The 55,620-nt window shown below is 64.7% G+C and carries 54 protein-coding genes (2 of these 54 running past the window's edge); 22 read left to right on the top strand and 32 right to left on the bottom strand.

Translation table 11 applies throughout. The annotated features are described in order from the left end of the window. A protein-coding gene (locus MJ205_RS19940) for a DUF4178 domain-containing protein (protein ID WP_239810044.1) crosses the window boundary here: on the bottom strand, window positions 1-429 show its beginning. Its footprint begins 1,131 nt before the window's first position; only the first 429 of its 1,560 coding nucleotides appear in the window; it begins with the start codon at window positions 427-429; the stop codon falls past the left edge of the window. Between the two features lie 214 nt (window positions 430-643). Between MJ205_RS19940 and MJ205_RS19935 the strand changes: the two genes are divergently transcribed. Next, a complete protein-coding gene (locus MJ205_RS19935; protein WP_239810043.1) occupies window positions 644-904 on the top strand; it encodes a DUF2061 domain-containing protein in 261 nt (86 codons plus the stop codon). A 68-nt stretch (window positions 905-972) separates the two neighbouring features. Then, window positions 973-1,272, top strand: coding sequence for a hypothetical protein (locus MJ205_RS19930; RefSeq protein WP_239810042.1), 300 nt, complete (start codon window positions 973-975; stop codon window positions 1,270-1,272). A 9-nt stretch (window positions 1,273-1,281) separates the two neighbouring features. Here the strand turns inward: MJ205_RS19930 and MJ205_RS19925 are convergent, their stop codons facing one another. The 9 genes from MJ205_RS19925 to MJ205_RS19885 form a co-directional block, all read right to left on the bottom strand. After that, on the bottom strand, window positions 1,282-2,070 hold the full coding sequence (locus tag MJ205_RS19925) for a peptidoglycan DD-metalloendopeptidase family protein (protein WP_239810041.1): 789 nt from the start codon (window positions 2,068-2,070) through the stop codon (window positions 1,282-1,284). Continuing rightward, window positions 2,067-2,702 carry an FMN-binding negative transcriptional regulator gene (locus tag MJ205_RS19920; protein WP_239810040.1) on the bottom strand — a complete coding sequence of 212 codons (636 nt, stop codon included), beginning with the start codon at window positions 2,700-2,702 and terminating at the stop codon, window positions 2,067-2,069. The genes MJ205_RS19925 and MJ205_RS19920 overlap by 4 nt, the downstream gene beginning before the upstream one ends. 23 nt (window positions 2,703-2,725) lie before the next feature. Next, entirely contained in the window at window positions 2,726-4,162 is a 1,437-nt protein-coding gene (locus MJ205_RS19915) for an amidase (RefSeq protein ID WP_239810039.1), read from the bottom strand. A 91-nt stretch (window positions 4,163-4,253) separates the two neighbouring features. Continuing rightward, window positions 4,254-5,816, bottom strand: a complete 1,563-nt coding sequence (locus tag MJ205_RS19910; protein WP_239810038.1) for an ABC transporter substrate-binding protein — start codon at window positions 5,814-5,816, stop codon at window positions 4,254-4,256. A 48-nt stretch (window positions 5,817-5,864) separates the two neighbouring features. Beyond that, on the bottom strand, window positions 5,865-6,728 hold the full coding sequence (locus tag MJ205_RS19905; protein ID WP_239810037.1) for an alpha/beta hydrolase: 864 nt from the start codon (window positions 6,726-6,728) through the stop codon (window positions 5,865-5,867). Between the two features lie 29 nt (window positions 6,729-6,757). Beyond that, on the bottom strand, window positions 6,758-8,434 hold the full coding sequence (locus tag MJ205_RS19900; protein WP_239810036.1) for a dipeptide ABC transporter ATP-binding protein: 1,677 nt from the start codon (window positions 8,432-8,434) through the stop codon (window positions 6,758-6,760). Continuing rightward, complete coding sequence (locus MJ205_RS19895) at window positions 8,431-9,249, bottom strand: ABC transporter permease (RefSeq protein ID WP_239810035.1); 819 nt, start codon at window positions 9,247-9,249, stop codon at window positions 8,431-8,433. The genes MJ205_RS19900 and MJ205_RS19895 overlap by 4 nt, the downstream gene beginning before the upstream one ends. Beyond that, window positions 9,246-10,190, bottom strand: coding sequence for an ABC transporter permease (locus tag MJ205_RS19890; protein ID WP_182326223.1), 945 nt, complete (start codon window positions 10,188-10,190; stop codon window positions 9,246-9,248). Before MJ205_RS19890 ends, MJ205_RS19895 begins: the two co-directional genes overlap by 4 nt. A 5-nt stretch (window positions 10,191-10,195) precedes the next feature. Next, window positions 10,196-11,347: a C45 family autoproteolytic acyltransferase/hydolase gene (locus tag MJ205_RS19885; protein WP_239810034.1), complete on the bottom strand. Its 1,152-nt coding sequence runs from the start codon at window positions 11,345-11,347 to the stop codon at window positions 10,196-10,198. Window positions 11,348-11,589: 242 nt separating this feature from the next. Here MJ205_RS19885 and MJ205_RS19880 point away from each other — a divergent pair, with 242 nt between their 5' ends. Continuing rightward, entirely contained in the window at window positions 11,590-12,465 is an 876-nt protein-coding gene (locus MJ205_RS19880; protein WP_239810033.1) for a GntR family transcriptional regulator, read from the top strand. 20 nt (window positions 12,466-12,485) lie between these two features. Here the strand turns inward: MJ205_RS19880 and MJ205_RS19875 are convergent, their stop codons facing one another. The 11 genes from MJ205_RS19875 to MJ205_RS19825 all read right to left on the bottom strand — a co-directional run bounded on the left by MJ205_RS19875 (window position 12,486) and on the right by MJ205_RS19825 (window position 23,200). Further along, a complete protein-coding gene (locus MJ205_RS19875; RefSeq protein WP_239810032.1) occupies window positions 12,486-13,232 on the bottom strand; it encodes a siderophore-interacting protein in 747 nt (248 codons plus the stop codon). Between the two features lie 143 nt (window positions 13,233-13,375). Beyond that, window positions 13,376-14,365, bottom strand: coding sequence for a 2-hydroxyacid dehydrogenase (locus tag MJ205_RS19870; RefSeq protein ID WP_239810031.1), 990 nt, complete (start codon window positions 14,363-14,365; stop codon window positions 13,376-13,378). Between the two features lie 23 nt (window positions 14,366-14,388). Continuing rightward, window positions 14,389-15,339, bottom strand: coding sequence for a sugar kinase (locus MJ205_RS19865; protein WP_239810030.1), 951 nt, complete (start codon window positions 15,337-15,339; stop codon window positions 14,389-14,391). Between the two features lie 46 nt (window positions 15,340-15,385). Continuing rightward, window positions 15,386-16,192, bottom strand: coding sequence for a sugar phosphate isomerase/epimerase family protein (locus MJ205_RS19860; RefSeq protein ID WP_239810029.1), 807 nt, complete (start codon window positions 16,190-16,192; stop codon window positions 15,386-15,388). A 209-nt stretch (window positions 16,193-16,401) separates the two neighbouring features. Beyond that, window positions 16,402-17,157, bottom strand: coding sequence for an amino acid ABC transporter ATP-binding protein (locus MJ205_RS19855; protein ID WP_269075795.1), 756 nt, complete (start codon window positions 17,155-17,157; stop codon window positions 16,402-16,404). A gap of 141 nt (window positions 17,158-17,298) precedes the next feature. Further along, window positions 17,299-18,090: a transporter substrate-binding domain-containing protein gene (locus MJ205_RS19850; protein WP_373449255.1), complete on the bottom strand. Its 792-nt coding sequence runs from the start codon at window positions 18,088-18,090 to the stop codon at window positions 17,299-17,301. Window positions 18,091-18,134: 44 nt separating this feature from the next. Beyond that, a complete protein-coding gene (locus MJ205_RS19845; RefSeq protein WP_230774107.1) occupies window positions 18,135-18,788 on the bottom strand; it encodes an amino acid ABC transporter permease in 654 nt (217 codons plus the stop codon). Window positions 18,789-18,819: 31 nt separating this feature from the next. After that, a complete protein-coding gene (locus tag MJ205_RS19840; RefSeq protein ID WP_230774108.1) occupies window positions 18,820-19,491 on the bottom strand; it encodes an amino acid ABC transporter permease in 672 nt (223 codons plus the stop codon). Window positions 19,492-19,609: 118 nt separating this feature from the next. Then, on the bottom strand, window positions 19,610-20,710 hold the full coding sequence (locus tag MJ205_RS19835; RefSeq protein WP_239810028.1) for a LacI family DNA-binding transcriptional regulator: 1,101 nt from the start codon (window positions 20,708-20,710) through the stop codon (window positions 19,610-19,612). Window positions 20,711-21,001: 291 nt separating this feature from the next. Continuing rightward, the gene (locus MJ205_RS19830; RefSeq protein WP_239810027.1) at window positions 21,002-21,988 is read right to left on the bottom strand and encodes a LysR family transcriptional regulator; all 987 of its coding nucleotides are present in this window, start codon (window positions 21,986-21,988) and stop codon (window positions 21,002-21,004) included. Between the two features lie 48 nt (window positions 21,989-22,036). Then, a complete protein-coding gene (locus MJ205_RS19825; RefSeq protein ID WP_239810026.1) occupies window positions 22,037-23,200 on the bottom strand; it encodes an NADH:flavin oxidoreductase/NADH oxidase in 1,164 nt (387 codons plus the stop codon). 328 nt (window positions 23,201-23,528) lie between these two features. Between MJ205_RS19825 and MJ205_RS19820 the strand changes: the two genes are divergently transcribed. Genes MJ205_RS19820 through MJ205_RS19810 form a run of 3 tightly spaced genes read left to right on the top strand, consistent with a single transcriptional unit; the run spans window position 23,529 to window position 25,774 of the window. Beyond that, window positions 23,529-23,825 (top strand): DUF4031 domain-containing protein, encoded by a 297-nt coding sequence (locus tag MJ205_RS19820; RefSeq protein WP_256460944.1) that lies wholly within the window; start codon window positions 23,529-23,531, stop codon window positions 23,823-23,825. Window positions 23,826-23,840: 15 nt separating this feature from the next. Next, window positions 23,841-24,854, top strand: coding sequence for a thymidylate synthase (locus MJ205_RS19815; RefSeq protein ID WP_239810025.1), 1,014 nt, complete (start codon window positions 23,841-23,843; stop codon window positions 24,852-24,854). Further along, window positions 24,851-25,774: an alpha-glutamyl/putrescinyl thymine pyrophosphorylase clade 3 protein gene (locus MJ205_RS19810; protein WP_239810024.1), complete on the top strand. Its 924-nt coding sequence runs from the start codon at window positions 24,851-24,853 to the stop codon at window positions 25,772-25,774. The genes MJ205_RS19815 and MJ205_RS19810 overlap by 4 nt, the downstream gene beginning before the upstream one ends. Window positions 25,775-25,776: 2 nt before the next feature. On the opposite strand, the gene MJ205_RS19805 is transcribed toward MJ205_RS19810, so the two are convergent. Next, window positions 25,777-26,850 (bottom strand): ImmA/IrrE family metallo-endopeptidase, encoded by a 1,074-nt coding sequence (locus MJ205_RS19805; protein ID WP_239810023.1) that lies wholly within the window; start codon window positions 26,848-26,850, stop codon window positions 25,777-25,779. Beyond that, complete coding sequence (locus MJ205_RS19800) at window positions 26,847-27,371, bottom strand: hypothetical protein (protein WP_239810022.1); 525 nt, start codon at window positions 27,369-27,371, stop codon at window positions 26,847-26,849. Before MJ205_RS19800 ends, MJ205_RS19805 begins: the two co-directional genes overlap by 4 nt. A gap of 264 nt (window positions 27,372-27,635) precedes the next feature. On the opposite strand from MJ205_RS19800, the gene MJ205_RS19795 reads away from it, so the two are divergent. The 4 genes from MJ205_RS19795 to MJ205_RS19780 all read left to right on the top strand — a co-directional run bounded on the left by MJ205_RS19795 (window position 27,636) and on the right by MJ205_RS19780 (window position 31,775). Continuing rightward, a complete protein-coding gene (locus MJ205_RS19795) occupies window positions 27,636-28,178 on the top strand; it encodes a cysteine hydrolase family protein (RefSeq protein ID WP_239810021.1) in 543 nt (180 codons plus the stop codon). Between the two features lie 250 nt (window positions 28,179-28,428). After that, window positions 28,429-29,385 carry a sulfurtransferase gene (locus MJ205_RS19790; RefSeq protein WP_239810020.1) on the top strand — a complete coding sequence of 319 codons (957 nt, stop codon included), beginning with the start codon at window positions 28,429-28,431 and terminating at the stop codon, window positions 29,383-29,385. Window positions 29,386-29,466: 81 nt separating this feature from the next. Next, window positions 29,467-30,747 (top strand): YeeE/YedE family protein, encoded by a 1,281-nt coding sequence (locus MJ205_RS19785; RefSeq protein WP_239810019.1) that lies wholly within the window; start codon window positions 29,467-29,469, stop codon window positions 30,745-30,747. A gap of 164 nt (window positions 30,748-30,911) precedes the next feature. Continuing rightward, entirely contained in the window at window positions 30,912-31,775 is an 864-nt protein-coding gene (locus MJ205_RS19780; RefSeq protein WP_239810018.1) for a methylglyoxal synthase, read from the top strand. Between the two features lie 18 nt (window positions 31,776-31,793). On the opposite strand, the gene MJ205_RS19775 is transcribed toward MJ205_RS19780, so the two are convergent. Continuing rightward, a complete protein-coding gene (locus MJ205_RS19775; RefSeq protein WP_239810017.1) occupies window positions 31,794-32,195 on the bottom strand; it encodes a VOC family protein in 402 nt (133 codons plus the stop codon). 172 nt (window positions 32,196-32,367) lie between these two features. Next, the gene (locus MJ205_RS19770; RefSeq protein WP_239810016.1) at window positions 32,368-33,975 is read right to left on the bottom strand and encodes an alkaline phosphatase D family protein; all 1,608 of its coding nucleotides are present in this window, start codon (window positions 33,973-33,975) and stop codon (window positions 32,368-32,370) included. Window positions 33,976-34,288: 313 nt separating this feature from the next. On the opposite strand from MJ205_RS19770, the gene MJ205_RS19765 reads away from it, so the two are divergent. The 3 genes from MJ205_RS19765 (at window position 34,289) to MJ205_RS19755 (ending at window position 38,391) form a co-directional block, all read left to right on the top strand. Continuing rightward, the gene (locus MJ205_RS19765) at window positions 34,289-35,650 is read left to right on the top strand and encodes an aspartate aminotransferase family protein (RefSeq protein WP_239810015.1); all 1,362 of its coding nucleotides are present in this window, start codon (window positions 34,289-34,291) and stop codon (window positions 35,648-35,650) included. Between the two features lie 243 nt (window positions 35,651-35,893). Next, the gene (locus tag MJ205_RS19760; RefSeq protein ID WP_133858143.1) at window positions 35,894-37,411 is read left to right on the top strand and encodes a CoA-acylating methylmalonate-semialdehyde dehydrogenase; all 1,518 of its coding nucleotides are present in this window, start codon (window positions 35,894-35,896) and stop codon (window positions 37,409-37,411) included. A gap of 89 nt (window positions 37,412-37,500) precedes the next feature. Next, window positions 37,501-38,391 carry an IclR family transcriptional regulator gene (locus MJ205_RS19755; protein ID WP_239810014.1) on the top strand — a complete coding sequence of 297 codons (891 nt, stop codon included), beginning with the start codon at window positions 37,501-37,503 and terminating at the stop codon, window positions 38,389-38,391. Here the strand turns inward: MJ205_RS19755 and MJ205_RS19750 are convergent. Next, window positions 38,388-39,644 (bottom strand): Zn-dependent hydrolase, encoded by a 1,257-nt coding sequence (locus MJ205_RS19750; protein ID WP_239810013.1) that lies wholly within the window; start codon window positions 39,642-39,644, stop codon window positions 38,388-38,390. The genes MJ205_RS19755 and MJ205_RS19750 overlap by 4 nt on opposite strands. Before the next feature lie 162 nt (window positions 39,645-39,806). Between MJ205_RS19750 and MJ205_RS19745 the strand changes: the two genes are divergently transcribed. The 6 genes from MJ205_RS19745 (at window position 39,807) to MJ205_RS19720 (ending at window position 46,797) form a co-directional block, all read left to right on the top strand. Then, a complete protein-coding gene (locus tag MJ205_RS19745) occupies window positions 39,807-41,477 on the top strand; it encodes an ABC transporter substrate-binding protein (protein WP_239810012.1) in 1,671 nt (556 codons plus the stop codon). A gap of 126 nt (window positions 41,478-41,603) precedes the next feature. Next, complete coding sequence (locus tag MJ205_RS19740; RefSeq protein WP_239810011.1) at window positions 41,604-42,554, top strand: ABC transporter permease; 951 nt, start codon at window positions 41,604-41,606, stop codon at window positions 42,552-42,554. Window positions 42,555-42,581: 27 nt separating this feature from the next. Next, window positions 42,582-43,484, top strand: a complete 903-nt coding sequence (locus MJ205_RS19735) for an ABC transporter permease (RefSeq protein ID WP_239810010.1) — start codon at window positions 42,582-42,584, stop codon at window positions 43,482-43,484. A 3-nt stretch (window positions 43,485-43,487) separates the two neighbouring features. After that, complete coding sequence (locus MJ205_RS19730) at window positions 43,488-44,537, top strand: ABC transporter ATP-binding protein (protein ID WP_239810009.1); 1,050 nt, start codon at window positions 43,488-43,490, stop codon at window positions 44,535-44,537. 15 nt (window positions 44,538-44,552) lie between these two features. Continuing rightward, window positions 44,553-45,569: an ABC transporter ATP-binding protein gene (locus tag MJ205_RS19725; protein WP_239810008.1), complete on the top strand. Its 1,017-nt coding sequence runs from the start codon at window positions 44,553-44,555 to the stop codon at window positions 45,567-45,569. 40 nt (window positions 45,570-45,609) lie between these two features. Beyond that, window positions 45,610-46,797 carry an amidase gene (locus MJ205_RS19720; RefSeq protein WP_239810007.1) on the top strand — a complete coding sequence of 396 codons (1,188 nt, stop codon included), beginning with the start codon at window positions 45,610-45,612 and terminating at the stop codon, window positions 46,795-46,797. 16 nt (window positions 46,798-46,813) lie between these two features. Here MJ205_RS19720 and MJ205_RS19715 read toward each other — a convergent pair whose 3' ends face one another. The 3 genes from MJ205_RS19715 to MJ205_RS19705 all read right to left on the bottom strand — a co-directional run bounded on the left by MJ205_RS19715 (window position 46,814) and on the right by MJ205_RS19705 (window position 48,506). After that, on the bottom strand, window positions 46,814-47,347 hold the full coding sequence (locus MJ205_RS19715) for an ureidoglycolate lyase (protein WP_239810006.1): 534 nt from the start codon (window positions 47,345-47,347) through the stop codon (window positions 46,814-46,816). Window positions 47,348-47,421: 74 nt separating this feature from the next. Then, the gene (locus MJ205_RS19710; protein ID WP_239810005.1) at window positions 47,422-47,793 is read right to left on the bottom strand and encodes a hypothetical protein; all 372 of its coding nucleotides are present in this window, start codon (window positions 47,791-47,793) and stop codon (window positions 47,422-47,424) included. 80 nt (window positions 47,794-47,873) lie between these two features. Beyond that, window positions 47,874-48,506: a hypothetical protein gene (locus MJ205_RS19705; RefSeq protein WP_239810004.1), complete on the bottom strand. Its 633-nt coding sequence runs from the start codon at window positions 48,504-48,506 to the stop codon at window positions 47,874-47,876. A gap of 321 nt (window positions 48,507-48,827) precedes the next feature. On the opposite strand from MJ205_RS19705, the gene MJ205_RS19700 reads away from it, so the two are divergent. The 3 genes from MJ205_RS19700 to MJ205_RS19690 all read left to right on the top strand — a co-directional run bounded on the left by MJ205_RS19700 (window position 48,828) and on the right by MJ205_RS19690 (window position 52,437). Further along, a complete protein-coding gene (locus MJ205_RS19700; protein WP_239810003.1) occupies window positions 48,828-51,140 on the top strand; it encodes an NADP-dependent malic enzyme in 2,313 nt (770 codons plus the stop codon). 326 nt (window positions 51,141-51,466) lie between these two features. After that, window positions 51,467-51,877 (top strand): ribonuclease, encoded by a 411-nt coding sequence (locus MJ205_RS19695; RefSeq protein ID WP_239810002.1) that lies wholly within the window; start codon window positions 51,467-51,469, stop codon window positions 51,875-51,877. 134 nt (window positions 51,878-52,011) lie between these two features. After that, complete coding sequence (locus tag MJ205_RS19690) at window positions 52,012-52,437, top strand: barstar family protein (protein ID WP_027010748.1); 426 nt, start codon at window positions 52,012-52,014, stop codon at window positions 52,435-52,437. Window positions 52,438-52,512: 75 nt separating this feature from the next. Here the strand turns inward: MJ205_RS19690 and rsmA are convergent, their stop codons facing one another. From rsmA to MJ205_RS19675, 3 genes are all read right to left on the bottom strand, one after another. Next, window positions 52,513-53,292 (bottom strand): 16S rRNA (adenine(1518)-N(6)/adenine(1519)-N(6))-dimethyltransferase RsmA, encoded by a 780-nt coding sequence (rsmA, locus tag MJ205_RS19685; protein WP_239810001.1) that lies wholly within the window; start codon window positions 53,290-53,292, stop codon window positions 52,513-52,515. A 119-nt stretch (window positions 53,293-53,411) separates the two neighbouring features. Next, window positions 53,412-54,821, bottom strand: coding sequence for a peptidylprolyl isomerase (locus MJ205_RS19680; protein ID WP_239810000.1), 1,410 nt, complete (start codon window positions 54,819-54,821; stop codon window positions 53,412-53,414). Window positions 54,822-54,835: 14 nt separating this feature from the next. Continuing rightward, window positions 54,836-55,620, bottom strand: partial view of an LPS-assembly protein LptD gene (locus MJ205_RS19675; protein WP_239809999.1) — the 3' portion only. 1,681 nt of this gene lie beyond the right edge of the window; 785 of the gene's 2,466 nt are visible here — the last part of the coding sequence; the start codon falls outside the window, past its right edge; its stop codon occupies window positions 54,836-54,838.

The raw sequence follows: 55,620 nt of genomic DNA, 5'->3' as shown, positions 1-55,620 counted from the left end.
AATGCGCTGGCCCGGTTGCCAGCGGTCGGCCGGCGGCAGGTTCTTGGTGGCGGCCTGGCTGGCGCGGCTCAGCACAAACTGGCCATTGTCTTCGCTGATGACAGCGGTCTCGCCGCTGTCGCCCAGCGCCATCCACTCGTTCCAGCTGCCGGTCTCGCCCTTGTACTGCAGCCGGCCCACCAGGCGGAAGCCCTCGGGCTTGCCCTGGCTGCCCTTGGCGAACTGGCCGGTCTGGTTCAGCTTGAGCGGGCTGTAGTCGTTGAAGACCTCGGCCATCTTGCCGATGCGCTTCAGGATATCGCCATTGCGCACGATGGAGCTTTGGCAATACGGGCAGACAGCGAAGGCGGACTGGGCGCTGGCAAATTCCACAGGTGCACCGCAGCCCGGGCAGGGCGCCGTATAGCTGCGTTGCTGGTCCGTCGTCATAGGTCGTCTGGCTTGTTATGAAGGTGTTATGGAGGCGCCCATTCGGCAACCGCACCGCATCATAGCGCAGGGCTTGGCGCGCGGGCCGCCAGCGTGCGACTGGCGGTATTAGCCAGGCCTATGGTTTTTTTAGCGAGGATTCATTGGCTTTTGCCATTGCTAATAAATATCATTTACAGCACTGCCATCGATTTATTGCAAGAAAGAGCCCGCCATGTCCTCCATCCGCCGCAGCCTGCAGAACAACCGCCAAACGCTGAAGAAGACCGCCAGCTACTACCTGATCCACATCACGGTCGCCGCGATGGTGGCGTACGCCGTCACCGGCAACCTGATCGCCTCGCTCACGCTGAGCCTGCTGGAGCCCACGGTGCAGGCCTTTGCCTTTTTCTTCCATGAAAAGGCCTGGCAGCGCTGGAATGCGCGCTCAGCTGCCGCTGTGGCAACCGCGCCCGTAGCGGTGCAAGCCAGCTGACAGGCCCCCTGACAGCAGCGGCCGGATGTGCGACAGTAGCGCATTGCCGCTACCCACAGGATGCACCGATGACCCCCTCCATTTCACGCAAGCGATTGTCCCTGGCCGCCTGGCCCACGCTCTGTGCCGCCGTGCTGGCCTTGCAGGGCTGCGACGTGGTGGCGCCCATTGGCAGCAATGCCGTGCTGTCGGACCAGGCCATTGCCGAGAAAACCGCCAACTACTTCAGCAGCACCGAGGCGCATGTGCAGGTCTTCGGCTTTGACCGGCAGCGTGAATCGACGCGCTACCAGGCAAGCTTTCAAGGCAACAAGTACAACTGCTCGATCTACATGAACCAGGTGCGCTGCGACCCGGCTGGCCAATAAGCGCAGCCCTCAGCTGCGCAGCGCCTCATCGTTGGCGCGCAGCAGCGGCGCCGGGTTCGGGAAGATGTCCTGCCAGACCGGTGCAAAGGCCTGCTCGCCGACACCGGGCGCATCGCTGAAGTCGGGCAGGCGCAGCAGGCACAGCTGCAGGTGCAGATGGGGCAGCCACCAGCCGTTCTCTGCAAAGTCGCCCAGGTGGGCAAACTCGCTGCCTGCGGCAATCTGATCGCCCGGCTGCCAGCGCCGGGCCGATGCATGGCTCAGATGCCCCCAGATGCTGAAAAACTCTGGGTGCGCAGGGCCCTGGTGGCGCAGCACCAGCATGCCGCCGTAATCCAGCCGGATATCACGCACCTCAGCCACCACCACCTCCGCGGCCAGCGGCAGCCGCAGCGCGGTGCCCGCTGGCGCAAACAGGTCTACGCCCAGGTGGCAGTCGCGCATCGCGCCTTCCAGCCGGGTGGATGCGTAGTTGCTGCTTTGGTAGACACAGCGCTGCTCCATCCAGTGGCCCACACCCATGTCAAAACCCTGGCGGTTCTGCAGGGCCTCGTAGGCGCGGATGGCACCCTCGCGGTCCATGCTGGCGCTGGCGGCGGCCACGGCAGAGTCAGCGTTGCGAAAATCGACGTGGCCCATGCGCGCCTGCGCCAGGCCGGGCATCAGCCCACTCCAACTGCCGCGCTGCTGCGCCACCCAGGCATGGAAGGCAGCAGCCTCCGGCACGGCGCTGAGGCCGCTTTGGTGGCGCGCAATGGCCTGGGCGATAGGGTCAGTCTGTGTGTCGGCGGAGGTCATGGTTGTTGGAGTTGGCAGTGTTGCTCTATGGTATCGGCCAGCGCATGCTGGTTCTGCTCGCGCAGGCGCGCCACGGCGCCGCGCATGTCAGCGGGGCGCTCGTCCTGGCCGAGCTTGAACTTGGCTTCACAGCGCGCCACCGGCATCTCATAACCCACAATGCCGGGCAGGCGCCGCTCCAGGCCGCCGGGGCCCAGCTCGCTGCTGTCCCATGGGCAGCCGCGGCCGCGCTCCATGTGGCCCACCAGGTCCTGCAGGTGGGCGACCAGTTCATCTTCTTGCAGCATGCGCGGGGTGCCATGCAGGTGAACCACCTGGAAGCCCCAGGTCGGCGCGCTGTCGCGATGCGGGTAGTGGGGGTACCAGGACGGCGAGATATAGCTGCCCGGGTCCATCAGGATGGCGATGCTCGGCAGGCCCTGGCGCAGAAAGCGCACATGGTCGCTGGCCGATGCGACGTGCGACACCACCGTGCCCAGCGCGCCGCGCGTGGTGTCGAGCCGGAACACCGGGTGGGACAGCGCCACGCCTTCGCTGTGCGGCGTGACCAGGGTGCCCAGCACCACGCGGTCGACCAGCTCCTTGATCTGCGCGGGCTGCTGGGGTTGGTAATAGGGTTTGGTGTAGAGCATGAGAGGGGCGAGTCAGAGATATATCAGGCGTGGACGGGGGGCAGGCGCTGGTCCCAGGGCAGCGCCTGCTCCAGCTGCGCGGCCAGCTGCAGCAGCCGGCTTTCTGCGCCATAGGGGGCGATGAACTGCATGCCCATGGGCAGGCCGCTGGCGCTTTGCCACAGCGGCACGCTCATCGCGGGCACGCCGGCGGCATTGGCCGGGCGGGTGAACACGGTGGCATCCATGAACTCCTGCATGAAGTGCTGCGCATCGGGCTGGCGCACATCCAGCGCCTGCAGGCCCTGGGGCAGGGTCGGCATCACCGGGCAGAGCAGCAGGTCATAGCGGCCAAACATCTCGCCCAGGCGCCGGGCGATGCTGTTGCAGGTATTGCGCGCGGCCAATAGCTCGACAGCGCCCAGGCGCCGGCCCTGCTCCGCCAGGCCCAGGTTCACCGGTTCAAAGAACTCCGCCGTCGCTGGCCTGCCGGTGCTGCGCACCAGGTCATCCACCTCCAGCGCGGTGTAGGCGGCAATGATGCGGCTGAAGGCGGCGGCCAGGTCGGCGTGCGAGAAGTTCCATTGCGCCTCTTCGGTCACATGGCCCAGTTCCTGCAGCAGGCGGCGGCTGTCCTGCAGGCCTTGCAGGATGCTGCTGTCCAGCGCCTGGCCCGGGCCTGCCTCCTGCAGCACGCCAATGCGCAGTCGCCCGGGCGGGCGCAGCAGCGCCTGGCTGAAGTCTTCCGCCTTGGCCGGCGCTGCATAGAGCGAGCCGGGCTCCAGCGCATCGCTCAGGTCCAGCATCAGGGCCGAGTCGCGCACGCTGCGCGTCAGCACATGGTGGCTCACCAGGCCGCCCCAGTTCTCGCTGGAGACAGGGCCGCAGGCCACGCGGCCGCGCGAGGGGCGCAGGCCAAACAGCCCCGTGCAGGCCGCCGGTATGCGGATCGAGCCCGCGCCGTCATTGCCATAGGCCAGCGGCACCATGCGGGCGGCCACTGCGGCGGCCGAGCCCCCCGAGGAGCCGCCGACATTGTGCGCAGCACTCCAGGGGTTCAAGGTGCGGCCATGCAGGCTGGGCGCGGTCGCCACATTGGCCGAGAACTCGGGCAGATTCGTCTTGCCGACGATGACCATGCCCGCCTGCTGGTAGCGGCGCACCAAGGTGTGGTAAGTGGCCGAGACGTTGCCCAGTGCCGCGCGCGAGCCATACGACATCGCTGCGCCCGCATAGCTGGGGCAGTCGTCCTTGAGCAGCACCGGCACGCCGCGCAGCGGCGCATCGGCCGGCAGCTGGCGCAGCTGCTCGTCTGCCTGCGCGCGCATGGTCAGGATCACGGCATTGAGCTGGGGGTTGCAGCGCTCGATGGCGTCAAAGGCATGGTCCACCGCGGCCTGCGGGGTGAGCGCACCAGCGCGGATGGCCTGGGCCAGAGCCGTGGCATCGGCATGGCGGTAATCGGTTGCAGAGAAAGACATACAGGGTGTGAAACGCAGCGATCGGAATGCGGAGAAAGCGGCATGCGCGTGGCAGAACCAGAGCGTTTTGGCCACGCGCGCGGAGGTTGGCTTAGGGCGCTGCGCGGCTCACGCCCCAGAAGCGGTGCGTGCCGGCAGGCCAGCCCTTGTAGCCCTTGATGCTGGGCGCCATCGCGGTGACGACGGGCAGGTTGTACAGGCCGATGATCGGCACCTCCTTGGCCATCAGTGCATGGAGCTGGTTGAACAGGTCCTTGCGGCGGGCCGGGTCGCGCTCCATCGCCACCTGCCTGAGCAAGGCCGAGGCCTGCGCATCGTCCCACTGGCGGGTGGGCTCGGCCTTTTTGTCGCCAATCAGCGATTCATACATCAGCAAGGGGTCCAGCCGCGCCGAGTAGGCAAAGATGGCCAGCTCGTACTGGCCCTTGCCATACAGATCCAGCTGCGAGGCCCAGTCGCGCACCTTGATGTCGATATTGATGCCGGCTGAGCCCAGCAGCGCCTGCAGAATGGTGGCCAGCTGCACGCGCTCCTGGCGGTTGGCCACCAGCAGGCTGATGGGCTGGCCCTTGTAGCCCGCCTGCTTGGCCAGCGCGCTGGCGCCCACCGGGTCATAGCCGGGCCAGGCCTTGCTGCGCTGGTCGTAGTAGGGGCTCAGCGGCGATATCACCGAGGGGTTGGCGGTAAACAGGCCCTTGCCGGCGGCCTCGGCCACATCGGGCAGGCTCAGCGCCTTGGCAATGGCCTGGCGCATGCGCACATCCTTGAGCGCGGGCGCCTCGGTCTGCACCTGCAGCACCACCCAGCTCGGGGTGGGCTGCACCTCCACCTGCACGCCCTTGCCCTTGAGCTCCTTGATGGTGTCGGGGTCTACATCGTCGATCACATCAAGATCGCGCGAGAGCACGCCGTTGGAGCGGGTGCTGGCATCGGGCACGGTCACAAAGCGCAGGGTGGCAATGCTGGCCTGCTTGTTGCCGGCATAGCCATCGCGCGCGCCGGGCAGCGCACTGTAGTCGGCAAAGCGCTTGAGCTCGGTGTAGCGGCCGGTCTGCTTTTCGGCAAAGCGGTAGGGGCCAGTGCCGATGACCTGGCTGACGCTGCCGTTGGCTGTTACCGACTCCGGGTGGATGATCCAGGGCGTGCACTGGATGGTGGCCAGGGTCATCAGGAAGTTGGGCGCGGGCGCCGAGAAGCTGAAACGCACGGTTTGCGCATCGACGGCCTTCACCTCCTGCAGCGCCGGGCCGATCTTGCCGTTGTAGCGGTTGATGCACTGGAAGTTGGTCTTGGGATCGAGGTAGCGCTTGAAGTTCCACACCACATCGGCGGCCGACAAGGTCTTGCCATTGTGAAAACGCACATTCGGGCGCAGCTTGAAGTCGTAGCTGGTGCTGTCGTCATTGGCTGTCCAGCTGCTGGCCAGCATGGGCTTGACAGTGAGGTCCTCGCCATAGGCGACCAGGCCCTCGACCACATGGGCCATCACCATGTCGGAGTTGGCGTCGCGGTTGACACCGGGGTTGACGCTGGCGATATCGGCATGCAGCGCCACGCGCAGCATATCGGGGGCGCCGGCGGCCTGGCTGTGGGCACTGAGCGCGCAGGCTGCAACAAGCAGCGCGGGCGACCAAAGAGAGCGGCTGGTGGGCATGGTCTTCCTTGTGGTGGTGACGTTGGCGTGGGGGCTTGGGACAGGGGCTTACAGCGGGGCGGCTTGCGGCGCGCGCAGGCACTGCTGCAAGAAGGCCTCGACCGGCTCGATGACCTTGAAGGGCTCATGCGCAATGCCGGGCACCGTGTCGCGCTGCACGCGGATGCCATGCGCGGCAAAGCTGTCGGCCAGTGCGGTGATGCGCTCGATGCGGTTGTCGCCCTGCAGCTGGGCGCCATCCATCCACAGCGCGCTGTCGCGCGGAATGGTGATCTCCCAGGTGGCGGTGTCCGCCGTGCCGATGATGGTCTGCACCGTCACCGCGCGCATCGCCGCCAGGTTGAGGCTGCGGCCAAAGCGCTGCTCGATGTCGCGCACGCCCACCCACCAGTCGTAGTCGGTGTTGAGCAGGGTGACCACGCCCGGCGCGCCGATCGACACGGCATGGAGGCGCTCCGGGTGCAGCAGAAAAAAGCGCTGGCTGAACTGCCCGCCGCCCGAGAAGCCGTAGAGCATGAAGCGCTCGCTGCGCACGCGGTACTTGGCCGCCACCTCGTCAACCATGGACAGCAGCACCTGGTCATAGCGGATGCCATGGAAAAGAATGCGCTTGTAGTTGGCCAGGTCGCCCGCCACGCCAATGCCGGCGGGAAAGAGCGGCGCCAGCACGATGCAGTCATTGCGGTCGGCAAAATCGGCAAAGCGGTCGCGGTACTGGCTGGCGGTGCGGCCGGTGCCGTGCACGATCACCGCCAGGTCATAGACCTTGTCCTCGCTCTCGCTGTAGTTCTTGGGCACGTAGAGGCAGTAGCTGAAGCGCTGGTCGTACTGGCTGGCAAAAAAGGTGGTGGCGCCAAAGTCGTAGTAGCTCAGCTTGATGCCGTGGCCCTGGCGGGCGGGAGAGGATGACATAAGAGGACTCCTGGAAGGTTGCTGAATTTTTAGGCAGGGCAGGCGGCGCTGTCTGCAGGGGCGGTGGCGCGGCCCTCGGCATGGCGCCAGCGCAGGTGCACGCCGCCATCGGGCGTGGCCTGCAGCATCGGGATCGCATCGAGCAGCTGGCGCGTATAGGGGTTCTGCGGCTGGTCAAACACGGCATCGCGCGTGCCCTGCTCGGCAATCACGCCGCCCTGCACGACGATGACCCGGTCGGCAATCTGCTCGACCACGCCCAGGTCGTGGCTGATGAACAGGCACGAGAAGCCATAGCGCTGCTGCAGCTCGGCCAGCAGGTCCAGCACCTGGGCGCGCACCGTCACATCGAGCGCGGAGACCGCCTCGTCGGCAATCATCAGCGCCGGGCGCCGCACCAGCACGCGGGCAATGGCCACGCGCTGGCGCTGGCCGCCCGAGAGCTCATGCGGGTAGCGCGTCGCAAAATCGCCGCCCAGCCCCACATCGGCCAGCGCCTGCTGCACGCGCTCGCGCTTGTCGCTGGCGCTCAGGCCCTCGGCCATTCGCAGCGCCTCGGCCACCAGCGCCTGCACCGTCATGCGCGGGTCCAGCGAGGAGTACGGGTCCTGGAAGACCATCTGGCAGTTGTAGCGGTAGTCCTTGAACCCTGGACTGCCCGGCCGCAAGGGCTGGCCCTTGTACAGCAGGCTGCCACTGGTGGGCTGCAGCAGGCCCGACAGGATCATGCCCAAGGTCGTCTTGCCCGAGCCCGATTCGCCGACCACGGCCACCACCTCGCCGGGGAAGATATCCAGGCTGATGCCCTTGAGCACACGCGCCGGCGCCCCCTTGCGGAACCAGCGCTGGCGGCCGCCAAACTCCAGCACCAGGTCGCGGGCCGACATCAGCGGCGCCGTGCGGTCGATCTGGCGCGGCGCGCGGCGCTGGGGCAGGGTGCGCAGCAGCTGGCGCGTGTAGTCATGCGCGGGGGCGGCCAGCACCTGGGCGGTGGGGCCGGTCTCGACGATGTCGCCTTGCTTCATCACCACCATGCGGTCGGCGTAGCGGGCCACCATCGGCAGGTCATGGCTGATCAGCAGCACGGCGGTGCCGTTCTCACGGGTCAGCTCCAGCATCATCTCCATCACTTCGCGCTGCACCACCGCGTCCAGCGCCGTGGTGGGTTCGTCGGCAATCAGCAGCGCCGGGCGCAGCAGCATGGCCGAGGCGATCATGATGCGCTGGCGCATGCCGCCCGAGAACTCATGCGGGAACGCGCTCAGGATGCGCTGGGTATCGCGCAGGCCGACGCGCTCCAGCATCGCATGGATGCGCGGCATGTGCTCATTGCGCGCCTGGGGCAAGTGCATGCGCAGGCCTTCGAGCAGCTGCTCGCCAATGCTCAGGGTGGGCGTGAGCGAGGTCATCGGCTCCTGGAACACCATGGCCACGCGCGGGCCGCGCACAGCACGCAGCTGGCGCTCGTTCATCGCATAGAGCGACTGGCCGTCGAGCAGGATGCCGCCGCCACTGCGGCTGATGGCATGGGGCGTGAGCCGCATCACGGCGCGGCTGAGCATGGTCTTGCCCGAGCCCGATTCGCCGACGATGCCGACAATCTCGCCAGCGGCCAGCTGCAAGGATGCATCGCGCACGACCTGCTTGCCGGGGCCGGCCGAGAGGCTCAGGTTCTGGATCTGCAGCAAGGCAGGGGATGTGGTCATACGCGCCTCCGCATGCGTGGGTCGAGCCGGTCGCGCAAGGCGTCGCCCAGCAGGTTGATGCCCAGCAGTGCCAGCGAGATCGCCAGCCCCGGGAAAATCGCCAGCCAGGCCGCCTGGCTGACATAGGAGCGGCTGCCCGCCAGCATGTTGCCCCAGGTGGGCGCCGGTGGCGCGACGCCCAGGCCCAGAAAGCTCAGCGAGCTCTCGGCCAGGATGATCCAGCCGCACATCGAGGTGGCCATGACGATCACCGGGGCGATGCAATTGGGCAGCACATGGCGCAGCAGGGTGTAGGTCTCGGAGTTGCCCATGACGCGCGAGGCGCGCACAAAATCACGCTCGCGCAGGCCCAGCACCGTGCCGCGCACCACCCGCACTACCGACGACGCATAGGCCAGTGCCAGCGCGATGATGATGCCGCTGGCACTGGCGCCAAACACCGCCAGCAGGCCCAGGGCCATCAACAGGCCCGGGAAGGCCAGCAGCGCATCGTTGATGGCCATCAGGATGCGGTCGGGCCAGCCGCGCAGGTAGCCGCTGAGCGCGCCGATCAGCACACCAAAGAAGGTGGCCAGAAACACGGTGCTGATGCTGATGCGGATGCTGGTGGCAGTGCCACGCATCAGGCGGCTGAGCACATCGCGGCCCAGCTCGTCGGTGCCCATCCAGTGCTGCCAGCCGGGCGCTGCCAGGCGGGTCTTGAAGTCGAGCTTGAGCGGGTCATACGGCGTCCAGAACGTGGCCAGCAGGGCCACGGCGACCACCACGGAGACCAGGCCAGCGCCCAGCCAGAAGGAGAGGGAGCGGCGTTTCATGATGCGGCCACCCTCGGGTCGAAGATGGGATAGAGCAGGTCCACAAAGAGGTTCACCAGGACATAGATGCTGGCGATGAAGAGCAGGCAGCCCTGGATCAGCGGGTAGTCGCGGGCAAAGATCGCATCGACCAGCAGCCGGCCCAGGCCCGGAATGGTGAACACGGTCTCGATCACCGCCACCCCGGCGAGCAGGTTGCCCAGGATCAGGCCCAGCAGGGTCCAGGTCGGGCCAAAGGAGCTCTTGAAGGCATGGCGCAGCATCACCGTCATCTCGCTCAGGCCCTTGGCGCGGGCATGGGTGATGTAGTCCAGGTGCAGCACTTCCAAGGTGGAGGCCCGGGTCATGCGCAGGATCACGCCGATCTCGTGCAGCAGCAAGGTGGTGATGGGCAGCACCAGGTAGAGCAGTGCTTGCTGCGGGTTCTCGCCAAAGGCGACAAAGCCGACCACCGGAAACCAGCCGAGCTTGAGCGCAAAGAACATCAGCAGCAGCAGCCCCATCCAGAACGCGGGCAGCGACAGCAGCAAGGTGGCGGTGGCGACCAGGGCCAGGTCGGTGAGGCGGCCTTGGCGCCATGCCGCCAGCATGCCCAACGGCACGGCCACCAAGGTGGCCAGCAGCACGGCAGGTAGCACGATCTGGGCGCTGACGGCAAAGCGCTGCCAGATCAGCGCGGCGACGGGTTGGCGGTTGGAGATGGACTGGCCCAGGTCGCCCTGCAGCACATGGCCGGACCAGACCAGGAACTGCGTGGGCAGGCTGGCGTTGAGGCCCAGCTGCTCGCGCAGGGCCGCCAGCGATGCGGCATCGGCCGAGTCACCCAGCATCAGCGCTGCCGGATCACCGGGGATCAGGCGCACCAGGATGAAGACGGCCAGTGCCACGATCACCAAGGTCGGAATCGCCATGCCGATTCGGGTGGCAGCGAATTTCCACATGGCGGTCAGTGCTCCAGCGCCGCAGCGGCCGCTGCCGAGGGTTCAGCCGCGCCATCGCCATGCAGGCGGTAGGTGGTGAACTGGCGGTTGATGGCGGGCAGCGGTGCAATCTCCATGATGCCCAGCGCCGGCTCCATCACGATCATCGCGACGGTGGCGGTCAGGTTGCCGCCATCGGCAGGGCGGGGCGGGCGGCAGACCGCGTAGGGCGAGAGGAAGTCGTCAAACAGCGCCTTCTTCAGCGATTCGCGCGTCAGCAGGCGGCCCTGCTCCTGCAGGATCTTGCGCACCCGCCAGTCGCGGTAAAAGCTCTCGGGCACATGGGGGATGCCGGTATCGCGCAGCTTGGCCAGCGCCACCGGGCTGACCCAGTGGTTGGCGTGCACGATCATGCCGTCCTCGGGGTAGAGCGGGAAGGCCTCGTCGGGCGCGCACTCAAAGTCAATGCCAAAGCCTGCGGCCGACGCCACCATGATGTTGTTGGAGCAGGACTTGGGCGTGGTGGCCACGGCCTTGGCGGCCAGCGCAAAGTGTTCCTGTTCCAGCACCTTGCGGCGGATCAGGCCCAGCGGAATGCCCAGCTTGGTGTAGTCGCGCTCGCATTCCAGGTAGTTGGCGGTGATCGAGATGCCAGCGGCATTGAGGCCGCTGCGGGCGAGGCCGCCGGCTTCGACAAAGGTCAGGTAGTCGGGGCCATGGTCCTGGCGCACGCGCAGCACCACACCGGTCTCGGCGCATTCGGCACGCCAGTCCCAGTTCTGGCCATGGATCAGGTTGCCCGAGGCGCTGCGCTCGGGCAGCAGCATGGCGCCGGTGCAGCCGTCGTCGAGCTCGTCATCGACCGGCTTGCTGGACTGGGCGCGCGCCAGGGCCACTACCTCGGTGCGGGCATTGATCATCACGATGTCGTCCAGCGCGACGCCCGAGCCCTCGGCAATGCCGCGCATTTCTTCGAGGTAGTTCTCGTCAAAATCGGCGATCTTGCGGGCGTACTCGGCGATCAGCGCGGCCTTGTGTGCGGCACTGATGCCGTACTTCTCCAGCGCGCCGCCATAGAGGGCTGCGCTGCGGGCAATGCGGTCTTTGAGCGCCGCGCCATACTGGCGCCCACGGGCTTGGGGGGCGCCAGACAGCGTGACGAGTGGAAACGGCGACATCTTTTTCCTTTTGTGTTTTGTGAACTTTTAATACATTAATTTCGTGGTCATTGACTGTCAATTTGTTTTTTATAGAATCAAACAAAACTTAGGGAAACTACGATGAAGGATGCTGCCAACACGCCAGGCCTGGCGCGTATGCTCGGGGCTGGCCGGCAAAAACAAGAGGCTGCGCGCCGTCGCCACTGCCACCGCATTGCGCAGACGCGGGCCGCCGCAGCACAACCCAGGGGAGAATCGGTTTGAAGCAATCGCTGAGTTCTTTGCAGATCGACGTCGCGCGCAAGCTGACGGCGCTGATGCATGCTGGCCGCTGGCGCGTGGGCGACCGCATCTCCGACCTGCACCTGGCCGATGAGCTCAAGGTCTCGCGCACGCCGGTGCGCCAGGCGCTGATGCTGCTGACCGCCCAGGGCCTAGTGGCCTACCACCCGGGCCGGGGTTTTCGGGTCGAGCGCGTGCCCGATGGCGACGATGCACTGGAGCAGCTGGTGCCTCCGTCTGAGGCCGAGGCGCTGTACAGCCAGATCATGAACCACCGCGCCAGCGGCCAGCTGGCTGGCGAAGTCTCCGAGGCGCAACTGGTGGAGCTGTTTGGCGTGACCCGGGGCGCCGTGCGCCGCGTGCTGATGCGCTTTGCCGCCGAGGGCCTGACCGAGCGCCTGCCCGGCCACGGCTGGCGCTTTACCGAAAGCCTGGACAACCCCCAGGCCGTGCACGAGAGCTATGACTTTCGCTTGATTGTCGAGTGCGGCGCGCTGAAGATGGCCGGCTTTGCGCCCGATCCCGAACAGCTGCAGCAGCTGTTTCGCGAGCAGTCAGACATCTTGCAGATGCCGGTCGAGCAGCTGCGCCAGGATGTGTGGTTCAAGGCCAATGCGAATTTTCATGAAACCCTGGTGTCCTGGTCGCGCAACCGCTTTCTGATCGAGTCGGTGCGCCGGCAGAACTCGCTGCGCAAGATCTCGGAGTTCGCGCACTTCAGCCACTTGAGCGAGCAGCACATCCGCCAGGCCTGCACCGACCACCTGGGCATTCTCAAGGCGCTCAAAGAAGGCGATGCCGACTACGCCGCCGCGCTGCTGCGCCGGCATATTTCGCGCTCGGCGGAAATCTAAAAACAGGTTCTTAACAGGACCTAGGTTTTTTCCAGGTCCAGCTTGGGCGCGCGCAGCTCGTTCTCGCTCATGCCCCGGCGCCAGTAGGCCACGATCAGCTGCTCCTGCTTGCCCAGGCCCAGGCTGTCCACCGCCCATGCGCGCAGCGCCTGCGCGGTTGCAAATTCGGCACCTACCCATAAAAAGCGGCTTGCGCCTGCGGTGGTGTGTGCGGCGCTCCAATCCAGCGCTTGCACGGCCTGCTGCAGCTGCTCGCCGCTGCCGGCTGCTGCGCCTGCGCGGTAAAGCCAGTGCCACTGCATGCCGGCCGGCAGGCGGATATCGATGGCATCCTGCGGGTCCGCTATCTCGCAGACCACATGGCCGCGTGTGCTGGCGGGCAGCTGTTCTGCAATGCGGGCCAGCGCGGGCAGTGCGCTGTCGTCACCGGCCAGCACCATCCAGTCGGCGATGCGGGCCGTGCGGCCACCGGGCTTGAGGATCTCGACCCGGTCGCCGACCTGCGCCTGCTGGGCCCAGCAGGCACCCGGGCCGGCATCGGCATGCAGCAAGAAATCAATCTCCAGCCATTGCGCATCGGCATCGAAGGCACGCACAGTGTAGACGCGCGTGCTGCTGACGCCGTCGCGTTGCGGTGACGGAAACACCAGGCGGCAGTGGATGTTGTCGTGCTGGCAAAAGGGCGCCAGCTGCGCGCCGGCAAAGCGGATGCGGCGGTAGCCGGCAGAGGGGGAGCAGAGGGAGAGAACCTGGAGCGTGGAGGGCATGCCGCAGTCTAGAGACGGTACGAGAGGGGAGGCCGCTGGCCCCTAAGCGGGTGGCCAGCGTCGGAAGGTCTGGCGGCCATTATGCGGGCGTGCCTTCCCTTATTCAGTCTCGCGCGGCGCAGCCCCATGGCGCCGCTGTGGGCTCAGGCCTGGCTCAGGTCGAATCTGCCTGCAGGTTGTTCACCCGCCAGCACCTGCAGCAGGTTGCTGGTCGCCATCTCGGCCATCGCGTGGCGCGTCTCGTGCGTGGCCGATCCGATATGCGGCAGCGCCACCACCTTGGCATGGGTGCGCAGGGGGGATTCGACCGGCAGCGGCTCGGTGGCAAACACATCCAGGCCGGCGGCGCGGATCTGGTCGGTGTCGAGCGCATGCAGCAACGCAGCCTCGTCGACGATCGCGCCGCGCGAACCGTTGATGACGATGGCGCTGGGCTTCATCAGTGCAAAGGCCTCGGCGCCCAGCAGGTGCTTGGTCTCGGGGGTCGACGGCACGACGGAGACGACAAAGTCTGCCTCGCGCAGCAGCGCATCGCGGGCGACATAGTGCACATGGCCGGCCAGCGCGCCCAGTTCGCTGTCGGGCACAACGCTGCGGTTGTTGTAGAGCACGCGCATGCCAAAGCCCAGCGCGGCGCGCCGGGCCAGTGCCATGCCAATGCGGCCCATGCCCAGAATGCCCAGGGTCTTGCCATGCACATCCCAGCCAAACAGGTCCTCGCCAATATTGCGCTGCCATTGGCCCGAGCGCACATACATCGCCAGCTCCGGAATGCGGCGGCTGGTGGCCATCAGCAGTGCAAAGATGGTGTCGGCCGTGGTCTCCGTCAGCACGCCCGGCGTGTGGCACAGCGCAATGCCGCGCTCGCGCAGCGCGGCCAGCGGGTAGTTGTCCACGCCCACCGAGATGCTGGAGATCACTCGCAGCTGCGGTGCTTCATCGAGCAGCGCATCGGTGATCGGGTAGCTCGACCCGATCAGTGCCTGGGCCTGGGGCAGCGCTGCAAAAAAGGCATCGCGCTGTGCAGCCACGCGGGGGTTGGCCACGGTCACATCGTGCGCGGCTTGCAGGCGGGCCAGCTGGTCGTCGGGCAGTTCACGAAAAACCAAAATCTGGTGGCGGGTGCTGCTCATTGCTGCTCCTGGATGCGTTGAAATCAATAGCCGGCGGCGGTCAAGGCTTCGCGGGTTGGCAAGCCTTCGGAGTCGCCCAGCACCTGCACCTGCAGCGCGCCAATCCAGCAACCGCGCTTGACGGCATCGGCCACCGAGCGGCCATCGAGCAGGCCGCTGATGACGCCCACCGCAAAGGCATCGCCGGCGCCCACGGTGTCCACCACCTTCTCGACCGGGCAACCGGCCACATAGCCGGTGCCGGCCTCAGCGTCATCGTAGTAGGCACCTTCTTCGCCAAGCTTGACGACCACCAGGCTGGCCCCCTGGTCGCGGTAGAACCGGGCGACCGCTTCGGGCGTCTTGTGGCCGGTCAGCAGCTCACCTTCGGCCAGGCCGGGGAAGACCCAGTCCGCACCAGCGGCCAGCGCATTGATCTCGCGGCGCATCGTGGCCTCGTCCTGCCACAGGGTGGGGCGCAGGTTGGGGTCAAAGGAGATGGTGCTGCCCGCAGCGCGGGCGATCTGCAGGGTACGCTGGGCAGTGGCCAGGCTGGTCTGCGAGATCGCGGCAAACACGCCGGTGGCATGCAGGTGGCGGGCCGAGGCCAGCCAGGGCTCGTCGATGTCGGCCGGGGTCATCAGGCTGGCGGCCGAGCCCTTGCGGTGGTATTCCACCTGCGGGTCGCTGCCGTCATCGGTGCGGCCCTTGATCTGGAAGCCGGTCTTCTGCGTCGGGTCCATCACCACATGCTCGCAGTGCACGCCTTCGCTCTTCATCTGGTTGATGAGGTAGCGCGCCATCGAATCGGCGCCCAGGCGGCTGGCCCAGTGGGTGTTGAAGCCCAGGCGCGCCAGGCCGGTGGCCACATTGATCTCGGCGCCTGCAATGCGCTTGGTGAAGAACTCGGCGTTCTCCAGCGGGCCGGCGCGGTCGGCGATCAGCAGCATCATGGCTTCGCCAAAGGTGGCGATGTCGAAGGTCTTGGTGGTCATGGCCGTGTCTCTCTTGGGTGCGGTGGGCTGTTGGTTTATCGGGGACTTAGCGGGCTTGCAGTGCCGTGGCATCGCGCAGCACGGCCAGCTCCTGCCGGGTGACGGCGACCAGGTCGTCGCCGATCAGCGGGTACTCGATGGCGCGGGGTGCGTCGCTGGGCAGCGCGCGCAAAATGGCGCGCCAGGCGGCGGCCGATTCGGCCAGCGGCACTGCCACCCATTTGGCCGGCAGGCGTTGCACGCCCTTGGCATGCACATAGGCCACGCGGCTGCCAAACAGCTGGGCCGCTTGCAGCGCGCATTCGCCCAGGTAGTGCCAGTTGCCCATGTCAAAGGTCATCGGCAGCGGCAGGCCGGCGGCATCGGCCGCGGCAAAAAAGCGCTGCAGTGCTTGCACGGTGCCGGCGGCCGTGGTCTGGTCGTTTTCGATCAGCAGGGTCAGGCCCGCGCCATCGATGGCGCTCTTCAGCGCCGCAAAGCCCTGGGCCGAATGCGCGACCGACTGGCTAGCAAAGCCGCCGATCGACATCTTGAGCCAGGTGGCCCCCAAGGTCTGGCTGGCGGCGATCGCGTGTTGTAGGGCAGCGGTGTTCAGGTTGCCGTCCATCGCAAACAGCGGCTGGGGGCAGGAGTAGACCAGGTCCAGCTGGTGATCGCGGCCATAGGCGGCCAGCGCGGGCAGCTCGTCGGCGGGGTTCAGCAGCAGCTCTTCGCGCACTTCATAGCCATTGGCACCGGCGCGGTGCGCGAGCTGGGCAAAGTAGAGCTGGCCGTGGCGGCGCACTTCGGCATTGCCAAAGGAGGTGAGGGAGATCAGGGCGGGCGAGCCCGCGTTTTGCAAAGACAAGGCCATGGTTTTCGTATTTTTTGGCCGCTTACGCCCGTATACCAAGCGTTGACAGCTATTGATAAGTGAGCAAACAATCTGCAGTAACTTCGCACGTTCTCAAAAACTGGCGCGGCCCATCGGCGCACACCGAGCAAGGGCCGCCCCGCAGCGAAGGTGGGGTCCCCCTCCCGCGTAGCGAGAGAGGGGGAAGGCGCGAAGCGCCTCAGGGGGTGTTAGTGATTACTCAGGATCTGGCCCAGGAACTGCTGGGTCTTCGGGTGTTGGGGGTTGTCAAAGAACGCAGCCGGTGGGCCTTGCTCGATGATCTTGCCGTCGGCCATGAAGATCACGCGGTCAGCCACGCTGCGGGCAAAGCCCATTTCATGGGTCACGCAGAGCATGGTCATGCCGTCTTCGGCCAGGCCGATCATGGTGTCCAGCACTTCCTTGACCATCTCGGGGTCGAGGGCCGAGGTGGGCTCGTCAAACAGCATGATCTTGGGGGCCATGCACAGCGCACGGGCAATGGCCACGCGCTGCTGCTGGCCGCCCGACAGCTGGCTGGGGTACTTGTTGGCCTGGTCCGGAATGCGCACCCGCGTCAGGTAGTGCATTGCGCGCTCCTGCGCCTCGGCCTTGCTCAGGCCGCGCGAGCGCATCGGCGCCAGCATGCAGTTCTCCACAATCGTCAGATGCGGAAAGAGGTTGAACTGCTGGAACACCATGCCCACTTCCTTGCGGATGGTGTCGATGGCCTTGCTGTCACCGGTCAGGTCCGTGCCGTCCACGGTGATCTGGCCCTTCTGGATGGCTTCGAGCCGGTTGATGCAGCGGATCATCGTGGACTTGCCCGAGCCCGAAGGCCCGCAGATGACGATACGCTCGCCAGCACGCACGTCGAGGTTGATATCGGTCAGCACCTGGAAGTTGCCATACCATTTCTCGACGCCTTGGAGGCGAATGATGGGTGCTTGCGAGGGGGTCGTCATAAAGCAGTCGTTTTTAAGATGATTGCAACACTGGCATGCCCGAGCTAAGAGACAGCCAGCAAGGGCCGCCCCGCAGCGCTGCTGTCGTCCCCCTTCCAGGGGGAAGGCGCGCAGCGCCTCGGGGGGTAGCCCGTTCTAGGGTTAGTCCAGCTTGGGCAGGTCGGCGCCCAACCACTTTTGGTACAGCTTGTTCAGCTCGCCATTGGCGGTGTTCTTGGCGATGAAGGCGTTCACAGCTTCGGCCACTTCGTCCTGGCCAGGGCGCAGGGCGACTGCCATGTTCTGCTGCAGCAGCTGGAACTTGTTCTCGAACTGGCCCGCAGGGGCGCGCTTGGCGATCTGAGCGGCCACGGTCACCGAGCAGCCGATGGCATCGACCTGGCCCGACAGCAGGGCTTGCATGGCCGATGCGTCGTCGTCAAAGCGGCGGATTTGCGTGCCTTCCGGCGCAGCCTTGGTGACGGCCACGTCCTGGGTGGAGGCACGTGCCACGCCCACGCGCAGGCCCTTGAGGTTTTCCGGGCCCTTGATGGCGGTCTTGGTGGCGCCGTACAGCACGATCGATGCGGCCGAGTAAGGCTTGGAGAACAGCACCTGCTTGGCGCGCTCGGGCGTGATGGCCAGCGAGGCGATCAGCATGTCGACCTTGTTGGTCAGCAGGAACGGGATGCGGTTGGGGCCGGTCACGGGCACGATGTCGGCGGTCACACCCCATTCCTTGGCCAGCAGCTTGGCCACATCGGCGTCGTAGCCGTCAGGCTGGTTGCTGCCGTTCAGGATGCCGTAGGGCGGGAAGTCCACCAGCATGCCGATGGTTATCTTGCCCTTCTTCTTCAGATCGGCCAGCGACTGGGCCGATGCGGTCAGGGGCAACAGGGCGCTGGCAGCCAGGGCGGCAGCAGCGGAGGTGAAAGTGCGGCGGGAAATCTGCATGCTCATGTCTCCTAGTAGAAAAATCAAGCGACAACCAAAAAGGTTCAACGCGCCAGGGCCTTGGCTTGGCGCTTCTCAAGGCGGCCTGCCCACAGTGACAGCGGCCAGCACAGGATGAAGTAAACGGCACCCACGACACCGAACACCAGCATCGGCTGGAAGGTGGCGTTGTTGATGATCTGGCCGGCGCGGGTGATCTCGGTAAAGCCGATGATGGCTGCCAGCGAAGTGCCCTTGATGATCTGCACCAGGTAGCCCACGGTGGGGGCCACGGCAATCTTCATCGCCTGGGGCAGCACGACGGCGCGCATGCGCCAGTAGTAGGACAGCGACAGCGCATCGGCCGCTTCCCACTGGCCGCGTGGCACAGCCTGGATACAGCCACGCCAGATTTCACCGAGGAACGCGCCGCTGTTCAGAATCAGCGCAGCAGCCGCTGCAATCCAGGGGTTGATCTCAAAGCCCAGAATGGGCGCGCCAAAGAACACCAGGAACAGCTGCAGCAGCAGCGGCGTGCCCTGAAAAATCTGGGTAAAGGCGGTGGCAATGCCGCGCGCCAGGCCGTTCTCTGACGTGCGCGACAGCGCAATCACCAGGCCCACCAGGGCGCCGCCGATAAAGGCGATCAGGGACAGGGCCACGGTCCACTTGGCCGCTTCCACGATGAACCACAACTCGGGCCAACCAAAAGTACGCATTTTTTGTTCTCCAGGAATGCTATGCGCTTGTTTAGCGACGGTCTGGGTAGTTCAAGGCCATCTGGTAGATGAGCTTGAACAGCAGGTTGAAGGCCAGCGACAGCAGCAGGTAGATGGCGGCTACGACGATGTAGACCTCAAAGCTGCGGAAGGTCTCGGACTGGATATTGGCGGCGACCGAGGTCAGGTCGTCGGCCGAGATCACGGACACCACGGCCGAGCTCAGCATCAGCAGGATGAACTGGCTGGTCAGCGCCGGGTAGATGGTCTTGAGCGCGGGCTTGAGGATCACGAAGCGGAAGATTTCCCAGCGCTTCAGATCCAGCGCCAGGCCGGCTTCGATCTGGCCCTTGGGGATGGATTCGATGCCGGCGCGGATGATCTCGGTGGCATAGGCGCCCAGGTTGACCACCATGGCCACCAGTGCGGCGGTTTGCGGCGACCAGCGCAGGCCCACGGCCGGCAACGCAAAGAAGAAGAAAAACAACTGCACCAGAAAGGGCGTGTTGCGGATCAGCTCGATGTAGGCATTGATGACAAAGCGCAGCGGAGCCGGGCCCGAGGTCTTGCCCCAGGCGCAGACGATTGCGACGGCCAGGCCGATGATCATGGCGAGAAAGGACAGCTGGATGGTCACCCAGGTGCCCTGCAATAGCTGCGGCCAGGCTGCCAGGACCTGGTCGAATTGGAACGTGTAGTTCATGGCGATGCGGCGCGTTTGAAACCGGTTTCAGTAGCGCCGCAGTTTAACGGAAGGTTACGAAACGATTACTAGGGTTTGCCCTAGTTTGGTGCGTAACGCCTTTTTTAACCGTTGTGAATCAATTGCTTGGCGATTTTGTGGAGCCGCGCACAATGATGGTGCCTGGTAACTCGACTGTTCGGGCGGGGCTTTGCAGGCCCTGGATGCGCTCAATCAGGCAGGTGGCAGCGGCCTGCCCCAATGCATCGGTGGGCTGGGCCACCGTGCTCAGGCCCGGGCCCACCAGCGCGGCCCAGTCGGTCTCGTCCACACCGATGATGCCCAGTTCGCGCCCAGGCACCCAGCCCAGTGCATGCACGGCAGTGGCCACGCGCAGGCTGGCCACGGCATTGCCGGCCAGCACCGCAGGGCGGCGGCCGGCTTGCTGCGCCTGCTGCTGCCAGTGCTGCAGGTGCTGCTGCAGGGCGCTGGCGCCGTCGGCGGTGCTTTCCCACACGCTGCCCTGCATGGTGGGCGCCTGGCTTTGGATGTAGCGGGCAAAGGCCTGCTGGCGCGCGGTGCGCGAGCTCACATCGGCAATCGGCTCGGTCACCAGCAGCACCTCGTCAAAGCCTTGCTGCTGCAGATGGTCCATCGCGATCTGCACCACGCCGGGGTTGTCCACGGTCACAAAATCGGCGTCCATCCCTTCCTGGAACCGGTCCACCAGCACGATGGGCTTGCCATGCAGTTGCGCGTCCTGCCAGAGCTGGGCGCTGGTGTCCACGCGGTTGAGGATCATGCCGTCGAGCTGGTAGGCCGACAGCGCATGCATGGCATCGCGCTCGCGCCCGGCCTCATTGCCCAGGTTGAACAGCACCAGCAGGTAGCCGGCGGCCTGGCAGGCTTTTTCTGCGCCCTGCAGCACCGCCACCGAGAAGGGGTTGGTCACATCGGCCACCGCCAGGCCGATCAGGCGGGTGCGGCCATGCTTGAGGGCCTGGGCCATCGGGCTGGGCCGGTACTGCAGGCGGGCAATGGCCTCCTGCACGCGCTTGGCCATGTCGGGGGTGAGGATGTCGGTGCGGCCATTGAGGTAGCGCGACACCGTGGCCTTGGAGACCTGTGCCGCCAGCGCCACATCGGCAATCGTGGCCCGGGCCTTGGCAGGGGCCGCAGGCTTGGCTGCGCCGGGCGGGCAGGGGCGCGATGGGGTGGCGGTGGGCGCAGGCTTGGGCACGGGGCAGTCCAGGGTGGTCGTTACGGTAGCGATGGTAGCGCCGAACCGCACGCCCGCCGCGTTGGCCGGCCTGCGCGCGGAGGGGGGCAGTCGCGCAGGTGCGGCCCGTGGGGCCCGGTTGGTGCCGGGCGTTTGCTGCAGTGCAAAAGCGGCAGTTTTCCGATTCTCACCCTGTGGATAATTTTGTGCAATGTTCCCGTTGTTGCGCGAGAAACTCCCTGCAATCTCCCTCTAGGAAAGAAATGCACACCGGGAAGCCGGTTTCTGTGGATAAGTTAATTTCATAGCAACTTAGTCAACTGCTGTGTGGGCATCGAGGAGGCAGTCAATAAAGGCCTGCGCCACACGGCTCGGAGCGGGCGATAAGCGCCACATGGCCACGAATTGGCAACGGTAATGGAAGCGTTCTGGCCGTACAGCCCGCATCAAACCTTGGTTTTCAAAACTGGCCGCGTAGTGGTCGGGCAAAAATCCCAAAAAACACCCGGACAAAATCAAGGTGGCAATCGACTCCTGGTCAAACCCGGTGGCCGCGCGCGGCAGCCGCACGCTGTGGCTCAGCTCCATATTGGGAGAGTGGTAGCCCAGGCCGGCAAAGGGGTAGCTGCGCAGCTGCTCCCAGTCCAGCGCCTGGTGCTGCTGCTCCCACAGGTCATGGCCGGCGGCGCAGTACAGCTGCATGTTCTCGGCAAACAGATCGCGGTAGACCAGGCTGGCCGAGCTGCGGTGCGCCGGGATGATGCCCACATGGAAACGCCCATCCATCAGCCCGCGCTCGATCGCGTTGATCGAGCTGACATGCAGCTGCAGGTTCACATCCGGCGCCTGGCCGTGGAACTGCGCAATCGCGCGGTGGATCTGGGCCTGCGGGTTGCTCACCGTCTTGTCGAAGATGGCGATCTCCAGATTGCCGCCCATGCGGGCGTGGATATCGTCAATGCGGCTGCGGAACAGATCGACGCCGCCCAGCAGCTGCAAGGTGGCCTCGTAGACCTGGTGGCCCTCCGGCGTCAGCGCAAAGCCCGCGCGCCCGCGCCGGCACAGCACCATGCCCAGGCGGGTCTCCAGGTCCTTCATGTGGCGGCTCAGGGTCGACGTGCCGATGTTGAGCTCCAGCTCGGCGGCCGACATGCCCCCGCACTCCACCACGCTCTTGAAGACCTGCAGCAGCCGCAGATCCATATCGCTGAGCTGGCCCAGCACCGCGCGGGCGCGGCGGGCAGCGGCAGGGGGGTGGGGCGGGGAGGCAAACACGGGAGGGCGGGCAGGCATCCGCATAGCTTAGCGGCTTTGGCTGCTGCCGCCCTCAGTGTTTACAGAAGCTGTTTAGCGCACGCCTACCGCTGCGCCTCGGAAGAGTTTGCTGTACTCACGCGGCTGGCTGCGCCAGTACTGGCGCGGTGCATCCACCTGCGCGCCCAGGCTGGCAGCCGCATGCCAGGGCCAGCGCGGGTCGTACAAAGCAGCGCGGCCAATGGCCACGGCATCCGCCTGGCCCGAGGCCACAATATGCTCGGCCTGCGCAGGCTCGGTCACCAAACCGACGGCAATCGTGGTCAGGCCCGTAGCCTGTTTGATGGCCTCGGCAAAACCCACCTGGTAGCCCGGCTGCACGGGGATCTGCTGGGCGGTCGACAGCCCGCCCGATGACACATGGATGGCGCTGCAACCCAGTGCCTTCAGCCCCTGGGCCAGCGCGATCGAGCCATCGATATCCCAGCCGCCCGGCGCCCAATCCGATGCCGAGATACGCACCCACACCGGCTTGGCCGCAGGCACGGCCGCGCGCACGGCGGCAAACACCTCCAGCGGGTAGCGCAGGCGGTTCTCCAGGCTGCCGCCGTAGGCATCGCTGCGGGTGTTGGACAGGGGCGAGAGGAACTCGTGCAGCAAATAGCCATGGGCCATGTGGATCTCGATGCCCTCGATGCCCAGCGCATCGGCCGCCTTGGCTGCTGCCACAAACGCATCCTTCACCTCTGCCAGCTCGGCAGGGCTCATCTCAGCCGGCGGCACCTCGCCCGCTGCATGGGCAATCGCCGAAGGCGCCTGCGCCACCCAGCCCCGGGGCGCATCAGGCGCAATCTGCGCAGCGCCTTCCCAAGGCAGATGGCTGGAGGCCTTGCGGCCCGCATGGGCCAGCTGAATGGCCACCGGAATCGCCGAGAGCTTGCGCAGCGACCCCATCAGCCGCCCCAGCGCCTGTTGGTTGTCATCGGAGTAGATGCCCAGGTCCTTATCGGTAATGCGCCCCACCGCCGACACCGCCGTGGCCTCCAGCACCAGCATGCCCGCGCCCGATACCGCCAGGCTGCCGTAGTGCATCAAATGCCAGTCATTGGCATTGCCCTCTTGCGCCGAGTACTGGCACATCGGCGCGATGACGATGCGGTTGGGGAGGGTGAGCTGGGAGAGCGTGAGGGGCTGGAACAGCTGCGAGGGGGTGGTGGTGCTGGCGGGGGTGAGCGACGGGTCGGTGGTTCTTTGCATGGGGGGTGTCCGGTTGGTTGTGCGCTGTGGAGGTGGATGGCCCTGTGCGTCACAGGTTGTGTACGGAGGCTGCATCGACAGATAGCTGGAACGGGGTACAGCGTATTCCTATATTTCGACCTGGGTGCTGTGGGGGATAGCTAAGGGTTGACCCGTTGGAGACATGGGCGTCGGCAAGCCGCGCGAATCCAGCCTGGTCCCCACCGCGCTAGCCAGCAAACGCCGCATGCTCTGCGCCGGCCCCCCAGCAGAAGATGCGCTAGACAAATCCATTGATGACGAGAATATCACCACGTGGTAAATTCCGGCCAAGGAGTAAGAACTGTAAGTGATATATGTTGATGATGCAGAGGTTCTGAAGCACGGTTATGCGTGGTTCCACCTCGTGGCGGATAGTGTTGACGAGCTGCATGAATTCGCGGCCAGCATCCGTCTTCCCGCGCGCGCCTTCCATCGCGGTGCGCGCCACCCTCACTACGATGTCACTGCTAGCCAACGTCGGTACGCGCTTCAACACGGTGCCATAGCAATCTCCGCTAGGGACGCAGTGCGAATAGGTCTGCAAACAACCTTGCCGGCTTGCGTCATCGCAACCGAGCCGACTCAGTTCAGTCTGTTCGCTTGACCTAGTGAGTACGACATGTACCTTGCAGCCGACTCCCTCGACGATTTGCTATTCAAGGTATACAAACAAATTCTCGCCCGTGGCACCGCGATAAAACCGTCTAAGGGCGAGGCTCGTGAAACCAGCGGCATGCTGCTGAAGCTTTCGGCGCCACGGGTCCGCCTCAGCCGATCGGAATCGCGGGGCCTGCTCTTCAGCTGCCTCGGCGAACTGCTTTGGATACTTGCGGGCAGCAATCGACTGGACTTTATCCAGCACTACATCCCCAGCTACGACGAGTTTTCTGACGATAAGCAGACCATTTATGGTGCCTACGGGCCACGCCTGTTCGGAAAGACACCAAATGACCAAATCCCTCGCGTTATCAAGTTGCTGAAGGAGAAACGAGACTCCCGTCAAGCAGTCTTGCAGTTGTTTGACCGCGCCGATACGCTTGAACACCATAAGGATGTACCGTGCACCTGTACGCTTCAATTCCTAGTGCGTGACAATCGGCTGCACCTCTTGACGTCAATGCGTTCCAACGACGCTTGGCTCGGCCTGCCACACGATGTCTTCACATTCACCATGATTCAGGAGCTTATTGCCCGGTCCGTGGGCATTGAGCTGGGCGAGTACAAGCACTCTGTTGGCAGCTTGCATCTCTACGATAAGCATCACGACAAAGCACTCCGGTTTTTAAGCGAGGGCTGGCAGACGCGTCGCCCAATGCCGCCAATGCCCAAGGGCGATCCGTGGAAATCCGTAGAAAGCCTCGTCAATTTCGAGAAAACGGTGCGGGCTGGGCTAGGCGCCATTCCGACGCCTCCTGAGACGATGGATCCATATTGGGAAGATTTGGCCACCCTGCTTTCAATCCACAAGGCTGCTCGCGTTCCAAACAACCAACCGGAAATACGGCGTCTGAAGAAGCGGATTCACGATGACGTGTACTCAACGTACATTAAGAGGCACGGAAAACTTGTCTCCGACAAGGATCAGCTGTCGATCTTCGATGATCAGGCCACCTCAACCAAGGAAGTGAGATGAAAGGCACCGAGAAGAACGAGCGCCGAGAGACCCTCGAAACGCAGCTATTGGAGTTCCACAGAGAACGGATGCCGCTCACCGGCATCGTCCCAGTGGAGAACCTACTAGCCTTCGTAGGTCAACTCATTGACAGTCTACAGCGCGTGGAGTACGTGCATAAGGTAAAAGCCCGGCCCATTAGCCCCCTGCGTGCCGACCCCAAAAGTGACCTGTTTGACCCAATAAAGGCAGCAATGCTTAAGGTGTCGAACGGGGACCGGGAAGAGGCATTTTGGCTAGTATTCCTCGCCACTCATTGCGGCCGGAACCTGCGCACCGAATGGCTGCTTTCACGCGAGCTATACGGCGCCCACGAGGACTCGCCTTGGACCTGGCAGCGAGTCGGCAGGGACCCAGTAGCTTATGGAGAATGGCTTGAGGACAACCGGGCTGACTTCAAGGGTAAGTTTGGCAATCACCGCAAGTACGAATCCCTCAAGCAAGGCGCTCGCGGCACTAATGTCGTAATCAGGACCTATGTCGAATGGATCCAAGCAAACGGCTCACACGACCAGATGATCGCAAACACTCTTGCGCAGGTAAATAGCCACCCCAGAAAGGCATTCGCGCTGTTGTATGACTCTATGGAGGTGGTCAAAAGCTTCGGCCGCACTGGGCGGTTCGACTACCTCACAATGCTCGGCAAGATTGGCCTCGCCCCGATTGATGCCAACTCGACGTACATGAATGCGGCCACTGGTCCAAAGAAAGGGGCACGCTTGCTATTCGACGGACAATTCGACTCTCGTACCACTCCTAAGACGCTTGAAGCGCGCGTTGCCGCCTTAGAGGAGCACTTGGGCGTCGGCATGCAGGTCATGGAAGACGCCATGTGCAACTGGCAGAAGAGTCCCGGAAGGTACCTACCTTTCCGCGGGTAGGGTCAGCCCCAGGTGTACCGTTTCTTCAGAAAATTGAGCTTTTCCCGAGGCACCAAGCCTCGGTGTTGAAGTTGCCCGACCACGATTCCCGGCGACACTGAGAGATCTCGCGCAAACCTCATGACAGCCTTGTAATCATGAGGAAGCGCACGGAGTTCAGCCTCTTGCGCTGGCGGAATCAAAGCTTTCCCAGCGAAGTCATTGGCTTCCCGCTCTTCCTTCTCGTCTAGATGCTGCTTCTCCGACCATTCAAGGAATAGGCGATCCTCGTGTAGAACGAGGTGCCCAGCTTCATGGAAGAAGGTAAACCAGAAGCTGTCGTCGCGCAGGTACCGAGCGCTGAGTTGTAGGATGGCTTGACCATTCTTGACTCGTGTTGCGCCGCTTGCCGGGCAGCCTTTAGGAGCTCGGACAACGACAACGGCTACCCCACACTCAGCGCACCTACGCTGAAGCTGAGGCATGAACTCCGCGGGCTTCTCCACCCGCGTCAGCGACTTCAACTCTGGCAGGATTCGTTCAAAGTTTGTGCGGGACCATTGCGCGGTACTGATGCCGCTCGCAATGTGCTCACCCTGTCGAAGCCAAGCAGCCGCAGACGCGCCTTGCATCGCGAAGACTGGCGAGGTCCTATACGCCGTCAAGCCGGCGTGCTCAGAAAGCCACGCATCTCGCCACTCGTCAACGCTCGACACCCCGAAAAAGGTGAAGGCTTGTTGGAGTTTTCCTGCGACAGAGTTTGCGGCATCCAACCATCCAAACTTCGCCATGTCCGCGAATGGGAGGCTAGATACCCACGCACGGCCATCATCTTGAATCGCTTGCAACGCATCGCGGTACTGCGCCTCACGCGTAAGCCAGAAGCGAGCCGTAGCGCCGACACAGGCCGAAAGTTTCTCAGCTCGTGCTTCGGTGATAGGTAAATCGCCATTGAGCATGCGGGCGAGGGTGGGTTCCGCAACGCCGAGGGCATTAGCGACAACCGCTTGTGTCAGTCCCTTCCGCTGAGCGAGATCTCTAACAGTGTCGCCTGGAGGTGACGCCCATGTAGGGTAAAATTCAGCGAAGACATTCACTTGCCGCCTCCGATGCGAGCGACTTTGAGTCTAGAAACTTGGGCCCAATCAATCGTTTCACCATTCATCGGCGCGCTTTGCTGATTGACGTTGCAAAACAGGCTTAGTTCGCCGTCTAGCTGGAACCTTAGCACTCCGTGTTCCTGCGTGCAATACTCAATTACCAATCCCATATCAAACAGTTCGGCGACGGTTTCGGCCGCCTGCATATCGGCCAGCACCCGTTGTAGCGCCTTACTTCCTAGCTCGCCAAGCTCCCGCTTCGCCCTCGTCTGGCTTTCGCAGGTGGCACGCAACTCCCTCGTCTGAAACGCAATTTCAAGCGGCATATAGCCAAGATTGTCAGTGAAGTCCTGCACGGAAACTAAATACTTACCTGTTTTGGATAAAAATATATTGAAGAATCGGATCGTGTAACTAATTTCGAGCACGTGGCAAACAGAAAAATCATACGTGGTCGGCGACGTGCTCCTCGTCTGAGTGTGGGTCGCAGTGCATTGGGTTGCCGTCAGCTTAAACATCGAGGTTGACTTCCCCAGAGGTCAACAGGGAGAGGCTGGTGAATCACCGCGTATTTAGGAGAGACTCACGCAACTGGTGATCTCTCAGGGAGATCGTCTGCTCTGGATGAAAGCAGCCGCTCGTTGCATTACGAACGTAAGGCCGCTTACAGCCTTTGCGGAACTAGATATCAAGCACCAAAACATAGCTGAACCAACCGGCGTAATGCACGCCCATATCGAACCATAGAATCCTGCACATCCTCCAGCAACAGCTCCGCCCCCATGCCCACTGCCCTCCTCCTAATAGACATCCAACAATCCCTCTGCACCGGCCCCAACGCCGCCTGGGATTGCCCCGCCCTGATCGCCCGCATCAACCAGGTCACCGCCGCCGCACGCCAGGCCAACACCCCCATCATCTGGGTGCGCCATGCCGAGCCTGGCCTGGAGGCAGGCACGCCCGGATGGCAGCTGGCCGATGGCCTGCAGGTGGAGAGCAGCGACCTGACCCTGGACAAAACCACCGGCGATGCGTTCTGGAAAACCGACCTATTGCCCATGCTGCAAAACCTGGGCGTGCAGGAGCTGGTGATTGGCGGCATGCACACGGAGTACTGCGTGGATGTGACCACGCGCGCGGCGCTGCGCCATGGCTACCCGGTGGTGCTGCTGGAGGATGCGCACACCACTTGCGGCAATGCCGCCGTCACGCCGCAGCAGGTGATTGCGCACCACAACATCACCCTCAGCAGCACCAGCAGCTTTGGCCCGCGTGCGCGGCTGCAGACGGCGCAGCAGTGGGCGGATTCGGTCGGCCGGGCTTGAGAAAACCCGGCTTGGCTGGGGTTGGCGCAAGCCGCTAGGGACGCGTTCTCGCTCCCAAAGTGGAAGCAGCCCAGCGCAGTGCACGCTGGCGCTGCACCTAGGTCGTTCAGGCTTGGCCCCTGTCAAGCGCGCAGATCACATATGCATCTGCGCATTCCTCAGTTGGAGTAGCTGCTTGCAACATGCACAGTGCAAGCAGGCCCTGCCGTGATGGCAGCCTTTTCTCCCATGACCTGAAGGACGACACAGCATGACTATCCGCACAGCAGCGCCTTGGCGCGTTTTGATTGCCGGTACCGCAGCGGCAGCCGTTTGGGGCGCAAGCCCTGCCTTTGCCAACACGCCGCAGGCGGTGCCTGCGGGCGCGCTGGTCAGTACTGAATGGCTGGCGGCCAACCTGCAACGGCCTGATGTGCGGGTGATCGAGGTCAGCGTGAACCCGGGGCTGTATGAGCGGGCGCATATTCCGGGCGCGGTCAACTTCTCCTGGCACAACGACCTCAATGACAAGGTGCGCCGCGACATTGTCAGCAAGGAGGCGTTTGAGCAATTGCTGTCCAAGGGAGGGGTGAGCGACAACACGACCGTGGTGCTGTACGGCGACACCAACAACTGGTTTGCGGCCTGGGGCGCCTGGGTGTTTGATGTGTATGGCGTCAAGAACGTGAAGCTGCTCGATGGCGGCCGCAAGAAGTGGGAGGCCGAGAACCGTGCGCTGAACAACCGCGCGCCGGACTACGCCGCTACCACCTACCGCGTGGGCCAGGTCAACACCGATTTGCGGGCCCGCCTGGGTGATGCGCTGGCGGCGGTGGAGGGCAAGGGCGCCACGCAGCTGGTGGATATCCGCTCGGCCGATGAATACCAGGGCAAGGTGTTTGCGCCTGCCGGTGTGCCGGAGCTGTCGATCCGCGCCGGCCATATCCCTGGCGCGGTGAATGTGCCTTGGGGCAAGGCGGTCAATGAGGACGGCACCTTCAAATCGCGGGCTGATCTGCAAAAGCTCTATGCCGATGCCGGCATCGACGGCAGCAAGCCCATCATCACCTACTGCCGCATTGGCGAGCGCAGCAGCCACACCTGGTTTGCGCTCAGCAAGATCCTGGGCTACCAGGTGAAGAACTATGACGGCTCCTGGACCGAATACGGCAACAGCGTTGGCGTGCCGATCAACAACCCGGCCGGCACGATCTGGGCTGCGAAATAAGCATGGTTTGAATGTCTCCGCATGGGCTCGGTCCTGTGTTCAATGCCCGCCCAGCGCGGGCATTTTTTTGGATGGAATGCCATGACTGATTCCAGCGTGGGTTTGGGGGGGGCGGACAGCGCTGCCGGGCAGCGCGCGGCCGGGGACATCAGCGCCTATTGGCAGCCGGTGGCAGCGGCCGTGCTGCTGCTGGCGCTGTGGCCATTGCAGCAGGCCTTGTTGCAGCGCGATGGCGGGCGCACCCTGGTGTTTGCGCTGGCGATTGGGCTGGCGCTGGGCGTGGTGCTGCAGCGCTCGCGCTTTTGCTTTTACTGCCATGCGCGTGATTGGCTGCAACGGGATGACCCGCGCGGTATCTTGGCAATCATCCTGGCGCTGGCCGTGGGGCTGGTGGGCATGACGGTGGTGCAGAGCAGCTGGGTGCCCAACCCCCAGGCGGGGCAACTGCCGCCCGATATGCACATTGGCCCGGTCAGCTGGGTGCTGGTGCTGGCGGGCCTGGCCTTTGGGGCGGGCATGCTGGTGTCGGGCTCCTGCATCAGCGCGCACTGGTACCGGCTGGCCGAGGGGTCGGCTGCATCGCCATTTGCGCTGCTGGGTACCGCGCTGGGCTTTGCGTTGGGTTTTCAGACCTGGAACCCGCTCTACAGCCTGGCGGTGGCCGATGCGCCCGTTGTCTGGCTGCCGCAGCACCTGGGCTATGGCGGCGCCTTGCTGCTGCAGCTGGGCGTGCTGGCGGCCTGGGCGGCCTGGGTGTGGCAGCGCCATGTGCAGCAGCGCCGGCGCAGCCTGCCACTGCCTACTGCGCCCATAGATCCCGCAAGGGCGGCGCCGCGCAGCTTGCCCGCACTGTGGCGCAGCCTGTGGCAAGGGCGTTGGAACTATGCCCTGGGCGGCCTGCTGGTGGGGCTGATCGCCACCGCCGCCATCGTGCGCATGCGGCCGCTGGGCGTGACGGCCCTGATCGGCAGCCAAGTGCGCGGCGCGCTGCAAGGCCAGGGCTGGGTGCCTGAGCGGCTCAATGGCCTGGATGGCTTTGCCGGCTGCGCCACCTTGCCCGCTGCGACCTGGGCCACGCCCAATGCGCTGGTGCTGCTGGGTTTGCTGGCCGGCGCGTTTATCGCCGCCTTTGCCAGCCGCCAGTTCCGCCCGCGCCTGCCCACCGGGCGGGATGCCGGCCGGGGTTTGCTCGGCGGGGTGCTGCTGGGCTGGGGCGCGATGACCGGTATTGGCTGCACCGTCGGCACCTTGCTGTCCGGCGGCATGGCCGGTGCGCTGAGCGGCTGGGTGTTTGGCGCGGCCATGCTGCTGGTGCTGTGGCTGGGGTTCCGGTGGCAGACCTGGTGGGCCAGCCGGGCTTGAGCAGGCTGGATGGCAGTGCGAGCGCAGTGTGGCTGATTGGCGATGGTTGTCCGAAGTTAAGAATTGGGCGCAGCATTGAGCCACTGCGCCAGTCGGCTGTCATACCGGCGGCGCAGATTTGGCGCTATGCTTTCCACTCGCTTGCCACACCCACGGGATAGACCATGCTTTTAGGCCTTGCCGCCAACCGTTTGCACCACCAGAACGAGGATGCCGCGCTGTTCAGCTTCTTGCGCGCCTGCGAGCAGGGCATTCGGGAGCTGAACATCGGGTTCCATGCGGTGGGCCGCACCTATGACGCGATTGCAGCGGCAGAAATGCTCAAGGGCCACAAGGGCCTGGTGCGCTACCCCTATGGCCGCGAAGGCGGGCTGATGAAGCTGGTGGCCGAGGTGGTGGGCATGCCGGGCGACAACCGCGTGCTCGACGGCGCCATCTACCTGATCGACCCGGTGGACCCGTCGTCGATCTTCCCCGAGGCGCTGGCCTTGAAGCGCCAGTGCGTGATCCACGGCAAGCCCTTTATCTCGACGGCAGCCAGCGCGCGCGACTGGGTGGAGATGGAACGCATCCACGCCGGGCTGGCGCCCGACCGCCATGCCGACCGCCTGCACGACTATGGCAACCAGACCCTGGCGCTGATCGCCCACGATGCGATGAAGCCGGCGATGCTGGACTTTTGCGAGCGCAATTTTGCGCTGCTCTCGCGCTACCGCCGCCGCGTGGGCACCGGCACCACCGGCCAAAAGCTCAATGAGCTGGCCTGGAGCAAAGGCTGGCCGGCTGACAAGCCTTGGGTGGATCGTTTCAACAGCGGCCCATTGGGGGGAGATGCGCAAATCGCCGACCTGGTGCTGGAGCGCCGCTGCCAGCGCGCGATCTTCTTTGAAGACCCGCATGTGGCACGCCAGCATGAGGCCGATATCCAGCTGCTGGAGCGGGCGGTGACGACCGTCACCCAGGAGGTGGTGTGCATGACCTCGCCAGCGGTGGCCCAGCGCTGGTGCGATGCGGCGGCCAAACGGTAAGTTCAAGCGCGTCAGTCATCAGCCAGCCTGCACCTCGTTCGCGACCTCGATCAGGTTCTCATCGGGGTCGTAGAAATACAGCGACTGCAGCGTGGCCTGCGCACCGGTGGCCCGCACCGGCCCCTGCACGATGGCGACCTGCTCGCGCTGCAGATGGGCGATCACCTCGGCCAGCGGCATGCGGGTCAGAAAGCAGACATCGGCAGAGCCTGGCGTTGCATGTTTCACGTTCGGGTCCACCACGTGGCCCAGCTCGTGCAGGTTGATCTTTTGCCGGCCAAAATGCAGCGCATAACGGCCGGGCTTGAACTCTCGGGCCTCCATGCCCAGCACCCGCTCGTAAAAAGCGATGCTGCGCGGGATGCTCTGCACGGTGAGCACCAGGTGGTCGAGGGCATCGACCAGTGGGGTGGTAGGCATGGGGCTTGCTCCAAAGATGGACTCCAGCGCGCAGTATGCGCCCCAACGGCGCCTTTGCCCACCGTGGCCCGGGGGGGCGCGCTTCGGCCGGTGTGGCCCTTGTCAAAAGCCGCAGCACCCATGGCGTCTGCGGCTTCTGTATCTGGGCCTGGCTGGCGTGCCTGCCCTTCGCTCAGGCCTGCTGCGGCTCCAGCGTCTTGGTGTAGAGCGCGGCGCCGTTCAGGTCCTTGAGGACCACGGTCAGCGCGCGGCTCTGGTGGTGGATGTCGAGCTGGCCAAAGAACTGGTAGCCCTCGCTGGGGGCGGAGTTGGCCTTCGGCGGCGCCTTGTGGAAGACAACATCCAGACCAAAGGTCTGGTCCGCCTCGTTGGGCCCGAAGCCACCGGCATTGAGGGGGCCGGAGACGAATTCCCAGAACGGCGCAAAGTCTTTGAACTGCGCGCGCTCGGGGCTGTAGTGGTGGGCGGCGGTGTAGTGCACGTCGGCGGTGAGCCAGACGACGTTGCGGATGCCCGCATCCTTGATGCCCTTCAACAGCCGCGCCATCTCCAGCTCGCGCCCCTTGGGCACGCCGTGCTCACCGTTGGCAATGGCTTCCCACTGGTCGCGGCCTTCGGCGTCCTTGCCGTCGGGCACGAACAGGCCGATCGGCATGTCGGCGGCAATCAGCTTCCAGGTGGCAGTGCTGGCCTTGAGCCCGGCGAGCAGCCAGTCCAGCTGGGGGCGGCCGAGGAAGTCGGTATCGGTGCTTTCCACCGCCTGCAGGTTGTGGCTGTTGGGGCCCCGGTAGCTGCGCATGTCCAGCACAAAGATATCGGCCAGCGGGCCCTGCGGCAGGTGGCGGTAGACGCGCTGCTGCTCGGCCGCGCCAAAGGGGCGCATCGGTGCGTATTCCATAAACGCGCGGCGGCCCCGGGCGGTGAGCAGCTGCACATTCTTTTCGGAATAGCGCTTGTCGTTGGCCACGCTCTTGCTGTCCGAGTAGTTGTTGGTGACCTCATGGTCATCCCACTGCCAGATCTGCGCGACCTCGCTGCCCAGCGCGCGCACGTTCTGGTCCATCAGGTTGTAGCGGTAGCGGCCCCGGTACTCGTCGAGCGTTTCGGCCACCTTGGCAACCTGGGGCGTGACCAAGTTCTTCCAGGTGCTGCCATCGGGCAGCGCGATGGTCTCGGGGATGGGGCCGTCGGCGTAGATGGTGTCGCCGCTGTGCAGAAAGACATCGGGGTTGGTCTTGCGCATCTCGTCATAGATACGCATGCCGCCGATGCCCTCGTTGATGCCGTAGCCCTGGCCGGCGGTGTCGCCGCTCCACACCAGGCGGAAAGGGCGGGTGGCTGGGCCCTGGCTGGCCAGCGGGGTGCGGAAATGCCCCAGCACTGCCGGGCTGCGGGTGTTGCTGCTGGCCAGGTCATCGAGCACCACGCGGTAGAAGATGTCCTGCCCGGCGGGCAGGCCCTGCAGCTCGACACGGCCAGTGCCATCGGTATCGGGCAGCAGGTCGGGGCCGCGCACCAGCGTGCTTTGGGCGAAGTGGCTGGTGGTGGACCATTCCACCCGCATGCGCGCCTCGCGGCTGGCCCGGGCCCAGACGATGGCACTGTGGGCCAGCACATCGCCGCTTTGCAGGCCCGACAGCAGCAGGGGCCGCGCCGCATCCTGCGTGATGGCCGCAGGCGCCGTTTGCGCGCGCAGGATGCCGGGCAGCAGACCGGTGCCGGCGATGGCGGTGGAAGAGAGCAGAAAGCGGCGGCGCGCAGTGGGATCGTGGGAGGTCATGGCGGTGGTAGCAATGGCAGAAAAACCGCCACGATAGCCGGGCTGTGTGACGCCGGGATGAAGCGTGAAACAGCGTGTAAACAGGCTCTGTGTCTGCATTCGAAGCTATCTATTCAGTAGCGTTTTTCAGACAGAAGGGCTCCGCATAGGGGGCGGGAGGAGCGGCGCGTCTTGCGCGGATGCGTCACCGGCTTTACTTGCTAAATTCCGCAAGTGAGCTTTGATATGTCAATATTTGAATAAGAAAAGAACCGGCCCACAATCGCCTATCAACACTGGAAAAATGGAACGCGGCCGTTCCAAGGAGAAAACCATGAGCTTTGTGCAGATCGACGACCAAAACGCAGGCACCACGCTGCGCACCGATGCAGCCTGGCTGGACGCGCACTGGATGCCCTTCACCGGCAACCGCAACTTCAAGGCGCAGCCCCGCATGATCGTCAGCGGCCAGGGCGCCTACTACACCGATGCCGATGGCCGCAAGATTTTTGACGGCCTCTCGGGCCTGTGGTGCTCGGGCATTGGCCATGGCCGCAAGGAAGTGGCCGAGGCGATTGGCAAGGCGGCGTTGCAGCTCGATTACGCACCGGCTTTTCAGTTTGGCCACCCTGCCTCGTTTGCGCTGGCCAACAAGATCAAGGAACACACGCCCGCAGGTCTGGACCATGTGTTCTTCACCGGCTCGGGCTCCGAAGCGGCCGACACCTCGCTGAAGATGGTGCGCGCCTACTGGCGCCTCAAGGGCCAGGCCGGCAAGACGGTGCTGGTGGGCCGCGAGAAGGGCTACCACGGCGTGAACTACGGCGGCATCTCGGTGGGCGGCATTGCCGGCAACCGCAAGATGTTTGGCCAGGGCATTGTGGCCGACCACCTGCCGCACACCCAGCCACCGGCCGGCACCTTCCAGAAGGGCATGTCCGATGAAGGCGGCCGCGCGCTGGCCGATAAGCTGCTCGATGTGATCGCGCTGCACGACGCCAGCAACATCGCCGCAGTGATCGTCGAGCCGTTCTCGGGCTCGGCCGGTGTGGTGATCCCGCCCAAGGGTTACCTGGAACGCATCCGCGAAATCTGCACGCAAAACGGCATTCTGCTGATTTTTGATGAGGTCATCACCGGCTTTGGCCGCTGCGGTGCCTGGACCGGTGCCGAAGCCTTTGGCGTGGTGCCCGACATCATGAACTTTGCCAAGCAGGTGACCAATGGCGCCCAGCCGCTCGGCGGCTGCGTGGTGACGAAAGAGATCTACGACACCTTCATGGCCGCAGGCGGCCCCGAGTACATGCTGGAGTTTGCCCATGGCTACACCTACTCGGCCCACCCCGTCGCTTGCGCGGCAGGCCTGGCGGTGATGGACATTCTGGAGAAGGAAGACATGCCCGGCCGCGTGAAGGCGCTGGCACCTTACTTTGAAAACGCCGTGCACAGCCTCAAGGGCGCCAAGCATGTGGCCGACATCCGCAACTACGGTCTGGCCGCAGGCTTCACCATTGCCGCGCTGCCCGGCGAGCCCGCCAAGCGCCCTTATGAGATCGCGATGAAGTGCTGGGAAAAAGGCTTCTACGTGCGCTATGGTGGCGACACCATCCAGCTGGCGCCGCCCTTCATCAGCGAGAAGGCCGAGATCGACCGCCTGATCAACGCGCTGGGTGACGCGCTGGCTGAGACCAACTGACACCCGTAAGAGCTATTTGCTATCTGGCGTCATATGGGGCCCTTTGCAGAACCCTCGCCCAATGGGATGGACGCGGATCGGGGATGAGACGCAAGGCGTCTTTCGCAGTCAATAGCGAGCTATTGACAAGGAAGACAACGCAGCGGATCGCCCGAGTCCGTGTTCAGACCAAGGCAGGGAGTTTTGCAAAGGGCCCCTCGTGGCGCCGGTGCTGTTTTTGAATGGAACCCAAGAGAGACTGACATGAACCACGACAAGAATGTGACGGCCACCGTAGGCCATTTGATCGACGGCAAGATCGTGCACGATGGCGGCCGCACGCAGCCGGTGTTCAACCCGGCAACGGGCCAATCGACCGTGAGCGTGGAGCTGGCCAGCAAGGCCACGGTGGAGGCCGCGATTGCCTCTGGCGAAAAGGCCTTCCCCGCCTGGCGCAATACGCCGCCGCTCAAGCGCGCGCGCATCATGGGCCAGCTCAAGGTGCTGCTGGAGCAGAACGCCGACAAGATCGCCGCGATGATCACCGCCGAGCACGGCAAGGTGCTGGCCGATGCGCATGGCGAGCTGCAACGCGGTATCGAGAACGTCGAGTTCGCCAGCTACGCGCCGGAGCTGCTCAAGGGCGAGCACAGCCGCAATGTGGGGCCCAACATCGACAGCTGGAGCGAGTTCCAGGCATTGGGCGTGACGGCCGGCATCACGCCCTTCAACTTCCCCGCGATGGTGCCCTTGTGGATGTGGCCCATGGCCGTGGCCTGCGGCAATACCTTTGTGCTCAAGCCCTCCGAGCGCGACCCGACCAGCGCGCTCTTCATTGCCCAGCTGGCGCAAGAAGCGGGCCTGCCACCGGGCGTGCTCAACGTCGTCAACGGCGACAAGGAAGCGGTCGACACCCTGCTGCATGACCCGCGCGTCAAGGCCGTGAGCTTTGTCGGATCGACCCCGATCGCCGAGTACATCTATGGCGAAGGCTGCAAGAGCGGCAAGCGCGTGCAGGCACTGGGCGGTGCCAAGAACCATGCGGTGGTGATGCCTGATGCCGACATCAGCAACGCGGTGACCGCGATGATGGGCGCCGCCTACGGCAGCTGCGGTGAGCGCTGCATGGCCGTGCCGCTGGTGGTGGCCGTGGGCGACGAGGTGGCTGACCAGATGATTGCCGGCCTGAGCGCCGAGATCGCCAAGATGAAGGTGGGCCCGGGCACCGACAACAGCAACGACATGGGTCCGCTGATCACCAAGCCGCATTTCGAGAAGGTCAAGGCTTATGTGGACAGCGGTGTGGAAGAGGGCGCCAAGCTGCTGATCGACGGCCGCAGCCTGCAGGTGGCCGGCCATGAGGACGGCTACTTCCTCGGCCCCTGCCTGTTCGACAACGTGCGCCCTGGCATGAAGATCTACCAGGAAGAGATCTTTGGCCCGGTGCTGGGCATTGTGCGGGTCAAGACCTTGCAGGAGGCGATGGACCTGATCAACGCGCACGAGTACGGCAACGGCACCTGCATCTTCACCCGCGATGGCGAAGCAGCGCGCTACTTCAGCGACCACATTCTGGTCGGTATGGTCGGCATCAATGTGCCACTGCCTGTGCCTGTGGCCTACCACTCGTTCGGCGGCTGGAAGCGCAGCCTGTTTGGTGACCTGCACGCCTACGGGCCCGATGCCGTGCGCTTCTACACCAAGCGCAAGACCATCACCCAGCGCTGGCCCAGCGCCGGTGTGCGTGACGGTGCGGTGTTCAGCTTCCCCAGCAGCCGCTAAGACCTTGCTGCAGCCGCCCCGCAATGGGCCCGGCTGCAAGTTGGTGCGTTTCTTGCGAAGGCCAAGGCATTGCCTCCCGCCCTTGCACCATGCGCACCAGCACCGCCCACCGCCGGTCTTCGGACACCGCAGCGTCAGCCGACGCTGCAGCCCCCCGCACATCCCCAGGCACGCCACCGGCACACCCACCGGTGGCGGCTTTGTCTGGGCCTGCATCCGACAGCCTGTTCAATCTCTCGCTGGCCAAGGGTCTGCAGGTGCTGCGCGCCTTCAGTGCGGCGCACCGCAGCATGACCCTGGCCGAGATTGCGCAGGCCGCCGGCATGACCAAGGCCTCGGCGCAGCGCTCGGTGCACACCTTGCAGGCGTTGGGCTATATCGGCAAGCATCCGAGCACGCGGCGCTTTGTGCTGCTGCCGCGTGTGGTGGAGCTGGGCTTCAACTACCTGGATGCGCATCCGATGATCAGCGCCGCCCACACCTATCTGGCGCAGCTGGCGCGGCAAAGCGGTGAGACGGCGACCTTGTCCGAGCCTGCGGGCACGCACATGGTCTACCTGGCCCAGGTGCTGACGACCCAGCACATCCCGGTGCTGACACCGGTGGGCACCCAGGTGCCGCTGTATGCCAGCAGCTGCGGCCGCGCCTACCTGAGCCAGCTGCCGGCCGCGCAGGCCCAGGCACTGCTGCAGCAGGCGCCGATGCCGCCACGCACCCGCGCCACGTTGACGACGGTGGATGCGGTCATGGCGCAACTGGCGCAGTGCCAGCAGACGGGCTATGCCACCAACTGCGAAGAGCTGTTCCTGGGCGACATGGGCATTGCCGCGCCCGTGTTCAATGCGCGCGGCGTGGTGGTGGGCGCCATCCACCTGGCGCCGCCCACCAGCCGCTGGAACATGGCTGATGCCCAGCAGGCGCTGGCGCCGCTGGTGATCGAATGCGCGCGGGCGGTGTCCCAGCTATTGCCGGCCGATTAAGCGGCCACCCCGGCATGCGCCAGCATCGCATGCAGCAGCACATTGCAGCCAGCGGCCAGGTGCTCGGATTTGGCGTCCTCGATCTCGTTGTGGCTGATGCCATCCTTGCAGGGCACAAAGATCATCGCGGTGGGCGCCACGCTGTGGACGTAGACGGCATCGTGCCCGGCGCCGCTGACGACCTCCATGTGCGCATAGCCCAGGCGGTCGGCCGCGCCGCGCACGCTGGCCACGCAGCCGGGGTGGAAGATGCAGGGCGCAAAGCGCACCACCTGCGTGATCTCCACCTGGCACTGGCACTGGTCGGCGAGGCGCGCAAACTCCGTGCGCATAGCGGCGTCCATCGCATCCAGCCCGGTCTGCGAGAGGTTGCGGAAGTCGACGCTGAACTTGACCTGGCCGGGGATCACATTGCGCGAGTTGGGCAGCACCTGCAGATGGCCGACGGTGCCGCGCCCGTGCGGCGCCTGGTCCAGCGCGATGCGGTTGACGGCATCGACCATGCGGGCAGCAGCCAGCATCGCATCATGGCGCAGGTTCATCGGCGTGGGGCCGGCATGGGCGTCCATGCCGGTGACGGTCACGTCATACCACTGCTGGCCCAGCGCGCCGCTGACGATGCCGATGGGCTTGTCATAGGCTTCGAGCACCGGGCCTTGCTCGATATGCGCTTCAAAGTAGGCGGCAAAGGCGCCACCGGGTACATCGCCACAGGCCACATCGCCCAGGTAGCCGATGCGGGCCAGCTCCTCGCCGACGGTAAGGCCTGCACCATCTTGTTGCGAGCGGATGTGGTCTGCACCAAAAATTCCCGCAAATGCACCAGAGCCCATCATCACCGGCGTGAAGCGCGTGCCTTCCTCGTTCATCCAGAAGGCCACTTCCAGCGGCGCAACGGTCTGGATGCCGTGGCTGTTGAGCGTGCGCATCACCTCCAGCCCGGCGAGCACGCCGTAGTTGCCATCGAACTTGCCGCCGGTGGGCTGGGTGTCGATATGGCTGCCGGTGGCCACGGCGCGCGCCTGCGGGTCGGTGCCGGGACGGCGGCCAAACACATTGCCCACTTCATCGACGCGCACCTGCAGGCCCGCATCGCGGAACCACTGCACCACCTGGTCGCGGCCGGCTTTGTCCTCGTCGGTCAAGGCGATGCGGCAGACGCCGCCTTTGGGCGTGGCCCCTATCTGGGCGAGGGCCATCAGCGATTGCCAGAGGCGGTTGTCATCAATGCGCAGGCGGTCTATCTGGGTCATGCGGTTACTCCTGAAAGTGAGGCGAACAATGCGCAGAGCGTTCGCATAAAGCATGCCAAAAATATCGATGAATCAATCACTTGTATCGATAAACGATATGTGTGATGTGGCACGCAGCTTGCTTTGGACTTGTCATCCCCCACTTCTTGGAAAGGTCCTGTGATGCAAGCGTCTTCCGGTTTCTCCGTCTCCCGTCCCGCGCTCAAAAGCCTGGCTCTGGCTGTCACCCTGGCGCTGGGCGCAGGTGCTGCCCTGGCCCAGGAAAAGGTGCTGCGCATTGCGATGACTGCGGGCGATATCCCGCGCACCTCGGGCCAGCCGGACCAGGGTTTTGAAGGCAACCGTTTCACCGGCATTCCGATGTATGACGCGCTGACCCAGTGGGACCTGAGCAAGGCCGACAAGCCCAGCGAACTGGTGCCGGGCCTGGCGCTCTCGTGGGAGGTGGATGCCAAGGACAAGACCAAGTGGCTGTTCAAGCTGCGCCCCGGGGTCAAGTTCCACGACGGCAGCGCCTTCAATGCCGATGCCGTGGTCTGGAACGTGAACAAGGTGCTGGACAAGGAGGCCGAGCAGTTTGACCCGGCCCAGGTGGGCGTGACGGCATCGCGCATGCCGACGCTCAAGTCCGCCAGGAAGATCGATGACCTGACGGTGGAGCTGACCACCACCGAGCCCGACTCCTTCCTGCCGATCAACCTGAGCAATCTGTTCATGGCCTCGCCCGCGCACTGGGCCAAGAAGCTGGCTGCAGTGCCGGCCTCCGTCAGCGGCAAGGCCGAGCGCAGCAAGGCCGCATGGACGGCGTTCGCCGCCGACCCCTCGGGCACCGGCCCCTTCAAGGGCGCGCGCCTGGTGCCGCGTGAGCGCTTCGAGATGGTGAAGAACGCCAGCTACTGGGACCCCAAGCGCACACCGACCATCGACAAGGTGGTGCTGCTGCCACTGCCCGAGGCCAACTCGCGCACCGCTGCGCTGATGAGCGGCCAGGTGGACTGGATCGAGGCGCCGGCGCCCGATGCACTCGATGCGATCAAGGCGCGCGGCTTCAAGGTCTACTCCAACTTGCAGCCCCACATCTGGCCATGGCAGTTCTCGTTTGTGGAAGGCTCGCCCTGGCTGGACAAGCGCGTGCGCCATGCCGCCAACCTGTGTGTGGACCGCGCCAGCATGAAGCAGCTCTTGAACGGCCAGATGGAGCCGGCCACCGGCATCTTTGAGCCCGGCCACCCCTGGCGCGGCAGCCCCAGCTTTCAGATCAAGTACGACGTGAAGGCCGCACAGGCGCTGATGACCCAGGCCGGCTACAGCGCCAGCAAGCCTATCAAGGTGAAGATCCAGACTTCGGCCTCGGGCTCGGGCCAGATGCAGCCGCTGCCGATGAACGAGTTCATCCAGCAGAACCTCAAGGAATGCTTCTTTGATGTGGAGTTCGACGTGGTGGAGTGGAACACGCTGTTCTCCGGCTGGCGCCTGGGCGCGAAGGACCCGGGTGCCAACAAGGCCAGCGCCACCAATGTGACGGCCGCCACGATGGACCCCTTCTTTGCGATGGTGCGCTTTGTCAGCACCAAGTCCTTCCCGCCGCTGTCCAACAACTGGGGTTTCTACAGCAACAAGCAGGTCGATGCAGTGGTGGACAAGGCCCGCACCACCTTTGATGCCAAGGAGCGCGACAAGGCCCTGGCCGAGCTGCACACCCTGGTGGTCGATGAGTCGCCGTTCCTCTTTGTGGCCCACGATGTAGGCCCACGCGCGATGTCGGCCAAGGTCGGCAACGTGGTGCAGCCGCAAAGCTGGTTCATCGATATCGCGACGATGACGATGAAGTAAGCCGGGCGGCCCCGGGCATGCAGACCGGTGCAGAGACACCGCTGCATGCCGGGTGCAGGCCGATGGCCCAGCCCGCCAGTGCGGCCCCGCATGGTCCGCCTCTCCCCCACGAACCTTTGAACCGCCATGCTTGCCTATCTGATCAGACGCATTGTCTACACCCTGCCCATCATGCTGGGCGTGGCCCTGCTGTGCTTTGCCCTGGTGCATATCGCGCCGGGTGACCCCCTGGTGTCGGTCTTGCCTGCCGATGCATCGGCCGAGCTGCAGGCCCAGATGCGCGAGCTCTATGGCTTCAACCGGCCGCTGCCCGAGCAGTTTCTGCGCTGGGTCTGGCGTGCGCTGCAAGGCGATCTGGGCCAGTCGATTGCCACCAGCCGGCCGGTGACCACCGAGGTGATGGCTGCCGTGGTCAACACCCTGCGCCTGGCCGTCGTGGCGACCTTGATCGGCTTTGTGCTGGGCAGCCTGTTTGGCTTTGTTGCGGGGTACTTTCGCAACTCCTGGGTGGACCGCAGCTGCTCGATGCTGTCGATGCTGGGCGTCAGCGTGCCGCACTACTGGCTGGGCATGGTGATGGTGATCGTCTTCTCGTCGCAGCTGATGTGGCTGCCCGCCACCGGCGCGGGGCCGGGCGGCTCGGGTGACTGGGCCTGGGACTGGGCGCATGTGCAGTTCATGATCCTGCCGGCCATCACGATGTCGGTGATTCCGATGGGCATCATTGCGCGCACGGTGCGGGCGCTGGTGGCCGAGCTGCTGGACCAGGAATTCATCCTCGGCCTCAAGGCCAAGGGCCTGGGCCATCTGGGCATCTTCCGCCATGTGCTGAAGAACGCGGCGCCCACGGCGTTGGCGGTGATGGGCCTGCAGCTGGGTTATCTGCTGGGCGGCTCCATCCTGATCGAGACCGTGTTCTCCTGGCCGGGCACCGGCTTTCTGCTCAACCAGGCCATCTTCCAGCGCGATCTGCCGCTGCTGCAGGGCTCCATCCTGGTGCTGGCCGTTTTCTTTGTGCTGCTCAACCTCATCATCGATGTGGTGCAGACCCTGCTCGATCCCCGCATTGCCCGCTGAGCGCAGACCCCCGGAGGTTCCGTCCCCATGACCAGTCTTACCCTTCCCGATGCAGCAGCGGCCCAGGTGCAGCCGCTGCCGGCCCAGCGCTCACGCGGCTATTGGTCCTCGGTGCTGCAGCGCCTGCTGCGCGACCCGGTGGCCATGGGCGCTGCCGCCGTCATCTTGCTGCTGATTGCGGTGGCCGCGCTGGCGCCGTGGATCACGCCGTCCGATCCCTATCTGGCCTCGATGCTCAAGCGGCTCAAGCCCATTGGCACGGCCGGCCTGCCGCTGGGCAGCGATGAGCTGGGCCGCGACATGCTGTCGCGCCTGATGATGGGCGCGCGCCTGTCGCTGTTCATGGGCATCACCCCGGTGCTGATGGCCTTTGTGATCGGCACGGGCATCGGCATTGTGGCCGGCTACGCCGGTGGCCGCACCAACACGGTGATCATGCGCACCATCGATGTGTTCTACGCCTTCCCCTCGGTGCTGCTGGCCATTGCGCTGTCGGGCGCGCTGGGCGCGGGCATCTTCAACTCGCTGGTGTCGCTGACGATTGTCTTCATCCCGCAGATCGCCCGCGTGGCCGAGAGCGTGACGGCCCAGGCCCGCAACCGCGACTATGTGGAGGCGGCGCGGGCCACCGGGGCCAGCGCCTTCACCATCGTGCGGGTGCATGTGCTGGGCAATGTGCTGGGCCCCATCTTTGTCTATGCCACCAGCCTGATTGCGGTGTCGATGATCCTGGCCTCGGGCCTGTCGTTTCTGGGCCTGGGCGTGAAGCCGCCCGAGCCCGAATGGGGCCTGATGCTCAACACCTTGCGCACGGCAATCTACACCCAGCCCTGGGTGGCAGCCTTGCCGGGGCTGATGATCTTCATCACCTCCATCTCCTTCAATCTGCTCTCCGATGGCCTGCGCACGGCCATGGACAACAAGGGTTAAGCCATGCTCCAGCATTCTTCTTTGGCCCCTGCCGCCGCGCTGGCCGCCGATGTGGGCGGCCCGGCCCAGCCGCTGCTGACGGTGCGCGGCCTGACCAAGCATTTCCCGCTCAAGAACGGCAAGCTGGTGCGCGCGGTCGATGGCGTGGATTTCGAGGTGCTCAAGGGCGAGACCCTGGGTGTGGTGGGCGAGTCCGGTTGCGGTAAATCGACCACCGCACGCCTGTTGATGCACCTGATGGACCCGACCGCTGGCGAGCTGGTGTTCGATGGCCGCACGGTGGGCTCGCGCGACCTGAGCCTGAAGGAGTTTCGCCGCCAGGTGCAGATGGTGTTCCAGGACAGCTATGCCTCGCTCAACCCGCGCCTGACGATCGAGGACTCGATCGCCTTTGGCCCGCAGGTGCATGGCGTCTCGCGCAAGGAGTCGGTCGCCCGCGCCCACCACCTGATGGACCGGGTCGGCCTGGCGCCGGCCCGCTTTGCCGAGCGCTACCCGCATGAGCTCTCGGGCGGCCAGCGCCAGCGCATCAACATTGCCCGCGCGCTGGCGTTGCAGCCGCGCATGGTGATCCTGGACGAGGCGGTCTCGGCACTCGACAAATCGGTGGAGGCCCAGGTGCTGAACCTGCTGGCCGACCTGAAACACGAGTTCGGCCTGACCTATGTGTTCATCAGCCATGACCTGGGCGTGGTGCACTACATCAGCGACCGGGTGATGGTGATGTATCTGGGCCAGGTGGCCGAGATCGGCCCCTCGGATGCGCTGTTTGGCGCGCCGGCCCACCCCTATACCAAGGCCTTGCTGTCGTCGGTGCCATCGATGGACCCGAGCCACCGCACCTTGGTGGCACCGCTGGCAGGCGACCCGCCCAACCCCATCAACCCGCCCACCGGTTGCCGCTTTCACCCGCGCTGCCCGCAGGCGGCGCCGGTCTGCGCCCAGGCCGCGCCGGCCGTCACCCCGGTGCAGCTGCACCATGCCGCGCGCTGCCTGGTGCATGAGCCCGGCAGCGGCCACCCCCTGGCCGCCGCTGCTGCGCTGGCCGCCTGAACCCGGAGCACCACGATGAACACAGCCTCTCCTCCACTGGTCCGTATCCAGGACCTGAATGTGCAGTTTGCCAGCGGCAAGAAAGTGGTCCAGGCCGTCAGCGGCGTGAGCCTGTCGGTCGCCAAGGGCGAAGCGGTTGCGCTGATTGGCGAATCCGGCTCTGGCAAGAGCGTGACCCTGCGCAGCCTGCTGCGCCTGCACCCCGAGCGCACGACCACGATGAAGGGCCAGATCCAGGTCGCAGGCCAGGATGTGCTGGCGCTGCGCGGCGGCGCGCTCAACGACTTTCGCGGCAAGACCTGCGCGATGATTTTTCAGGACCCGTTGCTGGCGCTGGACCCGGTCTACCCGGTGGGCGCGCAGATTGTCGAAGCCATACGCCGGCACGAGCGCGTGAGCCAGAGCGAGGCGCAGCAGCGTGCGCTGGCGTTGTTTGAGCGGGTGCGCATTCCCAGCCCCGAGCAGCGCCTCAAGGCCTACCCGCATGAGATGTCGGGCGGCATGCGCCAGCGGGCGATGATTGCGCTGGCGCTGGCCTGCAACCCCCAGGTGCTGCTGGCCGACGAGCCTACCACCGCGCTGGATGCGACGGTGCAGATCCAGATCCTGCTGCTGCTGCGCGAGCTGCAGCGTGAGCTGGGCCTGGGCATTGTGTTTGTGACCCACGACATTGGCGCAGCGGTGGAAGTGGCCGACCGCATTGCGGTGATGTATGCCGGCCGGATTGTCGAAGAAGGCACGGCCGAACAGCTGATCCGCAGCCCGCGCCACCCCTACACCATGGCCTTGCTGCAAAGCCGTTCGCACGGCGCGATGGAGCGCGGCCAACCGCTGCAGACCATTGCCGGCGCGCCGCCCGATCTGACCGCCATCCCGCCGGGCTGCGCCTTTGCGCCGCGCTGCAAGCTGGCCACAGCCGCGTGCCTGCAAGCGGTGCCGGAGCCGGTCACGCTGGCGCCTGGCCATATGGCGCGCTGCGTGCACACTGCAACGGCGGCGGCCTATGCGCCCAACGTGCTGGCCGCCGCGTAGGCCACTGCATTTCCATTTTTTGCCCAGGACTGACTCCACCATGCCCTTGCACGACCCTGCCCATGCCTTTGTTCCCTACCCCGATGTGCCTGTGCGCCATGCGGGCACCGGCCCGCTCAGCGGCCTGTACTTTGGGGTGAAGGACCTGTTCGACATTGCCGGTTACCCGACCGGTGGCGGCAACCCGCTGCTGCTGGCCCTGTCCGGCATCAAGACGCAGACGGCGCCCACGGTGCAAAAGCTGCTCGATGCAGGCGCGGCGCTGGCGGGCAAGACAGTGACCGACGAGCTGGCGTTCTCGATGAACGGCAACAATGCCCACTTTGGCGCGCCGATCAACGGCAACGCGCCCGAGCGCATCACCGGGGGTTCGTCGTCGGGCTCGGCTTCGGCAGTGTCCAGCCGGCTCTGCGACTTTGCGCTGGGCACCGACACGGGCGGCTCGGTGCGCGCGCCTGCCAGCCACTGCGGCCTGTATGGCATACGGCCCACGCATGGCCGGGTGAGCCTGGAATCGGCACTGGCGCTGTGCCACAGCCTGGACACCTGCGGCTGGTTTGCGCGCGATGCCCTGACCTTTGCCCGCGTGGCCGATGTGCTGATGGCGCCCGACACCACGCCGCTGCCTGCGCGCCCGCGTTTGCTGATGCCCAGCGACGTCTGGGGTCTGGTGGACAGCGCGGTGCGCCCGGCCTGGGACGGGGCGCTGCAGCAGATCACGCAGCTGCTGGGCCGCGCGCAGGACTGCACGGCCGTGCTCGATTCCTTCGATGCCATGTACTGGAGCTTTCGCTACATCCAGGGCCGTGAGGCCTGGATGACTGATGGCGCCTTCATCAGCCGCTATGCGCCCGTGCTGGGCCCGGGTGTGAAGGAGCGCTTTGACTGGTCGAGCAAGGTGACGGATGCGCAGGTAGAGGAGGCCGAGCAGTTCCGCACGCGTTTCCGCCAGCATCTGGCCGATGTGCTGGGCAGCGATGGCGTGCTGGTGATGCCGACCATGCCCGATATTGCGCCGCTGCGCACGGCCGACGAGGCATCGCTGGAGGTCTACCGCAACCAGGCGGTGCAGATGCTGTGCCTGGCCGGGTTGTCCGGCTTTCCGCAGATCTCGCTGCCGCTGGCCAGCCGCAATGGTGCGCCCTTGGGTATCTCGCTGCTGGGCCCGGCAGGCACGGACCGCAGCTTGATTGCCATTGCGCAGCAGCTGGCGGCGGCAGCTGCTTGAGCTTTAGAAGAGGTGCTTAGACCAGGTCGGCCGGCAGGCGGACCTGCAGCGGCTCGCTGATTGCTTCACAGCGGCAGTCCAGCGCATCGGCGCGTCGCTCGATGACGGCAAAATCGCCGCCCTCGACGGCCAGCAGGGCATGGTGCCAGGTGCCGGGTGCCAGCACGATGCCCTGGCGGCCATCGGTCACAAAGGCCTGCAGATCCGCTGCCTTGGGGGTAGGGCCGGCAGCGGCCACCACCACAACAAAGCGCTGCGTGCCCAGCGGCACAAAGCTCTGGCTGCCCAGCGCATGGCATTCGACCTCGGTCACCATGAGCGGAAACTGCCGCGCCTGCGCACGGAACAGCGCCAGCATGGGCCAGCCGCCTTGTGCCGTCAGCTGCAGATCGGGCAGCAGGTCATAGCGCAACGCGTTGCCCTGGTTGATGGGCTGGCTGGGCAGGCTCGGGTCGGCCAGGCCGATAACGGTGCCAAAGGCCGAGAAATTGTGCGCCGTCAGAGGCCGGGCCTCCAGGATCAGCGTGGGCATGTGGGGGGCTGAGGTCATGAACTGCTAGCAAGCAAGGACGGTGCCTGATGGGCTAAGGTGGCGGCCGTCCGCCATGAACCGCTTCTTGTGCCTTATGGCTTGCCATCCGCTTCGTGCTGCGCGCCCTTGCTGTCGGTGATGACGGCGCCCATGCCGGCAGAGGGGTTCACACTGCCGCCTTCAGCGGTCGTGCCGCCGTTGGAGGTCTTGGGGTCGTCGGCCGAGGCCAGCGGCACAGCCGGGGGCAGTGGGTCGTGTTTGTCGGCCTTGGCATGGGGCAGCACCGAGTGCGTATCCACAATGGGCGCGTTGAACAGTGGCTTGTCAGGCAGGGGCTGGCGCGATGCCGCGACGGTGCCGGAGATGGGCTTCATCGGTCCGGGACGCTCGTCACAGGCGCTGAGCAGGCTGGCGGTGGCAACAACGGCTGCCAGGGCGGCAAGGCGGGTTGGAATGGCTGGCATGGGCTTTCCCTGGGTTGGTGGTGTCAATCCGCTGATTGTCGCCGCTGGCGCTGCGCCCAGCTGTCAGCCAATGGCGGACATCAGCGCTCGCCCAGCAGCGCCAGATAGGCATTGCGCGTCTCGGGCGACACGCTCTGGATGACCTGCTCGTAGGTGGTCTGGTTGCGCAGCTGCATGCGCGCCGATGCGACGGCCTTGGATTTGCAGTACCAGTGGCAGGTGTGCTGCATCAGGTACATCTCGGCCAACAGCGTAAAAGCGCGGTCCTTGGGGCTGCGGCCGGCCGTGTTGGCGACCACGCGGGCGATGCCGTCAGCATGCAGGCGAATGGCGGTGCGCAGGTCAAAGGAATGGCGGTTGCCCTGCAATTTTTCCAGCAGGTGCGAGAACGGAAAGTAGAAAGCCTGGGTGCTGATCTTGAAGCTGGCGCCGTTGGCGGGCTCGGGCGCCTTGGCCAGCGTATCGGCAAAGCTGCTGAACTGGCTGGCCAGGCTGTTTTCTACCGATGCCTGCAGCTCCCAGATTTGCTGCTGGCGGTTGCTGTCTTTCTCATCGAGCGCACGCATATAGCTGCTGACGAGGCGCTCCATCAGCTTTTCAATGTCGTAATTACGCAAATATTGGGCCAACAAGGCGATGCGCTGCTTTTGGGCCTTGGCACGCAGCACAAAGCTCACGCCCAAGATGAGAACGACCAGAAGCATTAAATCCATGACAAATGAGCCCTTGCGGAGCCTATATAGCGCAAACGTGAGCCATTGTAGACCTTCGCTTCTGGCAGCAGTGGAACCGTTTGCGCTAACTATGCATAAGGTGGAAAAAGCTATAAATCTTTTTCATAGTTCTAGTCGGCGACTGGAATACTTGATTTTTAGCCTGCGCCTAGAATGGAGCGTGCCTTGTATACGATCCACAGCTGTCGGCTGTGTGGACATCGATCTGGGCCCTTGGACATACTGTTGGGACATGCATGCAGATGGCAGCATGTTCCAGCTGTTTTTCGTAGTGAACGCTGCGTGATGCCGGAGACCGCCATGACTGAGAAGAATTCAACCCCCACTGCTGTCGACAAGCGCGCACTGCTGCGCCAGTCCGCACTGGAGTACCACCAGTTTCCCCGCCCCGGCAAGGTGGCGATTGCCGCCACCAAGCCGATGGCCAACCAGCATGACCTGGCGCTGGCTTATTCGCCCGGTGTCGCGGCGCCTTGCGAAGAGATCGTCAAGGACCCGGCTGCAGCCTTCAAATACACCAGCCGGGGCAACCTGGTCGCGGTGATCTCCAATGGCACAGCGGTGCTGGGCCTGGGCGATATCGGTGCGCTGGCCTCCAAGCCCGTGATGGAAGGCAAGGGCGTTCTGTTCAAGAAGTTTGCCGGTGTCGATGTTTTTGACATCGAAATCAACGAAAAAGACCCCCAGAAGCTGGTCGATGTGATCGCAGCACTGGAGCCCACGTTTGGCGCCGTGAACCTGGAAGACATCAAGGCGCCCGAGTGCTTCTATGTGGAACGCGAACTGCGCAAGCGCATGAAGATCCCGGTCTTCCACGATGACCAGCACGGCACGGCCATCACTGTGGCGGCAGCCATGGTCAATGCGCTCAAGGTGGCCGGCAAGAAGATCGAGGACGTGAAGCTGGTGGCGTCCGGCGCGGGCGCTGCGGCGCTGGCCTGCCTGAACCTGCTGCTGGAGATCGGCCTGAAGCGCGAGAACGTGATGGTCACCGACATCGTCGGCGTGGTCTACAAGGGCCGTACCGAGCTGATGGACGAAGATAAGGAGCTTTTCGCTCAGGAAACCGACAAGCGCACGTTGTCGCAAGTGATCGATGGCGCCGATGTGTTCCTGGGGCTGTCGGCGGGCGGTGTGCTCAAGCCCGATATGGTGCAGCGCATGGCGGTGCGCCCCATCATTTTTGCGCTGGCCAACCCCAACCCCGAGATCTCGCCGGAAGACGCCAAGGGCGTGCGCGACGACATCATCATGGCGACCGGCCGTTCGGACTACCCGAACCAGGTCAACAACGTGCTGTGCTTTCCCTATATCTTCCGGGGTGCACTCGATTGCGGCGCGACGACGATCACCACCGAGATGGAAATCGCCACGGTGCATGCGATCGCCGACCTGGCCCAGGCCGAGCAGACCGAAGAGGTCGCCAACGCCTATGCCGGCCAGGACCTGTCGTTTGGCCCCGAGTACCTGATCCCCAAGCCGTTTGACCCGCGCCTGATGATGAAGATTGCGCCGGCTGTGGCACAGGCGGCTGCGGAATGCGGTGTGGCCGAGCGCCCGATCCAGGACATGGATGCCTACCGCGAGCACTTGCAGACCTTCGTCTACGCCTCCGGCACGGCGATGAAGCCCATCTTCATGGCGGCCAAGCGGGCGGCGAAGAAGCGCATTGCTTACGCCGAGGGCGAGGAGGAGCGCATCCTGCGTGCGGCCCAGATCGTCGTGGACGAGCGCGTGGCGCGCCCCACCTTGATCGGCCGCCCCGCCATCATTGCCCAGCGCATCGAGAAATTTGGCCTGCGCCTGAAGGAAGGCACGGACTACGATGTGGTGAACGTCGAGCATGACGACCGCTACCGTGATTTCTGGCAGTCCTACCACCGCATGGCCGAGCGCAAGGGCGTGACGGTGCCGATCGCCAAGATCGAAATGCGCCGCCGCCTGACCCTGATCGGCTGCATGCTGCTGCACAAGGGCGAGGTCGATGGCCTGATCTGTGGCACCTGGAACAACACCGCGATCCACCTGCACTACATCGACCAGGTCATCGGCAAGCGTGCCGGCACTGCCACCTATGCCTGCATGAACGGCCTGCTGCTGCCCGAGCGCCAGGTCTTCCTGGTGGACACCCATGTGAACTACGACCCGACGGCCGAGCAGCTCGCCGAGATCACGATCATGGCGGCCGAGGAGATGATGCGCTTTGGTATCAAGCCCAAGGCCGCACTGCTGTCGCACTCGAACTTTGGCTCCAGCAACCAGCCCAGCGCCGTCAAGATGCGCCAGACCCTGGAGCTGCTGCGCATCCAGGCCCCGTGGCTGGAGGTGGATGGCGAAATGCATGGCGATGTGGCCATTGACCAGAAGCAGCGCGCCAGCATCATGCCCGAGAGCCCCCTGGTCGGTAACGCCAATCTGCTGGTGCTGCCCAATATTGACGCGGCCAATATCAGCTACAACCTGCTCAAGACCGCTGCAGGCGGCAATATCGCCATTGGCCCCATTCTGCTGGGCGCTGCCCAGCCGGTGCATATTTTGACCCCGAGCGCGACGGTGCGCCGCATTGTCAATATGACTGCAGTTGCGGTGGCAGACGCGAATTTTGCGCGTTGATGCTGCTATTTGTGCCTAAGTTGCGCTGATTCCGCAGCACTTGCTGCGGTTAAATACTGAGAAGCCTGCTCAAATTTTGGGCAGGCTTCTTGCATTTTGGGGGGCAATCCGTCACACTGACCGGCTGAACTTTCGGTGAGTCTAGGAATTCTCCGCAAAACTCCCTGCCATGGCCGGACTGCGGGCACGGGCGATTCGCGGCGTTGTCTTCCTTGTCAATAGCTCGCTATGGGCTGCAAAAAGACGTCTTGCGTCTCCTTCCGATCCGCGCCCGTTCCCTGGGCGCAGGTGGTGCAGAGAATCCCTGGTTCTGAAAGGTGTTGTTGATGCTCAAAGCATGGGGTTATCTGGCCCGCTCGTCTGTGAAGGCTGGTGTGCTTGCTGCGGTCCTGGCGGTGTTGCCGCCTGTCGTGCAGGCCCGCGGTAGCGGGACTTCTGCATTCGATGGGCCGGTGGTAGCCGTAGCCGAATTGCCGCCCCAAGGCCGCAAAACCTATGCGCTGATCCTCGACGGCGGCCCTTTTCCCTATGACAAGGACGGCTCGGTATTTGGTAACCGTGAACGCATACTGCCCAGGCAGAAGCGGGGTTACTACCGGGAATACACGGTCAAGACACCCGGCTCCCGCGATCGCGGGGCGCGCCGCATCATTTGTGGCGGTCAGGTCGCCACAATGCCCGATACTTGCTACTACACCCAGGATCACTACAGCAGCTTTCGGCGCATTGTGAATTAGCCAGTCAGATTCCTCCTATGTCGCTTTTCCGCAAGAGATGTCTTGCGCTCAGTGATGTGCTAAGTCAACAATGCCCAATGAGCCCCAGGATGGGGTGTGGTTTTTAAAAAATGCTAATGGAAAGAGCAACGGAGATGGACACTCCACTTCGTCAGGTACAAGATACATCGCTGCGTTTCGTGCGTCCGAACATCGTGCAGGCCATCCGTGCCTACCGGTTGGAAGACCTGCGCGACGCAGCCCAGAACCTGGGGCAGCACTTCTTGTACGCCAATCTGGCGCATGCGCTGTCCAAGGCCGATGTGCTCGAGTTGATTGGCATGCAGTTCTATTTTCCGTCGCACTATGGCAAGAACTTCGACGCGCTGTTCGACTGCCTGACGGACCCTTTGCACAAGAGCGGGCCCCAGCCCGGCTTTGTCGTGGTGCTGGACCAGATCCCCACTGCGATGAAGTTCGACCGCGAGGCGCGCGAGCAGCTGCTCGATGTGTTCCGCGATGCGGCCGAGTACTGGGCCGAGCGCAAGGTGCCGTTTCGCTGTTTTTACTCTTTCCTCTGATCGGCGTCCTGATTCCCCAGAAAAAACGCCCGGCGCAAGCCGGGCGTTTTGCTTGGGGGCGGGGCTGCTTCAAGGTCAGGCAGCGTCGGGTGCGGCAGACAGGCTGGCGGCCGCTTGCTCGTATTCGGCGACCGGTACTTCTTCGGCGCGGCGCTGCAGATCAAAGCTGCCGCCATAGCCTTTGTCCTCCAGCCATTTGCCCAGGGTGTTGCGCAGGATCTTGCGGCGCTGGCTGAAGGCGACGCGCACCAGCTCTTCGAGCAGCCTGGCATCCAGCTGGGCGGGTTGCGCGCGCGGGACCATGCGCACCACGGCGCTGTCGACCTTGGGGGGTGGGTCAAAGCTCTCGGGCGGCACGAACAGTACGTTCTCCATCGCATAACGCCACTGCAGCATGACCGTCAGGCGCCCATAGTCCGAGGTGGCAGGCGCGGCCACCATGCGGTCGATGACCTCCTTTTGCAGCATGAAGTGCTGGTCTTCGACCACATCGACCTGTTCGAGCAGGTGGAACAGGATGGGGCTGGAGATGTTGTAGGGCAGGTTGCCGGCGACGCGCAGCTTGGCCACGCCCAGGCGCTGGGCCAGCGCGCGGAAGTCCACCTTCAGCACATCGGACTCGACCACGTCGAGCTGCGGGTGCGTGCGCAGCCGTACGGCCAGGTCGCGGTCCAGCTCGATGACGCTGAGCTTGCCCAGGCGCTCGACCAGCGGCTGGGTCAGCGCCATCAGGCCGGGGCCGATCTCGACCACCGTTTGGCCGGGCAGCGGATTGATGGCGTCGACGATCGCGTCGATGACGGCGCGATCGGTCAGGAAATTCTGGCCAAAGCGCTTGCGGGGAATGTGTTTCATGCAATGACAAAGCGGTGCGAAAGCACCGCTCTAAAAGTGGCTTGCCGAGGGCCGGATGATGACACCGCCCCAGCGCCACAGCGCCGGGCAGGGTCATCGCGCCCGGGGCATCCGGGCTGTTACTGGGGCGGCTCGCGGTATTCCACGTAGGCGCGTGCACGGGCTTCCTGTGCCCAGGTGTTGAACGCCTGTTCGAGCTTGTTCTCACGCACGATGGAGCGCACCATGTCACGCTGCTCGCGCTGGTTGAGCTTGGCTTCGCGGCGCTCCAGCAGCTGGATCAGGTGAATACCGAAGCGGCTGGCAATGGGCTGGCTGATCTCGCCGGGCTGCAAGGCGTTGAGCGCTTCTTCGAACTCAGGCACAAACTTGCGCGGGCTGGCCCAGCCCAGGTCGCCGCCTTCCTTGGCGCTGCCGTCTTCGGAATAGCGCTTGGCCAGGTCTTCAAACGTGTCCTGGTGGGCCAGCACGCGGCGGCGGTAGTCTTCCAGGCGCTCAACGGCCTGGGCTTCGCTCAGCTGCGGGCTGGGGCGCAGCAGGATGTGGCGTGCATGGCTCTGGGTGACGATCGCGGGGACTTCGCCGCTGGTCTTCTCCAGCACCTTCAGGATGTGGAAACCGGCGGGCGAGCGCACCGGGCCGGCAATGGCGCCCTGTGGCGTGGCCTGGGTGGCCTTGACGAACAGCTCCGGATAGCGGTCGGCCGGGCGCAGGCCCATGGCACCACCGCCCTTGCCGTCGGGCACATCGGAGAACTCGGCCACGGCCGCATTGAAGTCTTCGCCCGCGCGGATCTTGTCGGCCGCCTGCTGGGCCTTGGCCTGCAGCTGCTTGACCTGGTCTTCGCTGGCGTTTTCCGGCACGGTGATCAGGATGTGGCCCAGGTTGAGCTGGGTGGCCGCGCCGGCGAGGCCTGCCTTGGCCTTCTGCTCGCGCAGGTACTGGTCGATCTCCAGGTCGCTGACGCGCACCTTGGAGTCGACTTCGGCCTCACGCAGCTTCTGGATCACCAGCTGCTTTTTCAGATCGGAGCGGAACTGGGCTTCGGGAATACCTTCGCTGGCCAGGCGGCGGCGCAGCTCGGGCATGGTCATGCTGTTCTGGCGGGCGACCGACTCTTCGGCCTGCTGCACCGCAAAGTTGTCCACCGTGATGTTGCGCTCGGCAGCCATCTGCAGCTGGATCTTCTGGCCGATCAGCATCTCGAGTGCCTGGCGGCGAGCGGCTTCGGCCGGCATGTTGTTGGCCTCGGCCTGGGCGCGCAGGCGTTCGAACTGCTGCTGCACCTCAACATTGGTGACCGGCTCGGAATTGACGACCGCGACGATGAAGTCCGCCGAGCGGGGCGCACTGGCATTGCGCTGCGCAGCAGCAGGTGCGGCTGCCGTGGGCGCGCCCCGGCCGGTGCCGGGGGCACGCATGCCGGCGGATGCGCCGTCACTGCCAGCCTTGATGCCTTGCGCCGCGCCGGCACCAGCCAGCAAGGCCAGGCTGCAGGCCACGCTCAAAGAGAGAATGCGTTGTTTCATGGTCAGGGAATGCTTCAATCGTAATTGCTGAAACGGCTGGGCACTGCGGAGCCGTTGCCGCTGGGCAGGGACTGGTAGCCGGGCACGTTTTCGCGCATGCTGGCCAGCGGGTCAGCGCCCAGCGTGAGTTTGGTCAGGCCAGTGAATTCCATCTGGAACAGCAGCTTGGTGTTGGACTGCACCAGCGAGTTCTGCAAACGCTGGAGCACGATGCGGCTGCTCCAGCAGCATCCGGCGTATTCCACGCCCACCACCGAGTCCACCAGTTTCTTGTCGCGCATGCTGTAGTTCAAGCGGCCCACAGTGTACCAGCGGCCTTCACCCTTGGCTTTTTTGCCCTTGGAGCCAAAGATTTCATCGACCGGCCACTGCCAGCCCAGGTCCATCTGCTCGCTGTTCTGTGCCTGGTAGCGGTAGGCCAGCGCCAAGGTCTTGTAGTCGCCCGGCTTGTAGCGCGCCTGCATCGTCGATCGCACCGAGCGGCCGCTGTCGGGATTGAACTGCACCGTGGTGTCGAAACCCCATTTGGGCGTCCAGTTGATGCCGGCGCCCAGCATGATGTCCGACCAGCGCTCGTTGACCGGGCTGGCATTGGGCATGACCACGCGCTGGTCCGAGAAGCGCAGGCGCTGGGCGATGCCAAAGCGCGCCGCCTCGGTGCCGGTTTCGGCATCGAGGAAACGCGTGGTGGCGCCGACGGTCAGCATGTTGTTGTCGGCAATGCGGTCGTAGCCGCTGAACGAGTTCGAGCTGAAGATAGTCGCAAAGCTGAAATCGTAGGGCGCCGTGTCGTAGACCG

This window comes from Comamonas sp. B21-038 (assembly GCF_022387135.1).
GTDB lineage: Bacteria > Pseudomonadota > Gammaproteobacteria > Burkholderiales > Burkholderiaceae_C > Comamonas > Comamonas sediminis.
Note: the sequence above shows the minus strand (reverse complement) of the source record. Positions and strands in the feature narration are given on the sequence as shown.

Excerpts from the sequence above, each read along its gene's own strand:
- MJ205_RS19760 (WP_133858143.1), top strand. The coding sequence starts at position 35,894 with ATGAACCACGACAAGAATGTGACGGCCACCGTAGGCCATTTGATCGAC.
- MJ205_RS19770 (WP_239810016.1), bottom strand. The coding sequence starts at position 33,975 with ATGACCTCCCACGATCCCACTGCGCGCCGCCGCTTTCTGCTCTCTTCC.
- MJ205_RS19740 (WP_239810011.1), top strand. The coding sequence starts at position 41,604 with ATGCTTGCCTATCTGATCAGACGCATTGTCTACACCCTGCCCATCATG.
- MJ205_RS19745 (WP_239810012.1), top strand. The coding sequence starts at position 39,807 with ATGCAAGCGTCTTCCGGTTTCTCCGTCTCCCGTCCCGCGCTCAAAAGC.
- MJ205_RS19775 (WP_239810017.1), bottom strand. The coding sequence starts at position 32,195 with ATGCCTACCACCCCACTGGTCGATGCCCTCGACCACCTGGTGCTCACC.
- MJ205_RS19735 (WP_239810010.1), top strand. The coding sequence starts at position 42,582 with ATGACCAGTCTTACCCTTCCCGATGCAGCAGCGGCCCAGGTGCAGCCG.
- MJ205_RS19765 (WP_239810015.1), top strand. The coding sequence starts at position 34,289 with ATGAGCTTTGTGCAGATCGACGACCAAAACGCAGGCACCACGCTGCGC.
- MJ205_RS19690 (WP_027010748.1), top strand. The coding sequence starts at position 52,012 with ATGGACACTCCACTTCGTCAGGTACAAGATACATCGCTGCGTTTCGTG.
- MJ205_RS19915 (WP_239810039.1), bottom strand. The coding sequence starts at position 4,162 with ATGTCTTTCTCTGCAACCGATTACCGCCATGCCGATGCCACGGCTCTG.
- MJ205_RS19855 (WP_269075795.1), bottom strand. The coding sequence starts at position 17,157 with ATGACGACCCCCTCGCAAGCACCCATCATTCGCCTCCAAGGCGTCGAG.
- MJ205_RS19755 (WP_239810014.1), top strand. The coding sequence starts at position 37,501 with ATGCGCACCAGCACCGCCCACCGCCGGTCTTCGGACACCGCAGCGTCA.
- MJ205_RS19795 (WP_239810021.1), top strand. The coding sequence starts at position 27,636 with ATGCCCACTGCCCTCCTCCTAATAGACATCCAACAATCCCTCTGCACC.
- MJ205_RS19800 (WP_239810022.1), bottom strand. The coding sequence starts at position 27,371 with ATGTTTAAGCTGACGGCAACCCAATGCACTGCGACCCACACTCAGACG.
- MJ205_RS19895 (WP_239810035.1), bottom strand. The coding sequence starts at position 9,249 with ATGAAACGCCGCTCCCTCTCCTTCTGGCTGGGCGCTGGCCTGGTCTCC.
- MJ205_RS19810 (WP_239810024.1), top strand. The coding sequence starts at position 24,851 with ATGAAAGGCACCGAGAAGAACGAGCGCCGAGAGACCCTCGAAACGCAG.
- MJ205_RS19905 (WP_239810037.1), bottom strand. The coding sequence starts at position 6,728 with ATGTCATCCTCTCCCGCCCGCCAGGGCCACGGCATCAAGCTGAGCTAC.
- MJ205_RS19860 (WP_239810029.1), bottom strand. The coding sequence starts at position 16,192 with ATGGCCTTGTCTTTGCAAAACGCGGGCTCGCCCGCCCTGATCTCCCTC.
- MJ205_RS19845 (WP_230774107.1), bottom strand. The coding sequence starts at position 18,788 with ATGCGTACTTTTGGTTGGCCCGAGTTGTGGTTCATCGTGGAAGCGGCC.
- MJ205_RS19885 (WP_239810034.1), bottom strand. The coding sequence starts at position 11,347 with ATGTCGCCGTTTCCACTCGTCACGCTGTCTGGCGCCCCCCAAGCCCGT.
- MJ205_RS19680 (WP_239810000.1), bottom strand. The coding sequence starts at position 54,821 with ATGAAACAACGCATTCTCTCTTTGAGCGTGGCCTGCAGCCTGGCCTTG.
- MJ205_RS19790 (WP_239810020.1), top strand. The coding sequence starts at position 28,429 with ATGACTATCCGCACAGCAGCGCCTTGGCGCGTTTTGATTGCCGGTACC.
- MJ205_RS19725 (WP_239810008.1), top strand. The coding sequence starts at position 44,553 with ATGAACACAGCCTCTCCTCCACTGGTCCGTATCCAGGACCTGAATGTG.
- MJ205_RS19815 (WP_239810025.1), top strand. The coding sequence starts at position 23,841 with ATGTACCTTGCAGCCGACTCCCTCGACGATTTGCTATTCAAGGTATAC.
- MJ205_RS19850 (WP_373449255.1), bottom strand. The coding sequence starts at position 18,090 with ATGCAGATTTCCCGCCGCACTTTCACCTCCGCTGCTGCCGCCCTGGCT.
- MJ205_RS19870 (WP_239810031.1), bottom strand. The coding sequence starts at position 14,365 with ATGAGCAGCACCCGCCACCAGATTTTGGTTTTTCGTGAACTGCCCGAC.
- MJ205_RS19705 (WP_239810004.1), bottom strand. The coding sequence starts at position 48,506 with ATGGATTTAATGCTTCTGGTCGTTCTCATCTTGGGCGTGAGCTTTGTG.
- MJ205_RS19925 (WP_239810041.1), bottom strand. The coding sequence starts at position 2,070 with ATGACCTCCGCCGACACACAGACTGACCCTATCGCCCAGGCCATTGCG.
- MJ205_RS19715 (WP_239810006.1), bottom strand. The coding sequence starts at position 47,347 with ATGACCTCAGCCCCCCACATGCCCACGCTGATCCTGGAGGCCCGGCCT.
- MJ205_RS19720 (WP_239810007.1), top strand. The coding sequence starts at position 45,610 with ATGCCCTTGCACGACCCTGCCCATGCCTTTGTTCCCTACCCCGATGTG.
- MJ205_RS19930 (WP_239810042.1), top strand. The coding sequence starts at position 973 with ATGACCCCCTCCATTTCACGCAAGCGATTGTCCCTGGCCGCCTGGCCC.
- MJ205_RS19875 (WP_239810032.1), bottom strand. The coding sequence starts at position 13,232 with ATGCCCTCCACGCTCCAGGTTCTCTCCCTCTGCTCCCCCTCTGCCGGC.
- rsmA (WP_239810001.1), bottom strand. The coding sequence starts at position 53,292 with ATGAAACACATTCCCCGCAAGCGCTTTGGCCAGAATTTCCTGACCGAT.
- MJ205_RS19780 (WP_239810018.1), top strand. The coding sequence starts at position 30,912 with ATGCTTTTAGGCCTTGCCGCCAACCGTTTGCACCACCAGAACGAGGAT.
- MJ205_RS19935 (WP_239810043.1), top strand. The coding sequence starts at position 644 with ATGTCCTCCATCCGCCGCAGCCTGCAGAACAACCGCCAAACGCTGAAG.
- MJ205_RS19890 (WP_182326223.1), bottom strand. The coding sequence starts at position 10,190 with ATGTGGAAATTCGCTGCCACCCGAATCGGCATGGCGATTCCGACCTTG.
- MJ205_RS19710 (WP_239810005.1), bottom strand. The coding sequence starts at position 47,793 with ATGCCAGCCATTCCAACCCGCCTTGCCGCCCTGGCAGCCGTTGTTGCC.
- MJ205_RS19785 (WP_239810019.1), top strand. The coding sequence starts at position 29,467 with ATGACTGATTCCAGCGTGGGTTTGGGGGGGGCGGACAGCGCTGCCGGG.
- MJ205_RS19920 (WP_239810040.1), bottom strand. The coding sequence starts at position 2,702 with ATGCTCTACACCAAACCCTATTACCAACCCCAGCAGCCCGCGCAGATC.
- MJ205_RS19865 (WP_239810030.1), bottom strand. The coding sequence starts at position 15,339 with ATGACCACCAAGACCTTCGACATCGCCACCTTTGGCGAAGCCATGATG.
- MJ205_RS19910 (WP_239810038.1), bottom strand. The coding sequence starts at position 5,816 with ATGCCCACCAGCCGCTCTCTTTGGTCGCCCGCGCTGCTTGTTGCAGCC.
- MJ205_RS19900 (WP_239810036.1), bottom strand. The coding sequence starts at position 8,434 with ATGACCACATCCCCTGCCTTGCTGCAGATCCAGAACCTGAGCCTCTCG.
- MJ205_RS19700 (WP_239810003.1), top strand. The coding sequence starts at position 48,828 with ATGACTGAGAAGAATTCAACCCCCACTGCTGTCGACAAGCGCGCACTG.
- MJ205_RS19695 (WP_239810002.1), top strand. The coding sequence starts at position 51,467 with ATGCTCAAAGCATGGGGTTATCTGGCCCGCTCGTCTGTGAAGGCTGGT.
- MJ205_RS19825 (WP_239810026.1), bottom strand. The coding sequence starts at position 23,200 with ATGCAAAGAACCACCGACCCGTCGCTCACCCCCGCCAGCACCACCACC.
- MJ205_RS19830 (WP_239810027.1), bottom strand. The coding sequence starts at position 21,988 with ATGCGGATGCCTGCCCGCCCTCCCGTGTTTGCCTCCCCGCCCCACCCC.
- MJ205_RS19750 (WP_239810013.1), bottom strand. The coding sequence starts at position 39,644 with ATGACCCAGATAGACCGCCTGCGCATTGATGACAACCGCCTCTGGCAA.
- MJ205_RS19730 (WP_239810009.1), top strand. The coding sequence starts at position 43,488 with ATGCTCCAGCATTCTTCTTTGGCCCCTGCCGCCGCGCTGGCCGCCGAT.
- MJ205_RS19840 (WP_230774108.1), bottom strand. The coding sequence starts at position 19,491 with ATGAACTACACGTTCCAATTCGACCAGGTCCTGGCAGCCTGGCCGCAG.